The organism is Clostridium mediterraneense, from assembly GCF_900091705.1.
Classification (GTDB): Bacteria; Bacillota; Clostridia; order Clostridiales; family Clostridiaceae; genus Sarcina; species Sarcina mediterraneense.
This window is the reverse complement of the sequence record NZ_LT594785.1, coordinates 485,060-542,730: the sequence shown is the minus strand read 5'-3', so window position 1 is coordinate 542,730 and position 57,671 is coordinate 485,060. Positions and strand designations below refer to the sequence as shown.

Below are 57,671 nucleotides of genomic sequence, written 5' to 3'. Positions count from 1 at the left end.
CAGGTGTTGTTTTAATAATACCTGTCTTTATTTCACCATTAACTTCTCTTGATACTTTAACATTAATCTTAGCATGTAACTCTACTTGTTTTAATTGATATGCCATTATAACTTCATCAAAGTTTGTGAAGTATCTTCCTTCGCCCTTAGAACCATCTTTATCCATTGTTAAGTAATATGATCCTAATACCATATCTTGAGTAGGTACACATACTGGTTTACCATCTGATGGCTTCATTATATTACCTGCTGCTAGCATTAAGAATCTAGCTTCAGCTTGTGCCTCAACTGATAAAGGTACGTGAACAGCCATTTGGTCTCCATCGAAGTCAGCATTATAAGCTGTACATACAAGTGGGTGTAACTTAATAGCTCTTCCTTCTACTAAAACTGGTTGGAATGCTTGAATTCCAAGTCTGTGTAGTGTAGGCGCACGGTTAAGTAATACTGGATGGTCTGCAATAACTTCTTCTAAGACATCCCATACTTGTGGCATTACTCTTTCAACTAATCTCTTAGCGTTTTTAATATTGTGTGATATACCATCTTCAACTAACTTCTTCATAACAAATGGTTTGAATAATTCTAAAGCCATTTCTTTTGGAAGTCCACATTGATACATCTTTAATTCAGGTCCAACAACGATAACAGATCTTCCTGAATAGTCAACTCTCTTACCAAGAAGGTTTTGTCTAAATCTACCTTGCTTACCTTTTAACATATCTGATAATGATTTAAGTGGTCTATTTCCTGGTCCTGTTACAGGTCTTCCTCTTCTGCCATTATCTATTAAAGCATCTACTGCTTCTTGAAGCATTCTCTTTTCATTTCTAACGATTATATCAGGAGCACCTAAATCTAATAACTTCTTTAATCTGTTATTTCTATTTATAACTCTTCTATATAAATCATTTAAATCTGATGTAGCGAATCTTCCTCCATCTAATTGAACCATAGGTCTTAAATCAGGTGGAATAACTGGAATTACATCTACTACCATCCATTCTGGTTTATTACCAGATTTTCTGAATGATTCTACAACTTCAAGTCTTCTAATTATTCTAACTTTCTTTTGTCCTGTACTTTGCTTTAATTCTTCTTTAAGTTCTACTGAACTTCTTTCTAAATCTATTTCAGCTAAAAGTTCTTTAATAGCTTCTGCTCCCATTGCAGCTACAAAGTTTTCTTCACCATATTTATCACAAGCTTCTCTATATTCTTTTTCGTTAAGAAGTTGTTTCTTTAATAATGCAGTTTCCTTTGGATCTATTACTACATATGAAGCAAAATAAAGAATTTTTTCTAAAGATCTTGGTGACATATCCAGGATTAATCCCATTCTTGATGGAATTCCTTTAAAGTACCAAATATGAGAAACTGGTGCTGCAAGTTCAATATGCCCCATTCTTTCTCTTCTAACTTTAGATTTAGTTACTTCAACACCACATCTGTCACAAACTACACCTTTATATCTTACTCTCTTATATTTTCCACAGTGACACTCCCAGTCTTTGATTGGTCCAAAAATTCTTTCACAGAAAAGACCATCTCTTTCTGGCTTTAAAGTTCTATAATTTATTGTTTCAGGCTTCTTAACCTCACCTCTAGACCAACTTCTAATTTGACCTGGAGATGCTAACCCTATTTGTAAAGCATCAAAATTATTTAATTCAAACAAGGGTGTATCCTCCCTTCATATTAATGTGTTAGTAGTTTAATATTCCCCCACTAAATATTTAGTAGGGGAATATTCTTTTTTAGAATATCTTCTACTTATTAAGGTCAGCAGAATTAACCTTTATATTAATTAGTAAATTTTATTCATCAAAGTTATCAATTTCTAGATCAGCACTAAAATCTTCTATATCAAGATTTTCATAATCAACTTCATCTTCAACATCTGATTCTTCAATATAACTATCGTCAACTTCTGGTTCAGCTGTTGGTAAAGTTGCATCTTCTGTTCCTTCCATATTTACTTCTAATACTCCGATTTCTTCTTCTGTTGCTTCTTTAATAGCAACTTCTTCATTTGAGTCATTTAAAACTTTAACATCTAAACATAAAGCTTGAAGTTCTTTTATAAGAACCTTGAATGATTCTGGAACTCCTGGTTCTGGAATATTTTCTCCCTTTACGATAGCTTCATAAGTTTTAACTCTACCTACAACGTCATCTGACTTAACTGTAAGTATTTCTTGTAAAGTATGAGCTGCTCCATAAGCTTCTAAAGCCCAAACTTCCATTTCCCCAAATCTTTGACCACCAAACTGAGCTTTTCCTCCAAGTGGTTGTTGAGTAACTAATGAATATGGTCCAGTTGATCTTGCGTGAATCTTATCATCAACTAAGTGAGCAAGTTTAAGGATATACATTATTCCAACAGTTACACGACTGTCAAACTCTTCACCTGTTCTACCATCTCTAAGTCTTGTCTTACCATCTGCATTATATCCAGCTTGTTCTAAGTGATCTTCAATATCTTTTTCTGTAGCTCCATCAAATACAGGAGTAGCAATATGCCATCCTAATGCACTAGCAGCCCATCCTAAGTGAACTTCAAGTACCTGACCGATGTTCATACGTGATGGAACCCCTAATGGGTTAAGACAGATTTGAAGTGGTCTACCATCTGGTAAGAATGGCATATCTTCTTCAGGTAATACTCTTGAGATAACCCCTTTATTACCATGACGTCCAGCCATCTTATCTCCAACTGATATCTTTCTCTTTTGAGCGATATAACATCTTACAAGTTCATTTACTCCTGGTGATAATTCATCTCCATTTTCTCTTGTAAATACCTTAACATCAACTATTATACCAGCTTCTCCATGAGGTACTCTTAAAGAAGTATCTCTTACTTCTCTAGCTTTTTCACCGAATATAGCTCTTAATAATCTTTCTTCTGCTGTTAATTCAGTTTCCCCCTTTGGAGTAACCTTACCAACAAGAATATCTCCTGATCTTACTTCAGCACCTATTCTGATGATTCCTCTTTCATCTATATCTTTAAGAGCATCTTCACTTACGTTAGGAATATCTCTTGTTATTTCTTCTGGTCCTAACTTAGTATCTCTAGCTTCACATTCATATTCTTCAATATGGATTGATGTAAATACGTCTTCTCTTACTAATTCTTCTGAAATTAGCATAGCATCTTCGTAGTTATATCCTTCCCATGTAATGAATCCCATTCTAATGTTCTTACCTAAAGCAATTTCTCCTAAGTCTGTTGAAGGTCCATCTGATAATACTTGACCTTTAGCAACTTTTTCACCTTTATCAACTATAGGTCTTTGATTTATACATGTACCTTGGTTACTTCTCTTGAACTTAAGAAGTCTGTATACATCAATTCCTCCATCAGAATCTCTCTTGATTCTAATTTCATTTGCGCTTACATAGTCAATTACACCAGCATTTTTAGCTTTTGGTAAAACTCCTGAGTCTACCGCTGCTCTAAATTCTATACCAGTACCAACTATTGGAGCTTGAGGCTTTAATAATGGAACTGCTTGACGTTGCATGTTAGATCCCATAAGTGCTCTAGATGCGTCGTCATTCTCTAAGAATGGAATCATAGCTGTAGCTACTGATACTATCTGTCTTGGAGAAACGTCCATTAAGTCGATATCTTCTTTAGGAACAACAACAACTTCTTCTCTTATTCTTGCTGTAACCTTATTATCTAAGAATCTACCATCTTCACTAATTGGCTCATTAGCTTGAGCTACTAAGTACTTATCTTCTTCATCAGCTGTAAAGTACTTTATTTCATTAGTTACTATACCTGTTGCTTTATCCACAATTCTATATGGTGTTTCAATAAATCCATATTCATTAACTCTAGCATATGTTGCTAATGAGTTGATTAATCCTATGTTTGGTCCTTCTGGAGTTTCAATAGGACACATTCTACCATAGTGAGAATGGTGAACGTCTCTAACTTCGAATCCAGCTCTTTCTCTTGAAAGACCTCCTGGTCCTAAAGCAGATAATCTTCTCTTATGTGTTAATTCTGATAATGGATTTGTTTGGTCCATGAATTGTGATAATTGTGAACTTCCGAAGAATTCTTTAATTGCTGCTGCAACTGGTCTTATATTAATTAATTGTTGAGGTGTTATTGCTTCTTGGTCTTGAATAGTCATTCTTTCCTTAACTACTCTTTCCATTCTTGATAAACCAATTCTAAATTGGTTTTGTAATAACTCACCAACACTTCTTAATCTTCTATTTCCTAAGTGGTCAATATCATCAACTTCACCTATTCCATAAGCAAGACCTATTTCATAACTTATAGTTGCAAAAATATCATCTTTAATGATGTGTTTTGGTATAAGTCTGTTCATATTCTTCTTAAGTTCTTCTTTGATTTCTACTTCATCATCTGAACAGTTATCTAATATTTCCTTAAGAGTTGGATAATGTACTAACTCCCTGATCTTTAAATCTGATATATCAAAGTTTACATACTTATGTATATCTACGAAGTGGTTACCTATTACTCTTATAACTCTATCTTCAACTAATACATTTACTGTGTTTATTCCAGCGTTTTGTATTTCTTCAGCCTTTTCTCTTGTTATCTTTTCTCCTTTAACAACAAGTATTTCTCCTGTTGAAGGATCAATAATATCTTCAGCTGAAATCTTATTAGCAATTCTTAAACCTATTGCTAATTTTTTATTGAATTTATATCTACCAACTTTTGATAGGTCATATCTCTTTGCATCAAAGAATAGAGAATCTATAAGTGAAACAGCACTATCTACTGTAGGTGGTTCACCTGGTCTTAATCTCTTATAAATTTCTAATAAAGCTTCTTCTCTTGTCTTTGTATTATCCTTTTCTATACTTGCCTTAAATCTTTCTTCTTCGCCAAAGTAATCTAGAAGCTCTTGATCACTTCCGAATCCCATAGCTCTTGCAAGTATTGTTATAGGAAGTTTTCTTGTTTTATCTATTCTTACATAGATAATATCATTTGAATCTGTTTCATACTCTAACCATGCACCCCTGTTAGGAATTACTGTGGCTGAGAATAGTTTCTTACCATTCTTATCTACAGTATTACTGTAGTATACACCTGGTGATCTAACTAATTGTGAAACAATTACTCTTTCTGCTCCATTAATTATGAAAGTACCTTGTTCTGTCATTAATGGGAAATCTCCCATAAATACTTCTTGTTCTTTAATTTCGCCTGTTTCTTCATTTTGAAGTCTTACAGTAACTTTTAAAGGAGCTGCATATGTTGCATCTCTCTCTTTACATTCTTCGACTGTATACTTGATATTATCCATATCAAGATTATATCCTACGAATTCTAACACTAAGTTTCCAGTAAAGTTTGCAATTGGATTTATATCTTCAAATACCTCTTGTAAACCTGATTCTAAAAACCAGTGATATGAATCTAGCTGAACCTCAATTAAATTTGGCATTTCAGCAACATCTTTAACTTTAGAAAAGCTCATTCTCGTTCTTTTTCCAACTTGGATAGGATGTACCATCAACATTCACCCCTCGTATAAACTAAAATAACCAAAAGCGGACTTTCCCTAAGGACTTTTGCTTTCGGACTCATACAATATCATCTTTTTAGTATATCCTAAATTATTTTTTTTATTCTAAATAATTAAAAATATACCTCTTTACAATAATAATACATTTAATTATAGTATCATAGCCATCGTTTCCTGTCAACTAACTATAAATTAAAATACTTTGAAAAAAAAAGAGGCACCGTTAAGTACCTCTATATTAAAATCAAATCAGATAAGAATTACTTTAATTCTACTTCTGCTCCAACTTCAGCTAACTTAGCTTTCATATCTTCAGCTTCTTCTTTAGCTACAGCTTCCTTGATTGTCTTAGGAGCTCCGTCAACTATTTCCTTAGCTTCCTTTAATCCTAATCCTGTTAATTCTCTAACAACTTTGATAACTTTGATCTTGCTTGATCCAGCGTTTGTTAATACTACGTCGAATTCTGATTTTTCTTCAGCAGCAGCACCACCTGCAACTGCTCCACCTGCAACTGCTACTGGAGCAGCAGCGCTTACTCCGAATTCTTCTTCACAAGCTGTTACTAATTCGTTTAATTCTAAAACTGTCATATTTTTGATTGCTTCTATTATTTGATCCTTTGTCATGATTCGCACCTCCGAAATTTCTTTCATTTAATTTATTTTTTAATTTATTTACTTAATTATTATTCTGCAGATTCTGAAGCCTCTTTTTGTTCTTTAATTGCATTTAATAAGTATGCAACGTTTGATAATGGAGACTTGATGCTTCCAAGAAGTTTTGCAATAAGAACTTCTTTTGATGGAATTTCTGCAAGCATCTTGATTTTAGCTTCGTCATAGATAGCTCCTTCTATGATACCTGCTTTTAATTCAAGCTTCTTGTTTGATTTAGCAAAGTTATTTAAAACTCTAGCTGGAGCAGTAGCATCTTCATATCCGAATGCCATTGATACTGGTCCTTCTAAGTATTCTTCAAGACCTTCGATCCCTAATTCCTTTGCTGCTAATGTTACTAAAGTATTTTTGTAAACCTTATATTCAACACCAGCTTCTCTTAAGCTCTTTCTTAATTCTGTATCTTGTTCTACTGATAAACCTTGGTAGTTAGCAAGAACAACTGCTTGAGCTTTTTCTAATTTTTCCTTAATTTCAGCAACTTTTGCTTCTTTTAATTGTCTATTATTGTTCACTGTGTCCACCTCCTCACAGTTTAAAACTGCTTAATATATTAAGAAAAGTCTCCCCGTAGACATAGGAAGACTTAATATACAAATCATCCCTCGGTAGGTTGGTCTACGTTACACTTTAACAAGTACCTACTGTCTACGGAAACTTTCATTCACTTTTTCAACAAGTTTTATTATAGTTACTTATCAACAATAAGTCAATAGTAAATTTATACTAGTCTAAAACTTTTGATGGATTTATTTTTGCTCCAGGTCCCATTGTTGCAGAAACTGAAACTGACTTAATGTATTGTCCTTTAGCAGCAGCTGGTTTAGCCTTTACTAAAGCATCCATTAATACCTTGAAGTTTTCAGCTAATTTAGCTTCTCCAAATGATTTCTTTCCTATTGGGCAGTGAACGATAGCAGTTTTATCAACTCTATATTCAACCTTACCTGCTTTAATATCTTCGATAGCTTTTGCTACATCAAATGTAACTGTTCCTGATTTAGGGTTTGGCATTAATCCCTTAGGTCCTAATACTCTACCTAATCTTCCAACTACACCCATCATGTCTGGTGTTGCAACTACAACGTCAAAGTCGAACCAGTTTTCACCTTGGATCTTTTGAACTAATTCATCAGCTCCTACGAAATCTGCTCCTGCTGCTTGAGCTTCGTTTGCTTTATCTCCTTTAGCAAATACTAAAACTCTAACTGTTTTACCTGTTCCGTGTGGAAGTACTACTGCACCTCTAACTTGTTGGTCAGCATGTCTTGGGTCTACACCTAATCTTACGTGTAATTCGATTGTTTCATCGAATTTAGCTTTTGCAGTTTTAACAGCAAGCTCTAAAGCTTCTGCTGGAGTATATAATGCATTCTTATCAACTAATTTTGCACTTTCTACATAATTCTTTCCCATTGTTAATCCTCCTCTGTGGTATTAGCGGTTTTTACCTCCCACTTTTTATGTGGTTCTTATTCTTCTACTGTAACACCCATACTCTTAGCAGTTCCAACAACCATCTTCATAGCTGCTTCTAATGATGCTGCGTTTAAGTCAGGCATTTTAATTTCAGCAATCTTCTTAACTTGATCTTGTGTTAAGTTTCCAACCTTAGTTCTGTTAGGAACTCCTGATCCACTTTCTATTCCTAATTCTTTCTTTATAAGAACAGCTGCTGGTGGAGTCTTTAGTATGAAACTAAATGATCTATCTTGATATACTGTAATTACAACTGGTATTATTAATCCAGCTTTATCTGAAGTTTTTGCGTTGAATTCTTTACAGAACCCCATAATATTAACACCGTGTTGTCCTAAAGCTGGTCCTACTGGTGGTGCTGGTGTCGCTTTCCCTGCAGGTAGTTGTAATTTTATCATCCCTGTTACTTTCTTAGCCATGAGTTATTCCTCCTATACTGTGGTAATTTCGGACTCTTCGCCCTCCCACTTAATTAAGACTTTCGTCTAAACTTTTAATCTAATTTTTCTACTTGGTTAAAATCTAATTCAGCTAATGTTTCTCTTCCGAACATATCAACTAATGCTTTAACCTTATGTTTATCAGGGTATATTTCTTGAATTGTAGCCATGAAGCCACTTATAGCTCCAGAAATAACCTTAACTGATTCTCCTACCTCCAAGTTGATATCAATGAAGCCATCTTGAACTCCCATTGAATCTATCTCTTCATCGGTAAGAGGTACTGGTTTTGATCCAGGTCCTACGAACCCTGTAACTCCTCTAGTATTTCTAACTACATACCAAGAGTCATCTGTCATAACCATTTTAACTAATAAATATCCTGGGAATTTTTTCTTTAAAGTAGTTTTGATCTTACCATCTTTTTCTTCTGTTGTTTCTTCCATAGGAATTTGCATATCCAGAATTAAATGATGAAGATTTCTGTTTTCTATTGTTTTTTCAATAGTAACCTTTACCTTATTTTCATAACCAGAATAAGTGTGTACTACGTACCATTTTGCTGTTTCACTCATATTAAACTTAAGGCGCTTTTAAAGCCTTTAAACCTCCCTTTTTAATTAAAATCTTAATATAAATTCAAAGAGGTTTTTAAATACAAAATCTACGCTACCAACTAAAATTATAGCCGCAATCACTACTACTAAAACAGCAATTATTGACTTTTTAGCTTCTTCTTTGGACGGCCAAGTAATCTTTTTTACTTCTGCCTTAACCTCTCTAAGAAAACGGATTGGACCAGCTGTTTTGGAAGCCATGTCCCTTGTCTTTTCATTTGCAGCCATTTGTTTCACATCCTTAACACCCTATGAGTAATAATATAATTTATATTATATTACTTTGTTTCTCTATGAAGAGTATGTTTCTTACAGAATTTACAATATTTATTCATTTCAATTCTGTTTGGATTATTTTTCTTATTCTTCATTGAGCTGTAATTTCTTTGCTTGCATTCTGTGCATGCTAAAGTTACTTTTACTCTCACGTTCAGCACCTCCAGTTTTTCCTATATCTAAAGCAATTGCTTTGCTCTCTTTGACTTTATTGCATTAATAACACTATCATAAAACTGTATCTATGTCAACAAATCTCGACTATGTAAAGGACTAGGTTATTTAACCCAGTCCTATCCAATTTGAGATTTCAATAGTCTCATTTATTTACTCTTTTAATAGATTACTCTACTATTGAAGTAACAACTCCTGAACCTACTGTTCTTCCACCTTCTCTAATAGCGAATCTTAATCCTTCATCCATAGCTACTGGTGTGATTAATTCAACGTTCATATCGATGTGGTCTCCAGGCATAACCATTTCCATTCCTTCTGGTAATTTGATTGATCCTGTAACGTCTGTTGTTCTGAAGTAGAATTGTGGTCTGTATCCATCGAAGAATGGAGTATGTCTTCCACCTTCTTCTTTCTTAAGTACGTATACTTGACCTACGAACTTCTTGTGAGGGTTGATTGATCCTACTTTTGCAAGTACTTGACCTCTTTCGATTTCTGATCTTTGAACACCTCTTAATAATGCTCCAACGTTATCTCCAGCTTGTGCTTCGTCTAATAACTTTCTGAACATTTCGATTCCTGTTACAACTACTTTTCTGCTTTCTTCTGCTAATCCAACGATTTCTACTTCGTCTCCTACGTGAAGAACTCCTCTTTCAACTCTTCCTGTTGCAACTGTTCCTCTACCTGTGATTGTAAATACGTCTTCAACTGGCATTAAGAAATCTTTGTCTGTTGCTCTTTCTGGTGTTGGGATGTAGCTATCTACTGCTTCCATTAATTCTACGATTGGAGCTATTGAAGCTTCATCTGTTGGGTTTTCTAAAGCCTTTAATGCTGAACCCTTGATTACTGGTATATCGTCTCCTGGGAAGTTGTATTCGCTTAATAATTCTCTTACTTCCATTTCAACTAATTCTAATAATTCTTCATCGTCTACCATATCAGCCTTGTTTAAGAATACTACTATGTAGTCAACTCCAACTCTTGATGCTAATAAGATGTGTTCTCTTGTTTGAGGCATTGGACCATCTGCTGCTGAACATACTAAGATAGCTCCATCCATTTGTGCAGCCCCTGTAATCATGTTCTTAACATAGTCTGCGTGTCCTGGACAGTCAACGTGAGCATAGTGTCTGTTTTCTGTTTCATATTCAACGTGTGAACTGTTGATTGTGATTCCTCTTTCTTTTTCTTCTGGTGCCTTATCTATTTCATCATATCTGAAAGCTTCAGCTCCACCTTTGTGTGCTAAAACTGTTGTTATAGCAGCTGTTAATGTTGTTTTACCGTGGTCAACGTGACCGATTGTTCCAATATTTACGTGTGGTTTACTTCTTTCGAATTTTGCCTTTGACATCGTAATTCCTCCTTTAATTTAAATAAACTTTGCCTAGCGTTTCTATTTTACAATTTTTTGGAGCTCACGACCGGACTTGAACCGGCGACCTCCGCCTTACCAAGGCGACGCTCTACCGACTGAGCCACGTGAGCAACTTAGTGCTTTTTAATTTATTTCTATACTTTAAAAAGTTTACTACTAATCATTATCTTTGTCAATAATATTTCCTAAAACTATTTCTTATTTTTTTCGCTAAAAGATTTCTCTAATTTACGCTTAACTCTTTGTAATGCATTGTCTATGGATTTTGCCTCTCTATCTAGATCAGCAGCTATTTCTTGATAACTTTTACCATCTAAATATGAGTTCAATACTTCCATTTCTAAACTAGATAAAACTTTCTTAATTTGCTTCTCAATATCTGCTACTTCTTCTTGTCCTATAATAACAGCTTCTGGATCATTAATTTTAAGACCAACTATTACATCTAATAAAGTTCTTTCAGATTCATCTTCATAAATAGGTTTATTTAGAGAAACATATGTATTAAGAGGTATATGCTTTTGTCTTGTAGCTGTCTTTATAGCAGTTATTATCTGTCTGGTTATACAAAGTTCTGCAAATGCTTTAAATGAACTTTCTCTATCAATCTTAAAATCTCTTATAGCTTTATAAAGACCTATCATACCCTCTTGATATATGTCTTCTCTATCAGCCCCTATTAAAAAATAAGATTTAGCCTTCGCCCTAACAAATTGCTCATACTTATTTATTATTATTTCTTGAGCAATATTATTTCCAAGTTTAGCTTCTACAACTATCTCTTCTTCTGTTTTATCTAGAAGTTCTTTTTCTAGGACTCCAACATTACCTTTTATCTCCATATAATCCCCCCATTAAAACAAATAAGCTACAGATTAAATCTTAATAAAACATTTATTATAAATCACGTTTTCTAAAATCATCTAATCTTTTTGCTACATCTTCCTCAAGACTATCCATTAAAAGATTTCTATTAATAGCATAATTCCTTTTTGTTTTTTCTCTTATAGCTTCCTCTACCTTAATTACTTCATTATAAAACTCTAAAGAGGGCATTCTATTAGCTCCTCTTTGAAATATTGTTTGTTGTTCTAAATTATCTGAAGTTACAACTAAAACATCATATTTCTTACCTAGTTCATCTACTCTTCTTTCAATATATGAATCTGCTGTTTCTCCACCTTTAGTATAAACAATGCTAACACTTTTGTTTTTACCAACAAACTCTTCTTTTTCCTCACTATTTTTAACTCTATGAGCATCAAATACAATGAAGGACTTACAGTTTTTAAAAGATGAATAATTCTCTATTGTTTCTATTAATTTCTTTCTACTTGTTTCAAGTTCGCTATCATTTATAAGATTTTTTAAGTTTGGCCAACTATTTATTACATTATATGCATCTATAAAAACAATTTTCACAATTAATCACTCTATTTCTACTTTATTATTCTAGATTTTAGAACCTCATACATCATTATACCACCTGCAACTGAAGCATTTAAAGAATTTATTTTTCCAACCATAGGTATTTTAACTAACTTATCACATTTTTTAGCAGTAAGTTTAGACATACCTCTTCCTTCATTCCCTATAATTATCGCACATGCTCCAGAAAAGTTTACATCATAACTATATTCTTGACCTCTGATGTCAGCCCCATAAACCCATACTCCAGCTTCTTTTAACTTATCTATTTCAGCATTTAAATTTGTAACCTTAGCTATCTTCATATGTTCAATAGCTCCTGCTGCTGCTTTGTAAACTGTACCTGTTACTCCAACATTTCTTCTCTTTGGCATTATAATTCCATGAACTCCACAAAGTTCTGCTGTTCTAACTATTGACCCAAGATTATGTGGATCTTCTAATTCATCTAATATAATTATGAAAGGTTTTTCTCCTTTACTTTCAGCAAATTCTAAAATATCTTCTACTGAACTATAGTTGAAAGGTGTAATTTGAGCTATAACACCTTGGTGAGCTCCTGTTTCACTCATTGAATCTAATTTCTTTCTATCAACTTCTTTAACAACAATTCTCTTATCTTTTGCAAGTCCTAATATCTTATTTATTGATCCTTCTGATTTTCCATTTGAAACAAAAATTTGTTCTATTGTTGTTCTATCTGACTTAAGAAGTTCTATAACAGCATTTCTACCTTCAACTAAATCTTCTCTTCCCATTTCTGCTTCCATTCTAGCATTCTTTGCTTGGAATCTTTCTCTTCTTTCCATTTTCTCCATTTCTTTTTGATATCTTCTCATTTGTCTTGCTTTATTTTCTGACTTTGTCATCTTAATCCTCTTTTCTCTATTTATTTTTAATTAATTTATCCTCTAAATACTAACAGTTTATTATTATGACCCCTTAAAACTATTCTAAAATAAAAGTATTAAATTTAATTAGTATCACATTATATATATATCCTAAATCCTGATACTTTTTCAGAATAAAACTAAAAATTTATATTTTAGATAGCAACAGGTATCTTCTTTATCTGTTCACCACTTTGATAATTTTCTAATTGGAAATCATCAACAGTAAAATCGTAAAAATTCTTAACAGCTGGATTTATTATAAGTTTAGGTGCTGGATATGACTCCCTACTAATAAGCTCCTTAACTAAAGGTATATGTCTATCATATATATGTGCATCTGCAATAACATGTACAAGTTCACCAACCTCTAAACCACTTACTTGTGCTAACATATGTACAAGAATAGCATATTGAGCTACATTCCAGTTATTCGCTACTAAAATATCTTGTGATCTTTGATTTAATATAGCATTTAATTTATTGCCAGTAACATTAAAAGTCATACTATATGCACAAGGATATAAATTCATAGCATGTAAATCATCATGATTATACATATTAACTATAATTCTTCTACTATATGGATTGTGCTTTAAATCATATATAACTCTATCAATTTGATCAAATTCACCTTCACTGTATTTATGCTTACGTCCTATTTGATATCCATATGCTTTTCCTATTGAACCATCTTCATCAGCCCAACTATCCCAAATCTTACTGTTAAGGTCATTAACATTATTAGATTTCTTTTGCCATATCCAAAGCATTTCATCAATAGCTGCTTTTAAATTTGTTGGTCTAAGTGTTAATATAGGAAACTCCTCTGAAAGGTCATATCTATTTACTACACAGAATTTCTTGATAGTATGAGCTTCTGCACCATCAGTCCATCTAGCTCTTACAACCTCCCCTTCTGAAGATACTCCATTTTCAAGAATATCTTTACACATATCAATAAAAATCTTATCTGCTTTACTCAAACTAAAAAACCCCTCTCTTTAATCTCTTCTTTCATTAATCTTACTAAATAAAACTAATACTCTTTTACTGCTTTTTCTAATAATTCAATTACTCTCTCTTGTTGATTTGTTAGATATAAATAACCAATTAAAGCTTCCATTCCTGTTGCTGCTCTATAATCTCTAACATTTGCATTTTTAGGAACAGTCGCAGATTTTGTATTTCTTCCCCTTTTAAATATATACAACTCGTCTTCACTTAAAATAGGTTCTAAAATTTGCATTATATCACTTTGTCCTTTAGCTTTAACATACTTTATAGCTTTTGTATGTATTTTGTGTGCTGATAAACCTTGGTTTTCATTAAAAATATAATTTCTAATATAAACCTCATAAACTGCATCACCAATTAAAGCTAATTGAAGAGGATTAAACATTCTAGCCTCTTGCTTTGTGTATTCTTTAAATAACATATTTTCTATCATTATTACTCTCCTTAATAAAAATAGATTTTTCTCTTACTATTTCTATCTAAATTAAATTATATAAGTTAAACATAAATAACTCAACCAATATAAATTTTAAAGTTAAAAGTTATCCACAGCTTTCTCTTTAAAAAGTTATCCACAGAAAAAAACTACCTAAAATAGAAACTTACATCTATTCTAGGTAGTACTAATATATAATTTATAAAAATTCTAAAGTTTTTTCCATCTAACACCTTGTGATGTATCTTCTAAAACTATTCCTCTTGCTTTAAGCTCATCTCTTATTTCATCAGCTCTTGCAAAGTTTCTATCTTTTCTAGCTTGTTGTCTTTCTTCAATTAAAGCTTCTATCTCATCTTCAAGGCTAACCTTTGTTGATTTTTGAAGAATTCCAAGTGGTAATCCAAGCTCTCTTATTAAATCTAAAGCTTTACTTGCAAGTTCTTTTGAACTTTCACTTGTTACATTAGTATTTGTATCTTTTACTAAATCAAAAATAGCTGTTATAGCATCAGCTGTATTAAAGTCATCATCCATTTTTTGAATGTACTTTTGTCTATACTTATCTAAACTTTCTAAATATGTCTTTTCATTTTCATCCATAGATTCTTTTGTTGTTTCATCCATTATATTTTCAAGGTTTGAAACTGCATTATATAATCTTTCTATTGATGATTTAGCTGATTCTAATAAATCTACACTAAAGTTAAGTTGTTGTCTATAGTGTGCTGATAACATTAAGAATCTTATTACATCTGCATCATATTGCTCTAATGTTTCTCTTGCTGTTTTAAAGTTATTAAGTGACTTAGACATCTTTTGATTATTTACATTAACAAAAGCTGAATGTAACCAATAGTTAGCAAAAGGTTTACCTGTTAATGATTCACTTTGTGCAATTTCATTTTCATGGTGAGGGAATGCAAGATCTGATCCTCCAGCATGAATATCAATTGTATCACCTAAAAGTTTTTTTGCCATGCATGAGCATTCAATATGCCAACCTGGTCTACCTTCTCCCCATGGACTTTCCCATGCTGGTTCACCTGGTTTTTTACTCTTCCAAACAGCAAAATCTAATGGATCTTTCTTTCTTTCATCAACATTTATTCTAGCACCTGATTGAAGTTCATCTATATTTTGACCTGATAATTTACCATAGCCTTCAAATGATTTAGTTGAGAAATATACATCTCCATCAACTTCATATGCATATCCTTTTTCTATTAAACCTTCAACGAATTCAATAATTTCATTCATAAATTCTGTTGCTCTTGGATTAACTGTAGCTCTTTCTATGTTTAAACCATCTGCATCTTTATAATACTCTTCTATATATTTATCTCCAAGTTCCTTTACTGTGCAGCCTTCATCATTAGCTTTATTAATCATCTTATCATCTATATCTGTAAAGTTTTGAATAAAGTTAACTTTATATCCTTTATACTCAAGATATCTTCTTATTGTATCAAAAACTATAAAAGTTCTTCCATTCCCTATATGAAAGAAGTTATAGACAGTAGGTCCACAAACATACATTTTAACCTCACCAGGAACTATAGTCTTAAATTCTTCTTTTCTATTATTAAGAGTGTTATATACCTTCATAATTTACCTCCTTATTAATTTTATCTATAGTAAGAAAGAAGCCTAAGGCTCTTTCTTACTATAATATACTATAATAATGAATATTATTTGTTGAATTCATCATTTATTTTTATATAAATTTCATCTAATTTAACTACTTCTGCTTCAGCTGCAGTTCTTAGCTTAAATTCAACTTCACCTTCTGTTATTCCTCTACCAACTGTAATTCTCATTGGAATTCCTAAAAGTTCAGCATCTTTAAATTTAACTCCTGCTCTTTCATTTCTATCATCTAAAAGAACATCAAATCTCATTTTCTTAAGCTTTTCATACATTTCTGTTGCAGCAGTCATTTGTTCTTCATTCTTAGCATTAACAGGAACTACTACTATTTGATATGGTGCAACTTCCATTGGCCATACTATTCCATTTTCATCATTATGTTGTTCAATTATTGAAGCAAGTGTTCTTGTAACACCTATTCCATAACATCCCATTAAAAATGGTTTTGCTTTTCCATTTTCATCTATAAAGTTTGCTCCCATAGCTTCTGAATACTTTGTTCCAAGCTTAAATATATGACCTACTTCTGTACCTCTAGCTATTGTAAGAACTCCATTAGCACAAACTGGACATTTTTCTCCTTCAACTACATTTCTAAAGTCACCTACTGTTCCTTCAAAATCTCTTCCGTAGTTAACATTCTTTAAGTGATATCCTGTTTCATTAGCTCCTACAACAAAGTTGTACATATTAGCAACTTCTTCATCAACTAAAAGTTTATCAACTTTAATTCCAACTGGACCTGCAAATCCTGGTTCTGCACTTGTAGCAGTTCTTACTAAACTATCACTAGCCATTTGTATTTCTAAAGCTCCACCAATAGCATTAGCTACCTTAGTTTCATTTACTTCTCTATCTCCTCTTACTAAAACAGCTACTGTATTTTCGTCAGCTTTTAAAATAATTGTCTTAACAACATCCTTTGTTGAAACATTTAAAGAAGCTGAAACTTCTTCTATTGTTTTTTCAGTAGGAGTAGCTATCTTTTCAATTTCTAACATATCAACTTTTTCAGCTTTTTCTGGTGTTGTTTTAGCTTTTTCCATGTTAGCAGCATAATCACAAGCTGTACAGAATGCTATATCATCTTCTCCAACTTCTGATTTAACCATGAACTCTGCTGAATTTGAACCACCAATTGCACCCGAATCAGCTTCAACACATTTAGCATCAAGTCCACATCTATTAAATATATTTACATATGCATTATGCATCTTATTAAATGCTATATCTAATCCTTCTTGATCTACATCAAAGCTATAAGCATCTTTCATTATAAATTCTCTTGATCTCATAACTCCGAATCTTGGTCTTCTTTCATCTCTATACTTTGTTTGTATTTGATATAAATTTAATGGTAATTGCTTATATGACTTAACTGTATTTCTAACTATATCAGTAAATACTTCTTCATGTGTTGGTCCAAGACAGAATTCTCTACTATTTCTATCTGTTAATCTAAACATTTCTGCTCCATAAGCATCCCATCTACCTGATTCTTTCCAAAGTTCTGAAGGAATTATTGCTGAACATAACAGTTCTTCTGCTCCTGCATTATTCATTTCTTCTCTAATAATCTCTTCAACTTTCTTTAAAGCTTTTAAACCAAATGGCATATAATTATATATACCAGCAGCACTTTTTCTCATAAGTCCTGCTCTTAGCATTAATTTGTGACTTTCAATTTCAGCTTCTGCTGGAACTTCTCTTAAAGTAGAGATTAACATGTTTGACATTTTCATTTTTAAAAACCCTCCTAAAACTTTTAATTAATAAAAAAACTCACCCTAATATATAATTAGGGCGAGTTGTATTCTCGCGGTACCACCTAAATTTGTACTCTAATCATGATAACGGTATAAAAACCGATAGTTTTGCTACACTCCGAAGTAGGTTCAAAACTAAGTTGAAAATCTTACAGCCAAGGATTCTCTCTCTGAATTTTATGTTTCTACTAGTCTTCATCAACGTTTTGCAATATTAAATTCTAACTTTTAAATATTATATATGTTTAATCTATTCATGTCAATAAGCCGCTATGACAGCTTCTGTTCTTTTACAAACGCTTTTGCTAATATTAAATCTTCTTTTGTTGTAATCTTTATATTCTTATAGTCACCTTCATAAAGATATACATTATGACCATATTGCTCAACAACCATAGTATCATCTGTTACTATTTTTTTCTCTCTCTTAACATTCTCATGACATTCTTTGATTAAAGAATATTTAAAACATTGAGGTGTTTGAACAGCAACTAATCTCTCCCTTATAGGTGTATCCTTAGAAAATGAATCTTTATCTTTCACCTTTATTGTATCCTTAGGCATAACTCCTGGAGCAGCAGCTCCATATTCTTTAGCATATCTTATACCATTTTTAATAATCTCATTTGTTACAAAAGCTCTAGCTCCATCATGTATTAAAACTATATCAGCATCTTCAACTGATCTTAATGCATTATACACTGAATCCTGTCTTTCTGCTCCACCCTCAATTATTCTGCTTATATTAAAATTGAATCTATTTTGGATATTAAATTTAAAATAATCTATTTCATCTTTTGGAAGAACTAAAATTATTTCATCAATCTCCTCTACCTCTTCAAATTTCTTAATAGTATAATATATTACTGGTTTATCATCTATTTCTATAAACTGCTTACTAACAGGTGCTCCCATTCTTTTTCCTTTACCACCTGCTAATATAATGGCTATAGTTTTCATATTTTAACTAATCCTTCTTCTTTGCAAAAATCATTCTTCCAGCTGCTGTTTGTAGAACTGAAGTGACATCTACAGTAATTTCTTCACCCATAAACTTTCTTCCGCCTTCAACAACTATCATTGTACCATCATCTAAATACGCAACACCTTGTCCTGATTCCTTACCATCTTTAACAATTGTTATTCTCATTTCTTCACCTGGAAGAACTACTGGTTTAATTGCATTTGCAAGTTCATTGATATTAAGAACAGGAACTCCTTGAACTTCTGCAACTTTATTAAGGTTATAATCATTTGTTAAAACTTTACCATCAAGTTTTTGTGAAAGTTTTAATAGCTTACTATCAACTTCTTGAATATCTGGGAAATCCCCCTCCCAAATTTCAACTTCCATATCTAATTCTTTTTGAATCTTATTAAGTATATCAAGCCCTCTTCTACCTCTTACTCTCTTTAGAGAATCTGAACAATCTGATACATGTCTTAATTCATCTAAAACAAAACTAGGTATTACAAGAGTACCTTCAATAAATCCTGTTTTACATAAGTCAAATATTCTACCATCTATAATAACAGATGTATCTAAAACCTTTGGTGATTTATTTTTTGAAGTTTTAGTTTTCTTATCTTTAGATGAGCTCTTCTTAATTGTTTGGAAGAAACTCACTATTTCATTTCTTCTCTTAACAGATAAATTAACACCTATCACAACAGCTATTATATCCGCAAATATATAAATTATGTTTCCTATAAGAGCACCAACTGTATTACTTACATCATCAAGTAAACTCTTTATAGGTAAACATACTAAAGATGCGATTATTAGTCCACTTATTGCACCAATGGCCCCAAATATAATTTCACTTCCACTAAGTTTTACAACACTTTTTTCAATTGTATCTACTAACTTAGAAATTGCTTTATAAAAGTACGGGGAAATAAAAAAGAATATGATTCCAAAAAATAAAGAAATTATAGTGTAACAAAGTACTTTTACTGTTAAATGTGCAAAGTATGCATTTTCTGTTATATATGAGGTTTTTAATGCTAAATCTGATATAACTGTTCCTAAAAGAACACCTAGCACTGTAAATAAACCTCTAAAAACTTTTTTTATCATAGCTACCACCTCCTATTTTAATTATTAACATGAACAACATATATAATTCATCAATCTGATAGTATTTTCAGTTTGCATGAAATAATTATAACACATGTATCATAATTAGTGTTACCCTAAAAATTAAGACAATCTTACTTTTACTTAAAGTCTAATTCATTAAAATTAGTTAATACCCCCTATGAATTAATAAATATTTGTTTTATATTATACTCAAGTTACAAGTTAGTTTAATAAACAAAACAACCTTAAAATAGGCACTACATTATTCTTAAATAAGGAGTTGAATTTTAATGAAAGATATAATTTTTGATGATTTCCAAAACGCTGTAGCAGGCTCATTACTTCGTCATAAAAGTATTTTAGATATATTAAGTAAATATCAAGATTCTCAATCTAGAGCAACTAGAGCAATTTGTAAAGCTGTAACTTCTTGTGGTTGTATTGAAATTAATGCGTCTAAGCAGTGCTTAAATAATGGTGATGATATATTAGAATTAAAAAAATGCTTAGATTCTCATGTCACAGGAAAGCTTTGTGATAACTGTCGTGAAGTTGTTGAACGTGAACTTGGCAATAATATATTTTATTTAGTTTCTCTTTGTGAAACTCTAGATATAAATTTCTTTGATATTCTTATTAAAGAAAATGAGAAAATTAAAACTTTAGGTGAATTTACTTTTAGATAATATAAAAGGTGTTATGTAGTCTGTTTAGTTTTTCCCTACATAACACCTTTTATTCTTATAAATTAGTTTTATTTAAAGATACTTGTTCTTGTATTCTTCTAAGTCCATTTCTTAAAATTCTAGCTCTTGCTTCACCAATACCATCTACTTGATCTAATTCTTCAGCTGATGCTTCTAATATTTTCTTTAAGCTCTTAAAATGAGTAACTAAATTTTCAATTACTGCTGAAGGTATTCTTGGTACTTTATTAGTAATTCTATACCCTCTAGGAGATACTAAGCTTTCTGTAAGTCCTTTACCTGTATGTCCTAAAACCTTAGCTATTTGTTCTAAATCTATAAGTTCCTCTGAACTTAACTTTTGTAAATCCTTATAGATATTTTCATAATTCAACTTTTCATTAGCATAATCTCTTATAAGAAGAATCCCATCTTGTTCTACATAATTAACAAGTTCATTAAGTTGCATAGATATAAGTCTACCTTCATTTCCAAGTTCTATTATATAGCCCTCAACCTCTTGAACTATTCTCATAACCATTTCCGTTCTTTGAATAGCTGTTGTTACATCAAATAATGTTGCAAGATCTTGAAACTCTAAAATATTTAAATTATTTATAACCCTATCTAAAACTGTTATATACCTTTCTAATGTTTGGACAGCCTGATTAGCCTTAGATAATATAACACTACTTTCTCTTAAAACATATTTAATATCACCTTTATAAACAGAAATCATATTTCTTCTTTGCGATATAGCTATTGATATGCATCCTGTTTGCTTAGCTACTCTTTGTGCTGTTCTATGTCTTGTTCCTGTTTCATAAGTTGCTATTGTTGAATTAGGCATTAACTGTGCATTAGCAAATAAAATTCTCTTTAAATCTGAACTAACAATAAGTGCACCATCCATTTTTGCTAATTCATATATATATGCTGGTGAGTATTGTGAATTAATTGTAAACCCACCATCAACTAACTCTAAAACATCATCACTATCACTAAGAACTATTAGTCCTCCTGTTTTAGCTCTTAAAATATTTTCAAGCCCTTCCCTAAGTGGAGTACCAGGACTTATCATTTTTAATATCTTTTTAAGTTCACTATTCTTTTCTATTCTCATACACTTCACCTATTTTATTTGTAAATCTTTGATATAGCTTCTCTTAATGTGCTTACACCAATAATATTCATCTTAGTTTTCCCTTTTACCTTTTCAAGATTTCTATAAGGTATAACAACATTAACAAACCCCATTTTTTCTGCTTCATTTAAAATTCTATCACAATTAGATATAGGTCTTATTTCTCCTGTAAGTCCAACTTCTCCTAAAACAAGAAGTTTTTCATAAGATGTAGTAACTCCTCTATTAGAAGAAAATAATGATAATGCAATTCCTAAATCCCCAGTTGTACCTTCTATTGAAAGTCCTCCAACTATATTTAGATAAACATCACAATTATAAAAAGGAACTTTTAATTTTTTTTCTAAAACAGCAAGCATAAGGCTAAGTCTTGTATTTTCAAATCCTATAGCTGTTCTTCTTGGCATAACAGCCTTAGTTTCACTTACAAGAGATTGAACCTCAACAAGAATAGGTCTTGTTCCTTCCATAACTCCTATAACAACAGAACCTTCCTGTCCAAAACTTGTATCCTCAAGAAACATTCTTGATGGATCATATATTTGCATTAGTCCTTCTTCTCTCATTTCAAAAACACCAATTTCAGAAGTAGTTCCAAATCTATTTTTCATAGTTCTAAGAATTCTAAAGTCTTCTGTTCTTTCACCTTCAAAAGATAAAACAGTATCAACCATATGTTCTAAAACTCTAGGCCCTGCTAAATCACCTTGCTTAGTAACATGAGCTACAATAAATAAAGGAATATTTTTTCCTTTAGCAATTCTCATCATAACATTTGAACATTCCTTAACTTGAGAAACACTTCCTGGTGCAGAGCTTATGCCTTCTTTATAAACTGTTTGTATAGAGTCTATTATTACAAATACAGGATTAAGCTCATTTATATAAGCCTCTATAACATCTAAATTAGTTTCTGATACTATATATAAGTCATTTGCTGTAACTCCTAATCTATCTCCCCTAATTTTAATCTGCTCTTCAGATTCTTCCCCTGATATATATAAGACCTTTCCATATTTCTTACACATATTATTAGCTGTTTGTAAAAGTAGTGTTGATTTTCCTATTCCAGGTGCTCCTGAAATAAGAGTTAATGAACCTCTAACAAGTCCACCACCTAAAACCCTATTTAATTCTAATATTTCTGTATCATATCTTTCTTTTTCACCGGATTTAATTTCATTTAACTTTCTTAAAGAAGAAAGTTTTTCGCTTATATTAACTAAGGATTTTTTACTTTTTTCTGGTGATTCTTTTATTTCTTCAACCATTGTATTCCATTTTCCACAACTAGAACATCTGCCCATCCATTTTAGTGATTCAAAGCCACATTCTTGACAATGGAAAGTGGTTTTTATCTTAGCCATATTATATCAACTCCATATTTGATATTTTCATTAATTAAACTAATATTATAATAACATATAACTATAATACAATAACAATTTATTTGTAAATATCAATAAATTTAGTTAAAAATAATTAACTTTTTAATTTAAGGTAATATTTAAACAAAATAAAAGGATGTCATATATAGACATCCTTTTTTTTAAACTACTTAGCTAATTTAGCAGCTGCTGCTTCATCAACTATTATAGTAACATCTCTATGCATTTGTAACATTGATGCTGGACAATCTGTTGTGATTTTTCCATTCATCATAGCTTCTACAGCATCAGCCTTTCCTTCTCCACTTGCTATAAGTAATATTCTCTTAGCTTGCATGATTCCACCAAGTCCCATTGTTACAGCTGTCTTTGGAACTTCATCTGCTGATTCAAAGAATCTTGAGTTAGCATCTATTGTATCTTGTGTTAAACCTGTTAAATGAGTTCCTACTACTAAGTGATTATCTGGTTCATTAAAAGCAATGTGTCCATTTCCACCAAGTCCTAATAATTGAAGGTCTATTCCACCAAGTTCTTTAATTCTTTCATCATATTTCTTACATTCTTCTTCAATATTTTCAGCTAGACCACTTGGAACGAATGTCTTATCCTTATTAACATTTATGTGATTGAAAAGATTTGTATTCATAAAGTATCTATAACTTTGTTCATGATCCCCAGCAAGTCCAACATATTCATCTAAGTTTACTGTTGTAACTTTTGAGAAATCAACCTTTCCAGCTTTGTTCATTTCTATTAATTCTTTGTACATTCCAACTGGTGTTCCACCTGTTGCAAGTCCTAAAATAGCTTCTGGCTTTTCATTAACTAATTCAGCCATGAATTCAGCTGCCTTCTTACTCATTTCTTCATAATTTTTAACTATTAATACTTTCATTTTTACATCCCTCTCTTCTTAGAAATATTTATTTCTAAAGTGTACTTGTCTGATCTGTAAACTGCAGACTCTATAAATAAAAGTCTACGCGAATAATTATACACTTTATTATCGATTTTTAACAGAGGTAAATCTACATTAATTTCAAAAAGTTTTCTATATTCTTCATTACATAAGATTGAATTAATAGTAGACTCCGAATGACTAACCCCTTGATTAATACTCTCTAAAAACTTATAAATAGAGTTCTTTAGTTCTTCTCTAGTCAAAGTTTTGCCCAAACTATATGGCATATATATAACCTCATTTGCAATAACTTCATTATCAACAACTCTATTTCTATTTATAAAAAATAACTTATCTTCATTAAATATAGACTTTAATTCTTTTGGGGTATTTATAATTTTAAAATCTAGAATTACATTCTCAAGCTTTTTATCAGCTTCTTTAATTATTTCAGAAAAACTCATTATATTCTTCTGAGTAAATTTACTATCAGATACAAATGTTCCTTTTCCTTTTCTTTTAATAAGTATTCCCTCTTGAACTAATTCAGCAAGAGCTTGTCTTATTGTCATCCTACTAATTCCATAAATCTCTGATAGCTCTCTTTCACTTGATATACATTCACCTTGTTTCCAAATACCAGCTTCAATTTGAGATGATAATATCATTTTTAATTGAATATATGCTGGAACTAGACTCCCCTTATCTATCATAAATTACCCTCCTAATAAAAATTATACTTTTTTACTAGCTAACATGTCTAGACCAGTTAACTTTTATTAACAAATTCTTAACTCAATAAAAAGATACTATTTAAAATAAGTGAATATTTTATCTACTTTATATAGATAATAAAAATAAAGCCCAAGGAGTCAGTAACATGGATATACAAATTAATTTTTTTAAAGACACTAAAATTAATAAAAACCCTTTACGTTGTAAAAACAATATATCTATTTCAAGTATTTTTGATTATAATTCTACTGATATAATAAGTAATTTTATACTTAATGAATACTTAGAGAAAAAATCTCCATCAAAATAACAAAATTCAATATTATAATATATTTAAAGATACATTTCATCATATGTATTTTTCAATACTCATATGATGAATAAATATATAAAATAAATGATTAATAAGAAAATTTCAGGATTCGTAAAATTTACATTAACTATAGAAACAATGAAAACAAAAATACTTATTAAATGTTTTATATATTCTTAGAATCTTACTTGTAGATTTTAACAAATCTGCTATAGACAAAGTTTTAAACTTATAATATAAATATAGTTATAAGAATATAATATAAATATAAAATATGAGGTGATTATAATGATAAAAGTATATAGTACACCAATATGCCCATGGTGTGATAAAGCAAAACAATATTTAAAGAAAATGGATGTAGACTTCACAGAATACAATGTTCAAGAAGATTTACAAGCAAGAGAAGAAATGGTTTCTAAGAGTAAGCAAATGGGAGTTCCTGTTTTAGATATCAACGGAACAATAATTGTTGGATTTGATAAAGAAGCTATAAACGAAGCTTTAAATAACTAATAAAAAAGCCATTTATATTTAAATGGCTTTTTTCTATGTAATAAATTAACTAAAATAAAAACTGTGGATAACTTTTTGAAAAGTTATCCACAGTTTTTATTTTAATGATTCTAAGTATTTAGTAGCTGACAAAGCTGCTATTGTTGCATCTGCAACCGAACTTGATATATTTCTAAAGCATTTTTCTACAACATCACCAGCTGCAAAAACTCCCTCAACATTTGTTCTCATTAACTCATCAACTATTATATATTCATCAGCACTTAAATCTAAATATTTTTTTACATCAAAAACTTTAGGTTTCTTTCCCATATAAGCAAATAACCCATCAAGTTTTAATTTTCTCTCTTTATTTTCTAATATATTCTTTATATAAATACCTTCTAATTTTGTTGATCCATATGCGTCTAATAATTCTGTATTATATAATATTTTTATTTTTTTATTTTCGCTTACTTCCTTAAGTAAATTTCTTTTACCCTTAAGAATATCTGCTTTTCTTATAACATAAACCTTTTTAGCTGTTTGTGCTAAATATAAAGCTTCCTCTAAAGCAAAGTCCCCTTCACCAACTGTTGCAACTACCTTATCTCTATATTTTTCAAGTTCAATTAGTGCACTATAATGTATTCCATTTCCACTAAAAGTAGATTCACTTTTTATAGGAATTTTAATAATATCAACTCCTGTAGTTACAATAACAGTTTTTGCAATATAAATTTCATTTTCAGTCTCAATGATTTTATTATCATCAGTTAAAAATATCTTTTCAATATTATTATAATTAGCAAATTCCCCCCCATCCAGACTAATTTGTTTTTTCATAACATCTAAAATTTCTGGACTTGGTAAAGATATAAATGTAGGACAGTTTCCTAACTCTTCTTCTAATTCTTCTTTATCTTCTATATAATTTTTTTCTAAGACAATAGTTTTTACATTTGCCCTCATAGTATATGTAGCTGCTGTTATTCCAGCAACTCCACCACCTAAAATAAGAACATCAGTATTTACCTTGCTCTTCATAACTATAGCCTCCCTAATCTTAAGTTATTCATAATCTCTCTAATATAACATATTATAAAAAATTTGTTAAGAAAAAATGAATTTTTAGAAAAAAACAATTTTTTTTAATTGTTTTTTTATTTCTTTTAAATAAAAAAATATACTTACAGATAAAAAAAGAGGTTATCTTCTAGATAACCTCTTTTAAACATATATTATTCTATTATATTAACAACAGTTGCCTTAGGTCTTGACATAGCTTCGATTGAATATCTAATACCTTGTGTTCCCATACCTGATGACTTAACTCCTAAGAATGGGAAATGGTCTGGACCTCTTTCTGTCTTATTATTCACTTGAACTGTTCCTACTTCTAATCTCTTAGCAATGTAGAATGCTTCATTTATATCTTGAGTAAATACTGATGATTGTAATCCGTATTCTGATTGGTTAGCTATATCGATAGCTTCTTCTCTACTCTTAACTCTTATTATTGGTAAAACAGGTCCGAATGGTTCTTCCCAAGCAAGATCCATATCTGTTGTTACATTATCATAAAGAGTTGGGTAGATTAAGTTTCCTTCTCTTTGTCCACCAATTACAAGCTTAGCTCCTTTTGCTTCTGCATCTTTCATTAATGATTCAACAAAATCTGCTGCTTTTGAATCTATTAATGGAACTACTGCTGCATCTTCAACTTCTAATGGGTTTCCAACTTTTAATGCCTTAATCTTTTCTGTAACTTTTGCTACAAGTTCATCTGCTACGCTTTCCATGACAAGAACTCTCTTAACAGCTGTACATCTTTGTCCTGAATATGAGAATGCTCCTGCAACTATATTCTTTGCTGTTAATTCTAAATCTGCATCTTCTAATACGATAGCAGCATCTTTTCCACCAAGCTCCATTAGAAGTGGTGTCATTTCTGTTATCTTAGAAATTCTTCTACCAACTTGTGTACTTCCTGTGAAATTAACAAAGTCAACTGCTTCATGAGTTACACAGTAGTCTCCGATTACGCTACCTCTACCTGTTATAGTATTTATAACTCCAGCTGGTACTCCTGCATCTTTAAATACTTCAGCAAGGAATAATCCACTTAAAGCACCTTGGCTAGCTGGCTTGAATACTACTGAGTTTCCTGCCATTAAAGCTGGACCTATTTTTGATGCTGCTAAGTTAACTGGATAGTTAAATGGTGAAATTGCAAGTACAACTCCTAAAGGTTCTCTACTTACGAAAGAAATCTTTCTCTTATTAAATCCTGGGAAACTATCTGAAGGAATACTTTGTCCTTCAATTGATTTTGCAGCATCTGCTGTAAATCTTAAGAAATCAGCTGTTCTTGTAACTTCTGATAATGAACTTTTCTTGTCTTTAGCAATTTCCATTACTAAAATCTTTGCAAGTTCTTCTTTTCTTTCCATTAATATATCTGCTGCTTTATATAATATTTCTGCTCTTTCAGCTATTGTTGTTTCCGCCCAGTACTTTTGTGATTTTTTAGCTGAATCCATTATTAAATCAACATCTTCTTGACTTAATGCTTGAACTGACCCAACTACTGAACCATCTACTGGTGATTTTACTTCTAAAATATCATTAGTTTTTGCTTCGTAGAATTCTCCGTCTACGATATTTTTCATTAATCTACTCATGGTAAACCTCCTTTAGTTTAATTGTAAAGTTTTTAATGCTTCATCTATTTCCGCTTTCTCAAACCCTACAATTACTTTATCATCTATTGTTAAAACTGGAACAGATCTTTGACCTGAGACTCTTAAAACTTCATCTCTAGCTTCTTTTTCATCTGCTACTGTTACTACCTCATATTCTACACCTAATTTTGTTAAATATTTTTTTAACTTATTGCATGGTGCACACCATTCTACTGAATAAACCTTTACCATTCTATATAACACCCCATAATACTAATTTAATTCTGTTTTTTTACTTTCAATATACTCTGCTGCATCAAGTGCTGCTATTGTCCCATCTGAAACAGCTGTTGTAATTTGTCTAAACTCAGTATTTGTAACATCTCCTATTGCATAAACGCCTTCAATATTTGTTCTCTTACGTTTATCAACTTCAATGTATCCATACTCATTTACCTTTACTTGCTCTTTAACAAACTCTGTTCTAGGAGTTCTTCCTATTGAAGAGAATATTGCTTGAAGTTCAAGCTCTTTTTCTTCCCCTGTTTTTACATTTTTTATTAATGCTCTATTTACTAAATTTTCTCCTTCTACATCCACAAGATCCCAGTTATAAAGAACTTCTATCTTATCATTTGATAACATTCTTTCTATAACTGATTTCTCACCATGGAAGAAGTCTTTTCTTCTTATAACGTATACTTTTTTTGCAAGTGTTGATAAGTATAAGGCTTCTTTCTGTGCAGAATTACCTCCACCTACTATTCCAACAACTTCATCTTTATACATAGCTCCATCACATACTGCACAATAATGAACTCCTTTTCCTGAGAACTTTTGTTCATTACTTATTGGTAATAATGTTGGACCTGCACCAGTTGCAATTACTACAACTTTAGGCTTGTATATAAAATCTTCAGTTTCAACTATCTTTTCATCATCTTTAAGATCCATGCTTATAATAGAATCAAATTCTTCTATTTCTGCTCCTGCATCTTCTGCTTGCTCTTGCATTCTAGTAGCAAGTTCTTCTCCAGTTATTGTTTTAAATCCTGGATAATTTTCAATTGCATAAGTTGTCTTTACTTGACCACCTATATATTTATCTTCTAATACTAATACACTTATATTTGCTCTTGCTGCATAAATTGCTGCTGCAAGACCTGCTGGTCCTGAACCAACCACTATCATATCTATATCTTTTACTTGCTTAGACATGCTAAACCTCCTTTGCAAATAAATTAAACTCTAACTCTAACTCTATAATTTAATTTAATTCCAATCCTAATCCAATATACCCCCCAAGGGTATGTCTTGATATTATTATATCACTTTTCTAGCAAAATGCAACAACTTTTTAATAAAATATTTACATAAATAAAAAACCCTCGTTTATAGACTTTCTTAAAACAAGGGCTATAATACATCCAATTATTATTTTCTATTAGATTTTATGCTAATCTATAATAGTATTGTCAGTATTTCCAAAGTTTAAATTCTTTTTTTAAAGTTAAGTTTACCATCTTCAACAATAACATCTATAGAATCTCCACTTTTTATATTTTTAAGTAAAATTTCTTCACTAAGTTTATCTTCTAAATATTTAGTTATAACTCTTTTTAAAGGTCTTGCTCCATACTTTAGATCAGTTCCTTTGCTTACTAGGAACTTTTTACTTTCATCACTAAAATGTAAATGAATTTCTCTATTTCTAAGTTTCTTCTTAGTTTCTTTAAGCATTAAATCTACTATATCTAAAAGATCTTTCTCTAATAACGAACGGAATACAATTATATCATCTATTCTATTTAAAAATTCTGGCTTAAAACTTTTCTTAAGTTCTCCCATTATTTTATTTTTCATCTCTTGATATTCATCATCATTTTTATCATCTTCTATAGAGAATCCAACTCTTGATTGCTTATTAATAGTATGAGCTCCTAAATTTGAAGTCATAATTATAATAGTATTAGCAAAACTAACTACTCTTCCTTTAGAATCTGTAAGTCTACCATCCTCTAACATTTGAAGGAGTATATTAAATACATCTGGATGCGCTTTTTCTAATTCATCTAGAAGAATTACTGAATATGGATTTCTTCTAACTTTCTCTGTTAATTGCCCACCATCTTCATATCCAACATACCCTGGGGGGGATCCTATAAGCTTTGAAACATCTTGTTTTTCCATATATTCAGACATATCTACTCTAATCATATGACTTTCATCCCCAAAAAGGTTACTCGCTAAAGCCTTGCTAAGTTCTGTTTTCCCAACTCCAGTAGGACCTAAGAATATAAATGAACCTGCTGGTCTTTTTTCATCTTTTAATCCAACCCTAGATCTTCTAACAGCCTTTGATATAGCTTCTATGGCTTCTTTTTGTCCTATTACTTTCTTTGATAAGCTATCCTCAAGATTTAAAAGCTTATCTGCTTCTTTTTGAGTAAGCTTTTCAACCGGTATTTTAGTCCACCTAGCTACTATACTAGCAATATCATTTACATCAACTATTTCTTTAACACTATTTTTCTTTAACTTCCACTCTTCTGTTAGACTACCTAATTTTATTCTTAAATTTTTTTCTTCATCCCTAAAGCTTGCTGCCTTCTCAAATTCCTGATTTAAAATTGCTCTATCTTTTTTATTAGTTAAACTAGCAAGTTCTTCTTCAACTTCTTTTAAATATGCTGGTGTTTTAAGACTTTCTATTTTTACTCTTGAAGAGCCTTCATCTATAAGGTCAATAGCTTTATCTGGTAAATACCTATCATTTATATATTTTACTGATAACTCAACCGCTGCTTCTAATGCCTCTTCAGTAATATGAACTTCATGATGGTTTTCATAATTTTCTTTTAAACCTTTTAATATTAAAAGGCTATCCTCTTTACTTGGTTCTCCAACAATAACAGGTTGAAACCTTCTTTCTAAAGCTGTATCTTTTTCTATATGTCTTCTATATTCATCAATAGTAGTAGCTCCTATACATTGAATCTCGCCTCTTGCTAAGGCAGGCTTTAAAATATTTGATGCATCTATTGCTCCTTCTGCCCCACCAGCCCCTACTATAGTATGAATTTCATCAATAAATAAAATTACATCTGGATTCTTTTTTACTTCTTTTATAACATTTTTAAGTCTATCCTCAAACTCTCCTCTATATTTAGCTCCAGCAACCATAGAAGTTAAATCTAAAGAAATTATTGTTTTATTCTTTAAAATTTCTGGAATACTACCATCTATTATTCTTTGTGCTAGCCCTTCTGCTATAGCAGTTTTTCCAACTCCAGGCTCACCAATAAGACAAGGATTATTCTTAGTTCTTCTACAAAGAATTTCTAAAACTCTCTGTGTTTCATCTTCTCTTCCAATAACAGGATCTAATTTATTATCCATAGCCATACCTGTTAAATCAACACCATGCTTTAAAAGAACAGGAATTTCTTTTTTATCTTTTTCTCTTCTCTTTCTCTCATCTATCTTATTCTTATTATCTACTATTGTATACTCAGTACCCATATAATCTTTCAAGTCTTTTTTAAGCTTTATTAAATTAGCATCTAGGTTATTAAGTATTGTATACGCTACGCCTTCTTTATCTTTTATAAGAGTTAATAATATATGCTCAGCTGAAGAATACTGATAGCCAACTTTCTTTGCTTCAAGGATGCTTTCTTCAAGTATTCTTTTAGTTCTAGGTGTTAAAGGACTATCTAACATATTATAGTCAATATCTCCAACTCCTATATAATTTTTAATAAGATTATATACATCTTCAGTAGTTATTCCTATATTAAATAAAAGCTGCCCAGCTTTACATTCAGTATTAAGAATACCAAGCAAAATATGCTCTGTTCCTACATAGCCATGTTTTAATTCCTTAGAAACATTTTTTGCTTCTTCTATTACACACCTCGCCTCTTCTGTAAACCTATCAAAAAACATAAAATTTAAATTCTCCCTTCTATATTTCACTTTTACCCAAAGTCTTTCTTAGAATCCAAGCTCTTTTAATCTTTTCCTCATTCTCTGTAAGTTTCTGACCTACAATTTTATAAATATTATTCTGCTGGATTAAAATACACAGACTGTTTAAATCACTTATAGATAAATTATTTATCATATCCATCTCTACACCTAGTCTTATCATAGATAATAAATCTAGGCTTTCCCTAAATGTTATCTTTCTTGCATTACTTAAAATAGCTTCTGCTCTAAAAATTTTATCTTCAAGTTCTTCTCTATCTGTTTCAAGAAATTTTTTTCTAACATTTTTTTCTTTCATCACTAATTGATAAGTTATAGCTTCAATATCATTTAAAATTTCTTCTTCCCTAACCCCTATTGTCACTTTATTATAAACCCTATAAAGATTTGAAATACCTATATTCTCATTAACATAAATATCCTCTAAACAAAGTCCTACCTGGTTTAACTCATCATTTAGTTGGTTTATGCTCCTTTTTCTATTTAAAATAGGTAAATGTATAACCGAGCTTACTCTAAACGCAGTTCCTAAATTATTTATTGAAGAATTTAAATACCCAAACTTTTCATGAAAGGCTATATCAAAATTTTGTTCAATAAAATCCATAATATATTTTGCCTCTTCATATAGCTCTTTAAATTTTGCTTCATCTGCTCTCAATCTAACAGTTATATGATTTTCACCATTTATCATAATTATTAAATGCTTATCTTCACTTATAACAAAGCTTGAAATATTTTTATTTTTAAATAAGCTAGAACTTACAACTCCTTGCTCAATATACAAACCTATATCCTCTTTAGACTCTTGCCATAAATTAACTTTTTTAAACTTATATTTTTCATTTTTCATAAAAGTTTTTGATATATTTTCTGAAAGCTCTCTCCCTTGATTTATTCCTAATTTAAAAGGAAATACTATAGAATCTAGATTTCTGCTAATTATAATTTCTGAACCAACAATTATATTATTTTGTGTTTTAATAGAATCACTCATCCTCTTCATCCTTATTCTTCAATTTCTTAAATTTTTTAATCTTATCTCTTATAACAGCAGCAACCTCATAATTTTCAAACTCTATAGCATCTTTCAAATCTTCTTCAAGGCACTTTATTTCATAACTATTTTCATCAATTTCACCTCTCATTTTTAAAGCAATTCTACCTATATGCTCAGCACTTCCTTGTGCTTTAATAATCATATCTGTTATAGTTTTTTCAAAACTTTTATAACATTCACTGCATCCTACTCGTCCACTACTTTTAACATCTCTAAAATTAGTTTTACATCTATCACAATTAATAACAGAAGGTAGGATATCATCTTGCTCCTTTTCACTCATATAATCAACTAATCCATTTAGTATCTTATTTATATCGAAATCATCCCCCTCCTTAACTTCACTTTCTATAATCAAATCTCCCATTTCAATAGCACATTTTTCACAAAGCATAAGGTGTTCTTTCTTTCCATTTGCTATTCTTACAAGATGTACACTTGCTTCATTCTTATTACATTTTTCACAAATCATCTAATATACCCCTTTGCTAAATTGCTCTCTTAATATAGTTATTGCCAAAATCAATATTTTAAAACAAAATAAATGTTTAATTTATATAATAAATGTCAATAACTATTAATATGTGCTAGGAGGATATTAATATGATTATTAACTTTATTGGTCATTCATCATTTTTACTAAAAACATCAACAGGAAAAAGAATATTAACAGACCCCTATAATCTTGATATAGGTTATAAAACTTTTGACTCTGAAGTTGACTTAATAACTATAAGTCACCTTCACTTTGATCATTCATGTACTGATAATTTTTCTAAAGAAGTGAAGATAATTAGAGAATGTATAGAATTTGAGAATACTTTTTGTAAAGTAACAGGATTTCAAAGTTATCATGATAATTACAAAGGTCAAAAAAGAGGGGATAATATTATTTTTAAAATAGAGGCAGATAATTTATCAATTTGCCATCTTGGAGACCTTGGGCATATTCTAAATGAAGAAATGATAAAAAGACTAGGTAATATAGATGTATTATTTGTTCCTGTAGGAGAAATATATACTATTGCACTCAAAGACCTAAAAAAAATTATAGAAATGATTTCTCCTAAATACATAATTCCAATGCATTATAAAACAGCTGAATTAAGCTTTACACTAAAACCAATTGATGAGTTTCTTCTTATAATGAAGGAGTATCCTAAAGAAAGACTAGAAACCCTATCCCTATCTAAAGAAGAATTAACTGATGAAATGAGCAAAATAATAATACTTGAGATATTTAAAGATAAATAAAAAAGAAGAGTAATAAGCTAATTACTCTTCTTTTAATATATATTATTCAGCGTTAGGTGCACCTACTGGACAAACACTAGCACAGCTTCCACAATCTATGCATATTTCTGGATCGATCTCGTATTGAGTATCTCCTTCTGATATAGCACCTACTGGGCATTCTGCAGCACAAGCTCCACAGTTTACACATGTATCGTCAATCTTATATGCCATTTTAAATTCCTCCTCCAAATTATTTGTTTAAATTCCCCCTATATTCTAACATATATTTTTTTACTTTAAAAGATATTACAGGAAATAACTATTCTGTGTATTATTTAATTAATAAATTTATGTTATTATAATTTCAAATTTAATATTAAATAGTAATATAACCTAAATTTTCTATAATATCTATTACTTCACACTCATCTATATATAACTTATCATAAATAACAGTAACACTACTTAAAGATTTTTTTATTTCACAAGCAAGTACACCCTCTGCATTAGCCAAGGCTTCTTGTATTTTTAGTTCATCACCTTGTGAATTCATATTACTAATCTTAACAACAACTTTCATCAAAAATTCCCCCTAATCTTTTTTGAAAATCTCCTTTAACATTCTTTTATCTGTTTCATCTGTTAACTCAAGTCTTATATCATTTTCTTCTACATCAGCTTCGTATTTACCTGATATAAGTTTAACTTCATCAATTTTATAATATTCAATAAAATCTTCATCTCTTTTAGCTCTTCTAACTTTAACTTTAACCTGTTCTTTAACTGCACTATTATATAAAACTTCACCTTTTCCATCAACAGTTTCAACAATAGAACCAACCTTAGGAAGTTTCTTTCTTACTTCCTCATAGTTTTCTTGTTCATAATTAAGGCAGCACATAAGTCTACCACATACTCCTGAAATTTTTGTTGGATTAAGAGATAAATTTTGTTCTTTAGCCATCTTTATAGAAACAGATGTAAATTCACCAAGAAAACTTGAGCAACATAAAGGTCTACCACATGGTCCAAGTCCTCCAACAACCTTTGCTTCATCCCTAACTCCTATTTGTCTTAATTCTATTCTAGTCTTAAAAATAGTAGCTAATTCTTTTACAAGATCTCTAAAATCAACTCTACCATCTGCTGTAAAATAGAATATAACTTTATTATTATCAAAAGTATATTCAACATCTATAAGCTTCATATCTAAATTATGCTTTTGTATTTTCTCCTCACAAATAGAAAAAGCATCTTTTTCTTTAGATTTATTAACTAAATGACTATCCTTATCCTCTTCTGTAGCAACTCTTATAACCTTCTTTAATGGTGATATAATTTCACTTTCACTAATTTCTTTGTTATATATTACACATTCACCAAATTCTATTCCTCTTGCTGTTTCAACAACAACATAATCTCCCTTTTTTATATTTAAATCACTAGGATCGAAATAATATATCTTTCCAGCCTTCTTAAATCTAATCCCTACAACTTTTATCATCTTACACCTCCAGCATTCTCCTCATCATACTATTAAAAGTTAAAGTTCTATTAGTATTACTAATTAAATTTAATCTTGTATCGTCTATAATAGCTATAAACTCTTTTAACTTTTTATATGACATAAGCATAGCTAACTCTTTAATTCTATCTATCTGATCACCATTTATAATTAACGCATCATTCGCAACTTCTTTATACACAATAATATCTCTTATAAAGGAAACAAAAGACTCTAAAATCTCATCATTCTTACCAATTAAAATTTTAGTAAGTTCTCCTTTACCTTTTCCATCAAAATAATTTGTATATTCTAATATTTCCTTTTCATTTCCTTTAGAAACTGAAAGTAAAACATCTAAAACAAAAGTCCTAATCTTTGAAAAGCTTTTGTCATTCACAAATTTTTCTATTCTCCCTGGAATCCCTTCACTAAAAGCTATTAATGATTTTTTAGTATCTTCATCTATAAATTTAAAATCTCTATCTATAAATTCTTCTAGCTCTATACTATTTAAAGGAGCTAATTTATGTATTTGACATCTTGATTTTATAGTATCTAAAATCAACTCTAGACTTCTAGTTAAAATGATTATGTAAACTCCATTTGGAGGTTCTTCTATTGTTTTAAGCAAAGCATTTTGCGCTTCGGTAGTAAACTTTTCTCCATTATAAAGAATAACAACCTTTTTATCTCCTTCATAAGGTTTTTTATTTACCTCAGCAACTACATCTCTAACATGTCCTACCTTAAAGGAATTATCAGTTGTCTTATAATTTATAATATCAATATGACTCTCTCTTTCCTCTACTCCAATAATAAGCTCAGCAAATGCTTTTGCTAATAAACTCTTGCCTATTCCATCCTCACCAACAATTAGATGAGCATGAGAAAGTGCATTTTTTTCTTTACTACTAATAAATCTATCTAGTATATATTTATGACCAATTACTTTTCTCAATGCACTTCCTCCTAAAAATTAAAATTTGAAAAATTTATCAACATCTACAACAAAAACTGTTGCCCCTCCTACTTCAACTTCAACAGGATATGGAACATATACTCCATTTGGTTCTGGAATCGCTTCAGGAGTAGGTACAACACCTTTTCTCGCCTCACAATTATCTTTTATAATCTTAATAGCATCGTCTACTTTTTCTTCATCTACTCCAATAAGTAAGGTTGTATTACCAGCCTTCAAAAAGCCTCCTGTTGTTGCGAGCTTAGTAATTGTATAACCTTTTTTACTAAGTTCTTCAATTAAGTCTAAAGAATCTTCATCTTGAACAACAGCAATTATTAATTTCATAATAATTACCTCCTTATTAATTTGTATTATTTGAAACTAAGTAAAAATAATATATTAAAAATTAAAAACATATTTTTTTAGATAGCTACTATTACTATAAAAACACAATATACATTATCTACAATATGAATTATACCATTAATTGAGCAATATTAAACTGTAATACTATAACAAATTAAATAAATATAAAAAAATGGTATCTATCTAATTAAACATAGATACCATCATCATTATCTTTCTATTTCTTCTCTAATAAATCCTTTAATTTCATAAATAACTTTTTCAAGATTATAATTCTCAAAAACTCTTGTTATTTTAGCTTCTTTTAAATTTTCTTCACTAAAATCTTTACTATCAGCTAAGAATCTTCTACAAAGCTCCTCATATTTTGGTATTTGCTGTTCTCTTTCCCTATCTAAAGCTCTTTGCAGTCTAACTCCATCATCAATTCCTATATAAATAGGAATTACATTTTCTTCACCATAATATTTCTTAAAATTCATAAAAGCTTCTAAAGTTATAATAATTAAATAATTATCCTTTTCAAGTTCAATCTGTCCATCATCTATAGTACTATAATACCAATCTCCATAAACTGTATTATAACATCTTGATTCTATAACCTTACCTTGTTTCTCCCAATTATCAAGCTCTTCCTTACTTATAAAATGGTACTCAACACCCTCTGTTTCATTTGATCTTTTTGGTCTTGTTGTGTAAATAACAACTTCTTTTAAATTTTCAGTATTCTCCATACTAAGTCTTTTAAAAATAGTATCCTTTCCACAGCCGCTTTTTCCCATTATACAAAATATTTTTCCCATCTTATCCTCCAGCACTACTAACTATGATTTTATTGCTTAACAACTAAAACTTTTCTATTCTCTACTCCCATAAGAGTAATCTTATCTTCTAAATATTTATTTATAAAACTTATATGTCTTTGCTCAATTTTTTCTCCCATCACTAAAAGAGGTACCCCCGGTGGGTATGGTATTATATTTTCTCCTACCACTCTATCAGTAGCTTTCTCTAAATCTACCCATTCTCTATCCATCTCTAAAACATCAGCTGGGATAATACTCATCTTAGGAATTTCTATATCATAAAATCCTTTTTCCTCTTGTTTTAAAATATTTTTATCACAATTAATTAAAGCATTTTCTAATTTTACAAAATCCTCTTCACAGTTAAAAGGTGATGGAATTAAAATAACATTTCTTTCATCACTCATTTCACACTGAACTTTTTGTTCTCTTAAATAATCTAAAAGCTTATGTCCACTTAAGCCTTCAGATAAATGAAGAACTATTCTACTAGAATCTAGCTCTACATCCTCAAACTCTCTAAAGAATTTTTTATCAATAAGCTTAATATAATCTATGCTTCTTATATTATTCTTGAATCTCTCTATTCTTTCAAGAAGTAAATCATAGTAATTTTCAGCTTTTACTTCTAAAAAATATTTTCCATACTCTAGTGACATCATAAACATATAAGATGGGCTAGTACTAAGAAATACTCCCTTATAAAAATCAACTTTATCTAAAAACTTTTCATTATTAACATGAATATAAGCTGTTTGAGTTAAACTTGGCAAAGTTTTATGTGCACTCATAACAACTATATCAGCCTCAAAATCTTGTGCTGACTTTGGAAGCTTTTTATTAAATCCAAAATGTGCACCATGAGCTGAATCAATTAATACACTAAGCCCATTTTCTTTACACATCTTAATAGTATCTTCTACACCAATACCTATTCCATAATAATAAGGATAAGTTAATACTACTCCCTTTGCCTCTTTATTATTTTTAATTATTCTTTCTAAATCATCTATGTCTATTCCAATAGGAGTCTTAAAATCTTTATGTATTATATTTTTTACAAAAATAGGCTTTAACTTTCTAACAATTATAGCATTCATAATACTCCTATGGCAATTTCTCTCAATAATAACTGTATCTCCTTCATTAAAAGCAGCAAACATCATTATAAGATTACCACTAGTACTTCCATTCACAAGAAAATAAGATTTCTTACTTCTATATAATTTAGTAAGCATATCTTGAGACTCTTTTATAACTCCCTCTGGTTTATGAAGGTTATCAACTCCATCAAATTCTGTTATATCAGCCCTAAGCATTAATTCTCCAAGTCCATCATTAAAAAAGGCTCTACCATATTTATGACCCGGCATAGAAAATGGTGCTATATCTTCATTCATATATTCCTTTAAAACCTTAATTAAAGGTAATTCATCAAAACTATCCATCATAGTCCTCCTAATAAAAACTAATCTATATAAATAACATTAAAATAATCTCTTTAATATCATACTAGATATATTATATCAGAAGTAAATTTCTAAAAATAAGAATAATATTGAAATAAAAAAAGACTAATAGAAAATTAATTCTATTAGCCTTCTTTTCTGAGCTTTCCTACTAAATTACTTTTAATCTTTTCCTTATAAAACTCATAAAATTCTGAATCAATATCTGAATCTATAGCCTTCTGCTCACAACAAGTACAAATTTTTTTATCTAATATTAAAATTCCAGGTGAGCCTGTCTTTCCACAAATTATACATATCTTATCTAATACTTCTTTATTCATAATAAATACCTCCTAAAAAACCCTATATCTGATTATTAACAAATATTTATTTTTCTATACAATAAATATTTTATTTATAATTGCAAAAGATAAGAGAAAGAATAATGGAAGGTGGTGAATTCTTAATAACCTTTAAGATTATTAAGATGCTTTATGAAACAAGAGGCAATTTCCTACTTATCAACAGAAAAAGAAAATCTAATTGAGCTTTCAAAATATATATACAATAATCCAGAAGAAAGCTATAAAGAATTTAAAACTAGTATGTATATAACAGAATTCCTAGAAAAAAGAGGATTTACAATAGAAAAAAACTTTCAAAATATATCAACAGCATTTAAAGCTACTATAGGATCTGGTGAACCAAATCTTTGCTTTATCTGCGAATATGATGCTATAAAAGATAAAGGGCACCTTACAGCACATAATACTTTATGTTCAATACAAGTTGGAGCAGCAATAGCATTATCTAAAGTACTAGAAAAATTAAATAATCCAGCTACAATAACTGTACTTGGCTGTCCTGGTGAATATTTAGGTGGAGTTAAAGAAACTTTTATGCGCCAAGGTGTTTTTGAAGAAATTGATACTATATTTGAAATAAATCCAAATATTATAACATCAGATAACAGAACATCCTGTGCTGTTATCCCCTTAGAAATATCATTCGAAAGTAAAAACTGTAATAAATGTAGCTATTCTTCAGTAGATGCACTACTATTACTATCTAATATATTAAAAATATTAGAAAAATCATTTAACTACAATAATGTTCAAATAGATTACAGTATACCTGAAGCAAATATGCATCCATTTATAAAATCAGATAAAAGTATATTAAGACTGATGTTAAAATCTAAGCAAATAGAAAATATAGAGGGAGTTCAAGATAAAATAAAATCTATAGCTAACTTTATATCTGAACTATTAAATGTAGATAACACCACTTGCTTATATCAACCACCTAGTAAGCCTTTAAAATCAAATAACACATTAAATAGACTGTTTAGTAATAACTTAAAAGAAAGTGGTATTATAAACACTCAAGGAACTATAAACTCACAATGTTCCTTAAATATAGGAAGCATAAGTGAAACTATTCCTACGATATCACCTTTAATATCAATAGTAGATTCAGGAGAATCTATATGTTATGGATCAACTGAATTTTCAAAAGCTAGTATAAAAGATACAGCAAATGAAATTGCATTCAAAACATCTATAGCACTTTTCTGTACAGCTATAGATCTTATAGAAAAACCTGAGTTACTCTCAGAAGCTAAACAAGAACTAAATACAAAATAAAAAAAAGCATCTCCTAATCGAGATGCTTTAATTATTAAACTACTTGTTTATTTACTTGCTTATCAATATTTATCTTTAAATTATTAACCTTATTAACAAACCTATCACTAGCTTGGAAATAAAATTTATAAGTTTTATTATCTTTTTTATATATACAGCATTTTTTAGCTTCGAAGTTTCTACATATATAACTTCTACAGCCTTTAGTAGAAAACTCTTTTATTCTATCTTTATCTTCTCCTAAATATACGATATCCTCTACTTTAATATCTTCAAGTACTTTTTGCTTTTCGCTAATTACTTTATGAATTATTAATTGATCAGCAATAACTGAATATTTATAACTCACTCTACATTTTCTAAATAAAATAGCAAATATCGCTAGAGTCATAAAAATCAATAAAGGATCAGTCACAACTTCAATCTTTGTATTATATAATCTAATATTTCCGATTGCTCTACCTAAGAATATCATAGCGCTACCAAAAATAACACTAGCTATAATAGCATTTGATCTCCTATGACTAATAGTTTCCTTCTGCATAATGCCCATAAGTTTAAAATCCCCCGTAAACTTTTAATTCTTTTTAAAATGTAACACTAAGATTATACTAAGTTTTAATAATTAAATCTAAGCCTTTAAATAGCCAATTAATTTAAAAATCATTTAAATTAAGCTTTCTCTCATACTTAACACACTTAATTACTAATTAGCTTCAAATACCTCAATAAGTCTCTATAAAGCTTATATATCTATAATAATCATTATTTAATAAAAAAATTTCTTTTTAAATTTACAATCTTCAAAATTTATTAGCACTAATTCATCTTACATACAATAATATATTAATTCTAAAAAATATCACTTAAATTTAAAGCCTAAACAATTAATATTATATAAATAATATAACAGTCTCCCTAGACAAATTAGTAAATAAATCTTATACTATCTATCTATAATTTACTATAACTATTATTATATAGTATAATAAACTCATTATTTAATTAAAGTAAATTTCAAATGAAATAATAAACTACGTTATTTATAAATTTTATTAATTCTATTAAGGAGGAAATCTATGATACAAATTTATAAATCAAAATCAGACTCAAAAAAACTAGTATCATTAAGTAATCTAGAGCCTGGTTGTTGGATTAACTTAATAGCGCCAACAGAAGAAGAACTCCTACTTATATCAAAAAAAACAAATGTTCCAATGGATTTCTTAAAATCAGCTTTAGATGATGAAGAAACATCTCGTATAGATATAGAAAATGACATTAGTTTATTTATAATAGATATACCATACACTGATATGGAAGAAAACGCTCTAACTTATGATACATACCCACTTGGTATAATACATACATCAAATGAAATAATTACTGTTTGCCTAAAAAATAGTAAAATAATAAGAGACTTTACATCAAATGAAATAAAAGCATTTGATACTTCTAAAAAAAGTACTCTTACACTTAAAATATTACATAGAATATATACATATTATCTTATATATCTTAGACAAATAGATAAGAAAAGTACTTTAATAGAAGAAGAGTTATATGAATCTATGAGAAATAGAGAACTCTCCTTACTTCATTCTCTAAAGAAATCATTAGTATATTTCTCAACTTCACTTAAATCTAGTAAAGTAACCTTACTTAAAATAGGGAAGTTAGAATTTATGAAAAAATATGAAGACGATGAAGATTTATTAGAAGATGTAATAATAGAACATCAGCAGGCTACTGAGATGACCAACATCTATAACAACATACTTTCTAGTACAATATCATTTTCTGCTTCAATAATATCAAATAACTTTAATAATGTTGCAAAATTCTTAACTTCAATGACAACAGTATTATCATTATTTACTATATCAACAGGAATATATGGAATGAATATACCACTACCAATGGAGCATTATCCACACGCATTTGCAGTACTTATGACTATAACTTCTACTGTAGCTGCAATATCACTATATCTCCTTAATAAAAATGGTATGTTAAAATAAACTATATATCCCAGACTAAAAGGAGGTATACTATATGATTCAAATATTAAAATCTAATCAAAATAGACAATTAGATAAAATAGATTCAATAGAAAATGGCTGTTGGATAAACCTTATAAATCCAACAAAAGAAGAACTAATATTTATTTCAAAAAAGACAAATGTTGAACTTGACTTCTTACAAGCTGCTCTTGATAATGAAGAAACGTCACGTATAGATATAGAAGAAAATTATACATTAATAATACTTGATATACCTTTTATAGAAGATGATGATTCTAATATTGTATATAGTACCTACCCTCTAGGAATCATATACACTAAAGAAGCAATAATCACTATATCATTAAGAGAAAGTCCTATATTAAATGATTTTATTTCTAATAAAATTAGTTCATTTTATACATTTAAAAAATTTAGATTCATTCTACAAATACTATATAGGGTTTCATCTTACTACCTTATATATCTTAGACAAATTGAGAAAAAAAGCTTATTACTTGAAAAAAGACTTAATAAATCAATGAAAAATGAAGAGCTTATAAAACTACATTCATTAGAAAAATCCCTAGTTTATTTTTCAACTTCATTAAAATCTAATCAACTAACATTTGATAAGCTTTTAAAACTAGAAAGAATTCAACAATATGAAGAAGATAAAGATTTACTAGAAGATGTAATTATAGAAAATAATCAGGCCATTGAAATGACAGAAGTATATACAGATATTTTATCAAGTACAATGTCTTATTTTTCATCAATTATCTCTAATAACTTTAACAGAGTTGCTAAGATACTTACATCAGTAACTATAATTTTGACTCTATTCTCAGTTGTTGCAAGTACATATGGAATGAATATAGGACTTCCTCTACAAAATAATCCATATGCATTCGAAATAGTTATGGTGGGAACTTCAATAGTAGCTGTATTAACAATCTTTATACTTTATAAGAAAAATATGCTGTTCTAATAATAAAAAATCTATGCATATAATAATAAAGAAGGGAAGCTAAACTAAGCTTTCCTTCTTTTTATTAAAGGAGGTTTTTTTATATGAATAAATATACTTCTATTGGAGTTATTGGTATTGTTTGTCCTGCTAGTGGTGATACTAATGAAACTATCGACTTGTATATAAATAAGTTCAAAAATCTTGGATTTAATATAAAAGAAGGAAAATATATAAGAAAAAAAAATAATTACCTTAGTGGGAATGATAAAGAAAGAGCTGAAGATATAAATGAAATGTTTAGAGATAATAATGTAAAAGCAATTGTTTGCTTTAGAGGTGGGTATGGATCTATTAGAATGGCTAAATACTTAGATTTAAAAGCTATAAAAAATAATCCTAAACCGTTTTTTGGTTATAGTGATATTACTTTACTATTAAACTATTTAAATAAATCAGCAGGCTTAATAACATATCATGCTCCAATGATAAAATCTAATTTTGAAAATGAGGAAACTCTGCAGTCATTATTAAAATTTCTAACAAATCAAAATAATAGAAATACTATTGAAATAAATTTAAATAAATTTACAAATATAAAATCTTATAGTACTAAAAAAATTTCAGGTAAAATTTCTGGAGGAAACCTATCTATTATCTGTAGTTCATTAAAAACACCTTATGAAATAGATACTGATAATAAAATACTTCTTATTGAAGAAGTCAATGAAGAGCCATATTCAATAGATAGATTATTATCTCAATTAATTTATTCTGGTAAGTTAAAGAAAGTCAAAGGTATATTGATAGGCCATATTACTCCTAAATCTACATTATTAGATAACATTATAAAAGACATTTTGCTTCCACTTAATATCCCACTTATGACAGGAATACCAATTGGACACGACTATCCAAATATAACTTTACCTATTGGTCAAAAATGCTATATAGATTTTAAAGATAAAAAAATATTGATATAAAAATAAAGAACTTCAGTTAATACTGAAGTTCTTATTTGGAGGCGCCACCCGGATTTGAACCGGGGATAAAGGTTTTGCAGACCTCTGCCTTACCACTTGGCTATAGCGCCTTATTAAAATGGTGGCTCGAGCAGGAATCGAACCAGCGACACGAGGATTTTCAGTCCTCTGCTCTACCGACTGAGCTATCGAGCCATATGACCTGGCAACCACCTACTCTCCCACACAGCTTCCCGTGCAGTACCATCGGCCTCTAAAAGCTTAACCTTCGTGTTCGGAATGGGAACGGGTGTTACCTTAAAGAGCATCATCACCAGATAATTAACAAATTAATTGTCACCATCATTTTAATAACAATATTTTAAAGAGTTATTATTCTCTGAAAATTGCATACAAATTTGATATTATACTATATATTTTGGTCAAGCCCTCGTTCTATTAGTATCAGTCAGCTAAACATGTTACCATGCGTACACCTCTGACCTATCAACCTCCTGTTCTCGAAGGGAACTTACTAGCTTACGCTATGGGAAATCTCATCTTGAGGGGGGCTTCATACTTAGATGCTTTCAGTATTTATCCCTTCCCGACTTAGCTACCCAGCTATGCTCTTGGCAGAACAACTGGTGCACCAGAGGTCAGTCCATCCCGGTCCTCTCGTACTAAGGACAGCTCCTCTCAAATTTCCTACGCCCGCGACGGATAGGGACCGAACTGTCTCACGACGTTCTGAACCCAGCTCGCGTGCCGCTTTAATGGGCGAACAGCCCAACCCTTGGGACCTACTTCAGCCCCAGGATGCGACGAGCCGACATCGAGGTGCCAAACCTCCCCGTCGATGTGAACTCTTGGGGGAGATCAGCCTGTTATCCCCGAGGTAGCTTTTATCCGTTGAGCGATGGCCCTCCCACGAGGTACCACCGGATCACTAAGCCCGACTTTCGTCCCTGCTCGACCTGTATGTCTCGCAGTCAGGCTCCCTTATGCCTTTGCACTCTACGAACGATTTCCGACCGTTCTGAGGGAACCTTTGGGCGCCTCCGTTACTTTTTAGGAGGCGACCGCCCCAGTCAAACTGCCCACCTAACAATGTCCTGTGACCAGATTCATGGCCGCCAGTTAGAACTTCAGTAATGTCAGGGTGGTATCCCAAGGATGACTCCACTAAGTCTGACGACCTAGTTTCTCAGTCTCCCACCTATCCTGTACAGACAATACCAAAATTCAATGCTAAGCTACAGTAAAGCTCTACGGGGTCTTTCCGTCCAATCGCGGGTAACGAGCATCTTCACTCGTACTACAACTTCGCCGGATTCACAGTTGAGACAGTGCCCAATTCATTACGCCATTCGTGCGGGTCAGAACTTACCTGACAAGGAATTTCGCTACCTTAGGACCGTTATAGTTACGGCCGCCGTTTACTGGGGCTTAAGTTCATACCTTCGCTTGCGCTAAGCATTCCCCTTAACCTTCCAGCACCGGGCAGGCGTCAGCCCCTATACATCAGCTTACGCTTTAGCAGAGACCTGTGTTTTTGCTAAACAGTTGATTGGGCCTATTCTCTGCGGCCTACTCTCGTAGGCACCCCTTCTCCCGAAGTTACGGGGTCAATTTGCCGAGTTCCTTAACTGTGATTCATCCGCCGGCCTTAGGATTCTCTCCTCACCTACCTGTGTCGGTTTGCGGTACGGGCACTACTTCTCTCTCTAGATGCTTTTCTCGGCAGCGTAGAATCAGATACTTCGGTTCCGTAGAACCTTCCCCATCACGCCTCAGAATTGCCATGGCGGATTTGCCTACCATGACTCCCTAAACGCTTAGACTAGCATATCCAACAGCTAGCACATCCTATCTTCCTGCGTCACACCATCGATAATAACGATTGTAGTGGTACTGGAATATCAACCAGTTGTCCATCGCTTACGCCTTTCGGCCTCAGCTTAGGTCCCGACTAACCCTCAGCGGACGAGCCTTCCTGAGGAAACCTTGGGTTTTCGGCCTGTGGGATTCTCACCCACATCTCGCTACTAATGCCAACATTCTCACTCGTAATCAGTCCACCGCTCCTTACGGTACGACTTCAGCCCGATTACGACGCTCCCCTACCAATTGAATAAATTCAATTCCGTAGCTTCGGTGGTAAGTTTTAGCCCCGAACATTTTCGGCGCAGGATCTCTTGACTAGTGAGCTATTACGCACTCTTTAAATGAGTGGCTGCTTCTGAGCCAACATCCTAGTTGTCTTAGAAATCCCACATCCTTTTCCACTTAACTTACACTTTGGGACCTTAGCTGACGATCTGGGCTGTTTCCCTTTCGACCATGGATCTTATCATTCACAGTCTGACTGCCGGAGTAAAAGTATATGGCATTCGGAGTTTGATAAGGTTCGGTAAGCGCTATGCCCCCTAGCCCATTCAGTGCTCTACCTCCATTACTCAATGTTCCGACGCTAGCCCTAAAGCTATTTCGGGGAGAACCAGCTATATCCGAGTTCGATTGGAATTTCTCCGCTATCCACAAGTCATCCCATACTTTTTCAACAGTAACGTGGTTCGGTCCTCCACGAAGTTTTACCTTCGCTTCAACCTGCTCATGGATAGGTCACCCGGTTTCGGGTCTACGGCATGCAACTAGTCGCCCTATTCAGACTTGGTTTCCCTTCGGCTCCGTACCTTAAGTACTTAACCTCGCTACATACCGTAACTCGTTGGCTCGTTCTACAAAAAGCACATCATCGCGCTCATAAGGCGCTTTGATCGGTTGTGGACATACGGTTTCAGGTTCTATTTCACTCCCCTCCCGGGGTTCTTTTCACCTTTCCCTCACGGTACTGCTTCACTATCGGTCATCAAGTAGTATTTAGTCTTGGGAGGTGGTCCTCCCTGCTTCCCACAAGGTTCCTCGTGTCTCGTGGTACTCTGGATTAGAACTTATTAACTTCCACTTTAATATACAGGACTATTACCTTCTACGGTAGAGCTTTCCAACTCTCTTCTATTAGTTCCTGTTAATACTTATGTTCTATCCANCAAACTGCCCACCTAACAATGTCCTGTGACCAGATTCATGGCCGCCAGTTAGAACTTCAGTAATGTCAGGGTGGTATCCCAAGGATGACTCCACTAAGTCTGACGACCTAGTTTCTCAGTCTCCCACCTATCCTGTACAGACAATACCAAAATTCAATGCTAAGCTACAGTAAAGCTCTACGGGGTCTTTCCGTCCAATCGCGGGTAACGAGCATCTTCACTCGTACTACAACTTCGCCGGATTCACAGTTGAGACAGTGCCCAATTCATTACGCCATTCGTGCGGGTCAGAACTTACCTGACAAGGAATTTCGCTACCTTAGGACCGTTATAGTTACGGCCGCCGTTTACTGGGGCTTAAGTTCATACCTTCGCTTGCGCTAAGCATTCCCCTTAACCTTCCAGCACCGGGCAGGCGTCAGCCCCTATACATCAGCTTACGCTTTAGCAGAGACCTGTGTTTTTGCTAAACAGTTGATTGGGCCTATTCTCTGCGGCCTACTCTCGTAGGCACCCCTTCTCCCGAAGTTACGGGGTCAATTTGCCGAGTTCCTTAACTGTGATTCATCCGCCGGCCTTAGGATTCTCTCCTCACCTACCTGTGTCGGTTTGCGGTACGGGCACTACTTCTCTCTCTAGATGCTTTTCTCGGCAGCGTAGAATCAGATACTTCGGTTCCGTAGAACCTTCCCCATCACGCCTCAGAATTGCCATGGCGGATTTGCCTACCATGACTCCCTAAACGCTTAGACTAGCATATCCAACAGCTAGCACATCCTATCTTCCTGCGTCACACCATCGATAATAACGATTGTAGTGGTACTGGAATATCAACCAGTTGTCCATCGCTTACGCCTTTCGGCCTCAGCTTAGGTCCCGACTAACCCTCAGCGGACGAGCCTTCCTGAGGAAACCTTGGGTTTTCGGCCTGTGGGATTCTCACCCACATCTCGCTACTAATGCCAACATTCTCACTCGTAATCAGTCCACCGCTCCTTACGGTACGACTTCAGCCCGATTACGACGCTCCCCTACCAATTGAATAAATTCAATTCCGTAGCTTCGGTGGTAAGTTTTAGCCCCGAACATTTTCGGCGCAGGATCTCTTGACTAGTGAGCTATTACGCACTCTTTAAATGAGTGGCTGCTTCTGAGCCAACATCCTAGTTGTCTTAGAAATCCCACATCCTTTTCCACTTAACTTACACTTTGGGACCTTAGCTGACGATCTGGGCTGTTTCCCTTTCGACCATGGATCTTATCATTCACAGTCTGACTGCCGGAGTAAAAGTATATGGCATTCGGAGTTTGATAAGGTTCGGTAAGCGCTATGCCCCCTAGCCCATTCAGTGCTCTACCTCCATTACTCAATGTTCCGACGCTAGCCCTAAAGCTATTTCGGGGAGAACCAGCTATATCCGAGTTCGATTGGAATTTCTCCGCTATCCACAAGTCATCCCATACTTTTTCAACAGTAACGTGGTTCGGTCCTCCACGAAGTTTTACCTTCGCTTCAACCTGCTCATGGATAGGTCACCCGGTTTCGGGTCTACGGCATGCAACTAGTCGCCCTATTCAGACTTGGTTTCCCTTCGGCTCCGTACCTTAAGTACTTAACCTCGCTACATACCGTAACTCGTTGGCTCGTTCTACAAAAAGCACATCATCGCGCTCATAAGGCGCTTTGATCGGTTGTGGACATACGGTTTCAGGTTCTATTTCACTCCCCTCCCGGGGTTCTTTTCACCTTTCCCTCACGGTACTGCTTCACTATCGGTCATCAAGTAGTATTTAGTCTTGGGAGGTGGTCCTCCCTGCTTCCCACAAGGTTCCTCGTGTCTCGTGGTACTCTGGATTATAACTCGTTATTTGTTCGTTTAACCTACAGGACTATTACCTCCTACGGTAGAGCTTTCCAACTCTCTTCGGTTACAAACTCTTAACTTTGATGTTATATCCTCAACCCCAGAAACAAGTTTCTGGTTTGGACTCTTTCCTTTTCGCTCGCCGCTACTAAGAAAATCGATTTTTCTTTCTCTTCCTCTAGGTACTTAGATGTTTCAGTTCCCTAGGTGTTCCCTCCTTAAGCTATGTATTCACTTAAGGATACATGGGGTTACCCATGTGAGTTTCCTCATTCGGAGATCTCCGGATCTCAGGCTATTTGCGCCTACCCGAAGCTTATCGCAGCTTATCACGTCCTTCATCGGCTCTTGATGCCAAGGCATTCACCGTACGCCCTTTGTAGCTTGACCTATTAGTCAATTACGGATTATTTTTATATCTCGTAAATTTACAAAGAATTATATTTAAATTAGTTTTTCAACTAATTCGGCTTCATTATATATGTGTAATTTTCAAAGAACAATTTTGAGTAACCAAAAGGTTTCTCAAAATTAAACAGAGAATTAAGTAGCATTCTTTTTGCTTTTATTTTTTGTCTTTCTAGTTATCCTAGAAAGTTAATTCCTTAGAAAGGAGGTGATCCAGCCGCAGGTTCTCCTACGGCTACCTTGTTACGACTTCACCCCAATCGCTGACCCTACCTTAGGCCGCTGCCTCCTTGCGGTTAGCTCACGGACGTTGGGTATTGCCAACTCTCATGGTGTGACGGGCGGTGTGTACAAGACCCGGGAACGTATTCACCGCGACATTCTGATTCGCGATTACTAGCAACTCCGGCTTCATGAAGGCGAGTTTCAGCCTTCAATCCGAACTGGGACAGGTTTTGTGGGATTTGCTCCACCTCACGGTCTTGCGTCTCTCTGTACCTGCCATTGTAGCACGTGTGTAGCCCTACACATAAGGGGCATGATGATTTGACGTCGTCCCCACCTTCCTCCTGGTTAACCCAGGCAGTCTCGCTAGAGTGCTCAACTTAATGGTAGCAACTAACAATAGGGGTTGCGCTCGTTGCGGGACTTAACCCAACATCTCACGACACGAGCTGACGACAACCATGCACCACCTGTCACCTTGTCTCCGAAGAGATTTCCCCGATTAAGGGTAATGCAAGGGATGTCAAGTGTAGGTAAGGTTCTTCGCGTTGCTTCGAATTAAACCACATGCTCCGCTGCTTGTGCGGGTCCCCGTCAATTCCTTTGAGTTTTAATCTTGCGACCGTACTCCCCAGGCGGAATACTTAATGCGTTAGCGGCGGCACAGAGGTATCGAAACCCCTACACCTAGTATTCATCGTTTACGGCGTGGACTACCAGGGTATCTAATCCTGTTCGCTCCCCACGCTTTCGAGCCTCAGCGTCAGTTACAGTCCAGAGAGTCGCCTTCGCCACTGGTGTTCTTCCTAATCTCTACGCATTTCACCGCTACACTAGGAATTCCACTCTCCTCTCCTGCACTCTAGATACTCAGTTTGGAATGCAGTACTCGGGTTGAGCCCAAGTATTTCACATCCCACTTAAGTATCCGCCTACGCTCCCTTTACGCCCAATAAATCCGGATAACGCTCGCCACCTACGTATTACCGCGGCTGCTGGCACGTAGTTAGCCGTGGCTTCCTCCTTAGGTACTGTCATTATCATCCCTAAAGACAGAGCTTTACGATCCGAAGACCTTCATCGCTCACGCGGCGTTGCTGCATCAGAGTTTCCTCCATTGTGCAATATTCCCCACTGCTGCCTCCCGTAGGAGTCTGGGCCGTGTCTCAGTCCCAATGTGGCCGATCACCCTCTCAGGTCGGCTACGCATCGTCGTCTTGGTAGGCCGTTACCCCACCAACTAACTAATGCGACGCGGGTCCATCTCATAGCGGATTGCTCCTTTGATTATCAAGTGATGCCACTCGATAATATTATGCGGTATTAATCTTCCTTTCGGAAGGCTATTCCCCTCTATGAGGCAGGTTACCCACGTGTTACTCACCCGTCCGCCGCTAATCCGTTCCCCGAAGGAAACTTCATCGCTCGACTTGCATGTGTTAGGCACGCCGCCAGCGTTCATCCTGAGCCAGGATCAAACTCTCAATTTAAAAGTTTAATCTTAAGCTTAAAACATAAAAAGAATTGCTGGTTTACTTAATTTCTTCTGTTTAATTTTCAAAGACCTTTTAACAAGTTGCCTTTAAACAACTTATTCAGTTTAACAGCTTTTTAATGTTATGTCAATAACTTTTTTATCTTCTAAAAAATTTATTTTCTAAATTCTTTGTCGTTTTATGTCGTGTCATTAACGTATCTTATTCTAACATAATAAAATAGTTGATAAAATTATATTATTCATTTTATTAGAACTTATATTTATAATTCTTTATTTTTCTACACTTTTCTATGTAATTATTTTATCGATACACTAGGTGAAGTTTATTTGTTTTAAAACATTTTTAATGAAATTAACTAGCAAATTAATTAGTTATTATACATTGTAAATTAAAAATATAATTATCTACTTTAAACTTAAGTCTACCTTCTATTGGTATATTAAATTTCTATATAGCAAAAAAGTACTTGTATTACTACAAGTACTTTTTACCTTATTAAGACCTGGCAACCACCTACTCTCCCACACAGCTGCCCGTGCAGTACCATCGGCCTCTAAAAGCTTAACCTTCGTGTTCGGAATGGGAACGGGTGTTACCTTAAAGAGCATCATCACCAGATTTTTGAGAAATTATTCTCTAAAAATTACACATATATATTTACCTTTTTCTTTTTGGTCAAGCCCTCGTTCTATTAGTATCAGTCAGCTAAACATGTTACCATGCGTACACCTCTGACCTATCAACCTCCTGTTCTCGAAGGGAACTTACTAGCTTACGCTATGGGAAATCTCATCTTGAGGGGGGCTTCATACTTAGATGCTTTCAGTATTTATCCCTTCCCGACTTAGCTACCCAGCTATGCTCTTGGCAGAACAACTGGTGCACCAGAGGTCAGTCCATCCCGGTCCTCTCGTACTAAGGACAGCTCCTCTCAAATTTCCTACGCCCGCGACGGATAGGGACCGAACTGTCTCACGACGTTCTGAACCCAGCTCGCGTGCCGCTTTAATGGGCGAACAGCCCAACCCTTGGGACCTACTTCAGCCCCAGGATGCGACGAGCCGACATCGAGGTGCCAAACCTCCCCGTCGATGTGAACTCTTGGGGGAGATCAGCCTGTTATCCCCGAGGTAGCTTTTATCCGTTGAGCGATGGCCCTCCCACGAGGTACCACCGGATCACTAAGCCCGACTTTCGTCCCTGCTCGACCTGTATGTCTCGCAGTCAGGCTCCCTTATGCCTTTGCACTCTACGAACGATTTCCGACCGTTCTGAGGGAACCTTTGGGCGCCTCCGTTACTTTTTAGGAGGCGACCGCCCCAGTCAAACTGCCCACCTAACAATGTCCTGTGACCAGATTCATGGCCGCCAGTTAGAACTTCAGTAATGTCAGGGTGGTATCCCAAGGATGACTCCACTAAGTCTGACGACCTAGTTTCTCAGTCTCCCACCTATCCTGTACAGACAATACCAAAATTCAATGCTAAGCTACAGTAAAGCTCTACGGGGTCTTTCCGTCCAATCGCGGGTAACGAGCATCTTCACTCGTACTACAACTTCGCCGGATTCACAGTTGAGACAGTGCCCAATTCATTACGCCATTCGTGCGGGTCAGAACTTACCTGACAAGGAATTTCGCTACCTTAGGACCGTTATAGTTACGGCCGCCGTTTACTGGGGCTTAAGTTCATACCTTCGCTTGCGCTAAGCATTCCCCTTAACCTTCCAGCACCGGGCAGGCGTCAGCCCCTATACATCAGCTTACGCTTTAGCAGAGACCTGTGTTTTTGCTAAACAGTTGATTGGGCCTATTCTCTGCGGCCTACTCTCGTAGGCACCCCTTCTCCCGAAGTTACGGGGTCAATTTGCCGAGTTCCTTAACTGTGATTCATCCGCCGGCCTTAGGATTCTCTCCTCACCTACCTGTGTCGGTTTGCGGTACGGGCACTACTTCTCTCTCTAGATGCTTTTCTCGGCAGCGTAGAATCAGATACTTCGGTTCCGTAGAACCTTCCCCATCACGCCTCAGAATTGCCATGGCGGATTTGCCTACCATGACTCCCTAAACGCTTAGACTAGCATATCCAACAGCTAGCACATCCTATCTTCCTGCGTCACACCATCGATAATAACGATTGTAGTGGTACTGGAATATCAACCAGTTGTCCATCGCTTACGCCTTTCGGCCTCAGCTTAGGTCCCGACTAACCCTCAGCGGACGAGCCTTCCTGAGGAAACCTTGGGTTTTCGGCCTGTGGGATTCTCACCCACATCTCGCTACTAATGCCAACATTCTCACTCGTAATCAGTCCACCGCTCCTTACGGTACGACTTCAGCCCGATTACGACGCTCCCCTACCAATTGAATAAATTCAATTCCGTAGCTTCGGTGGTAAGTTTTAGCCCCGAACATTTTCGGCGCAGGATCTCTTGACTAGTGAGCTATTACGCACTCTTTAAATGAGTGGCTGCTTCTGAGCCAACATCCTAGTTGTCTTAGAAATCCCACATCCTTTTCCACTTAACTTACACTTTGGGACCTTAGCTGACGATCTGGGCTGTTTCCCTTTCGACCATGGATCTTATCATTCACAGTCTGACTGCCGGAGTAAAAGTATATGGCATTCGGAGTTTGATAAGGTTCGGTAAGCGCTATGCCCCCTAGCCCATTCAGTGCTCTACCTCCATTACTCAATGTTCCGACGCTAGCCCTAAAGCTATTTCGGGGAGAACCAGCTATATCCGAGTTCGATTGGAATTTCTCCGCTATCCACAAGTCATCCCATACTTTTTCAACAGTAACGTGGTTCGGTCCTCCACGAAGTTTTACCTTCGCTTCAACCTGCTCATGGATAGGTCACCCGGTTTCGGGTCTACGGCATGCAACTAGTCGCCCTATTCAGACTTGGTTTCCCTTCGGCTCCGTACCTTAAGTACTTAACCTCGCTACATACCGTAACTCGTTGGCTCGTTCTACAAAAAGCACATCATCGCGCTCATAAGGCGCTTTGATCGGTTGTGGACATACGGTTTCAGGTTCTATTTCACTCCCCTCCCGGGGTTCTTTTCACCTTTCCCTCACGGTACTGCTTCACTATCGGTCATCAAGTAGTATTTAGTCTTGGGAGGTGGTCCTCCCTGCTTCCCACAAGGTTCCTCGTGTCTCGTGGTACTCTGGATTATAACTCGTTATTTGTTCGTTTAACCTACAGGACTATTACCTCCTACGGTAGAGCTTTCCAACTCTCTTCGGTTACAAACTCTTAACTTTGATGTTATATCCTCAACCCCAGAAACAAGTTTCTGGTTTGGACTCTTTCCTTTTCGCTCGCCGCTACTAAGAAAATCGATTTTTCTTTCTCTTCCTCTAGGTACTTAGATGTTTCAGTTCCCTAGGTGTTCCCTCCTTAAGCTATGTATTCACTTAAGGATACATGGGGTTACCCATGTGAGTTTCCTCATTCGGAGATCTCCGGATCTCAGGCTATTTGCGCCTACCCGAAGCTTATCGCAGCTTATCACGTCCTTCATCGGCTCTTGATGCCAAGGCATTCACCGTACGCCCTTTGTAGCTTGACCTATTAGTCAATTACGGATTATTTTTTATATCTCGTAAATTTACAAAGAATATAGTAAATATAAATTAGTTTAAACTAATTTGGCTTTATCATAATTTATATGCAATTTTAAAAGAACAATATGGTGGGTCTAAGTGGACTCGAACCACCGACCTCACGCTTATCAGGCGTGCGCTCTAACCACCTGAGCTATAGACCCATATTATTAAAAATGGTGGAGGTAAGGAGATTCGAACTCCTGACCCCTTGCGTGCAAGGCAAGTGCTCTCCCAACTGAGCTATACCCCCAAGGACATTATATATTATATATTGAGTGTCGAACTTTGTCAAGTCTTTTTTTAAACTTTTTAACTTGATTAAAATTCTTTAAGACTCTCAAAATTAAACAGAGAATTAAGCAGCATTCTTTTTGCTTTTATTTTTTGTCTTTCTAGTTATCCTAGAAAGTTAATTCCTTAGAAAGGAGGTGATCCAGCCGCAGGTTCTCCTACGGCTACCTTGTTACGACTTCACCCCAATCGCTGACCCTACCTTAGGCCGCTGCCTCCTTGCGGTTAGCTCACGGACGTTGGGTATTGCCAACTCTCATGGTGTGACGGGCGGTGTGTACAAGACCCGGGAACGTATTCACCGCGACATTCTGATTCGCGATTACTAGCAACTCCGGCTTCATGAAGGCGAGTTTCAGCCTTCAATCCGAACTGGGACAGGTTTTGTGGGATTTGCTCCACCTCACGGTCTTGCGTCTCTCTGTACCTGCCATTGTAGCACGTGTGTAGCCCTACACATAAGGGGCATGATGATTTGACGTCGTCCCCACCTTCCTCCTGGTTAACCCAGGCAGTCTCGCTAGAGTGCTCAACTTAATGGTAGCAACTAACAATAGGGGTTGCGCTCGTTGCGGGACTTAACCCAACATCTCACGACACGAGCTGACGACAACCATGCACCACCTGTCACCTTGTCTCCGAAGAGATTTCCCCGATTAAGGGTAATGCAAGGGATGTCAAGTGTAGGTAAGGTTCTTCGCGTTGCTTCGAATTAAACCACATGCTCCGCTGCTTGTGCGGGTCCCCGTCAATTCCTTTGAGTTTTAATCTTGCGACCGTACTCCCCAGGCGGAATACTTAATGCGTTAGCGGCGGCACAGAGGTATCGAAACCCCTACACCTAGTATTCATCGTTTACGGCGTGGACTACCAGGGTATCTAATCCTGTTCGCTCCCCACGCTTTCGAGCCTCAGCGTCAGTTACAGTCCAGAGAGTCGCCTTCGCCACTGGTGTTCTTCCTAATCTCTACGCATTTCACCGCTACACTAGGAATTCCACTCTCCTCTCCTGCACTCTAGATACTCAGTTTGGAATGCAGTACTCGGGTTGAGCCCAAGTATTTCACATCCCACTTAAGTATCCGCCTACGCTCCCTTTACGCCCAATAAATCCGGATAACGCTCGCCACCTACGTATTACCGCGGCTGCTGGCACGTAGTTAGCCGTGGCTTCCTCCTTAGGTACTGTCATTATCATCCCTAAAGACAGAGCTTTACGATCCGAAGACCTTCATCGCTCACGCGGCGTTGCTGCATCAGAGTTTCCTCCATTGTGCAATATTCCCCACTGCTGCCTCCCGTAGGAGTCTGGGCCGTGTCTCAGTCCCAATGTGGCCGATCACCCTCTCAGGTCGGCTACGCATCGTCGTCTTGGTAGGCCGTTACCCCACCAACTAACTAATGCGACGCGGGTCCATCTCATAGCGGATTGCTCCTTTGATTATCAAGTGATGCCACTCGATAATATTATGCGGTATTAATCTTCCTTTCGGAAGGCTATTCCCCTCTATGAGGCAGGTTACCCACGTGTTACTCACCCGTCCGCCGCTAAT

At 33.6% G+C, this 57,671-nt stretch carries 47 protein-coding genes, 5 tRNA genes, 5 rRNA genes and 6 other annotated features (1 of these 63 cut by a window edge); of the genes, 8 read left to right on the top strand and 49 right to left on the bottom strand.

Annotated features, from left to right (window positions below):
- The 20 genes from rpoC to BN8917_RS04430 form a co-directional block, all read right to left on the bottom strand.
- Window positions 1-1,678: the 5' end (the start) of a DNA-directed RNA polymerase subunit beta' gene (gene rpoC / locus BN8917_RS04525; RefSeq protein WP_066871224.1), read on the bottom strand. Its footprint begins 1,859 nt before the window's first position; the window shows 1,678 of its 3,537 coding nt (coding positions 1-1,678); its start codon is at window positions 1,676-1,678; its stop codon lies beyond the left edge, outside the window.
- Between the two features lie 139 nt (window positions 1,679-1,817).
- Entirely contained in the window at window positions 1,818-5,519 is a 3,702-nt protein-coding gene (gene rpoB / locus BN8917_RS04520) for a DNA-directed RNA polymerase subunit beta (protein ID WP_066871221.1), read from the bottom strand.
- Between the two features lie 272 nt (window positions 5,520-5,791).
- Window positions 5,792-6,160, bottom strand: coding sequence for a 50S ribosomal protein L7/L12 (rplL, locus tag BN8917_RS04515; RefSeq protein WP_066871218.1), 369 nt, complete (start codon window positions 6,158-6,160; stop codon window positions 5,792-5,794).
- Between the two features lie 59 nt (window positions 6,161-6,219).
- Window positions 6,220-6,726 carry a 50S ribosomal protein L10 gene (rplJ, locus tag BN8917_RS04510; protein ID WP_066871215.1) on the bottom strand — a complete coding sequence of 169 codons (507 nt, stop codon included), beginning with the start codon at window positions 6,724-6,726 and terminating at the stop codon, window positions 6,220-6,222.
- A gap of 31 nt (window positions 6,727-6,757) precedes the next feature.
- Window positions 6,758-6,883 (bottom strand) — a sequence feature (ribosomal protein L10 leader region).
- Between the two features lie 54 nt (window positions 6,884-6,937).
- A complete protein-coding gene (gene rplA, locus BN8917_RS04505; protein WP_066871212.1) occupies window positions 6,938-7,627 on the bottom strand; it encodes a 50S ribosomal protein L1 in 690 nt (229 codons plus the stop codon).
- Between the two features lie 56 nt (window positions 7,628-7,683).
- Window positions 7,684-8,109: a 50S ribosomal protein L11 gene (rplK, locus tag BN8917_RS04500; protein WP_066871209.1), complete on the bottom strand. Its 426-nt coding sequence runs from the start codon at window positions 8,107-8,109 to the stop codon at window positions 7,684-7,686.
- A gap of 74 nt (window positions 8,110-8,183) precedes the next feature.
- Complete coding sequence (nusG, locus tag BN8917_RS04495) at window positions 8,184-8,705, bottom strand: transcription termination/antitermination protein NusG (RefSeq protein WP_066871206.1); 522 nt, start codon at window positions 8,703-8,705, stop codon at window positions 8,184-8,186.
- 45 nt (window positions 8,706-8,750) lie between these two features.
- Complete coding sequence (secE, locus tag BN8917_RS04490; protein ID WP_066871203.1) at window positions 8,751-8,975, bottom strand: preprotein translocase subunit SecE; 225 nt, start codon at window positions 8,973-8,975, stop codon at window positions 8,751-8,753.
- A gap of 50 nt (window positions 8,976-9,025) precedes the next feature.
- A complete protein-coding gene (gene rpmG, locus BN8917_RS04485) occupies window positions 9,026-9,175 on the bottom strand; it encodes a 50S ribosomal protein L33 (RefSeq protein WP_066871200.1) in 150 nt (49 codons plus the stop codon).
- A 191-nt stretch (window positions 9,176-9,366) separates the two neighbouring features.
- The gene (gene tuf, locus BN8917_RS04480; RefSeq protein ID WP_066871197.1) at window positions 9,367-10,560 is read right to left on the bottom strand and encodes an elongation factor Tu; all 1,194 of its coding nucleotides are present in this window, start codon (window positions 10,558-10,560) and stop codon (window positions 9,367-9,369) included.
- A 58-nt stretch (window positions 10,561-10,618) separates the two neighbouring features.
- Window positions 10,619-10,694, bottom strand: a tRNA-Thr gene (locus tag BN8917_RS04475).
- Window positions 10,695-10,775: 81 nt separating this feature from the next.
- The gene (sigH, locus tag BN8917_RS04470) at window positions 10,776-11,426 is read right to left on the bottom strand and encodes an RNA polymerase sporulation sigma factor SigH (RefSeq protein WP_066871193.1); all 651 of its coding nucleotides are present in this window, start codon (window positions 11,424-11,426) and stop codon (window positions 10,776-10,778) included.
- 55 nt (window positions 11,427-11,481) lie between these two features.
- Window positions 11,482-12,006, bottom strand: a complete 525-nt coding sequence (locus BN8917_RS04465) for an NYN domain-containing protein (RefSeq protein ID WP_066871190.1) — start codon at window positions 12,004-12,006, stop codon at window positions 11,482-11,484.
- A gap of 17 nt (window positions 12,007-12,023) precedes the next feature.
- Window positions 12,024-12,881: a 23S rRNA (guanosine(2251)-2'-O)-methyltransferase RlmB gene (gene rlmB, locus BN8917_RS04460; protein WP_066871187.1), complete on the bottom strand. Its 858-nt coding sequence runs from the start codon at window positions 12,879-12,881 to the stop codon at window positions 12,024-12,026.
- A 176-nt stretch (window positions 12,882-13,057) separates the two neighbouring features.
- Window positions 13,058-13,888, bottom strand: a complete 831-nt coding sequence (gene thyA, locus BN8917_RS04455) for a thymidylate synthase (RefSeq protein ID WP_066871184.1) — start codon at window positions 13,886-13,888, stop codon at window positions 13,058-13,060.
- A 53-nt stretch (window positions 13,889-13,941) separates the two neighbouring features.
- Window positions 13,942-14,352, bottom strand: a complete 411-nt coding sequence (locus BN8917_RS04450; protein WP_066871181.1) for a Mini-ribonuclease 3 — start codon at window positions 14,350-14,352, stop codon at window positions 13,942-13,944.
- A 213-nt stretch (window positions 14,353-14,565) separates the two neighbouring features.
- Window positions 14,566-15,963, bottom strand: a complete 1,398-nt coding sequence (cysS, locus tag BN8917_RS04445; RefSeq protein WP_066871178.1) for a cysteine--tRNA ligase — start codon at window positions 15,961-15,963, stop codon at window positions 14,566-14,568.
- Between the two features lie 83 nt (window positions 15,964-16,046).
- A complete protein-coding gene (locus BN8917_RS04440; protein WP_066871175.1) occupies window positions 16,047-17,747 on the bottom strand; it encodes a proline--tRNA ligase in 1,701 nt (566 codons plus the stop codon).
- A gap of 54 nt (window positions 17,748-17,801) precedes the next feature.
- Window positions 17,802-17,982 (bottom strand) — a binding site (T-box leader).
- 59 nt (window positions 17,983-18,041) lie between these two features.
- Window positions 18,042-18,731, bottom strand: coding sequence for a 2-C-methyl-D-erythritol 4-phosphate cytidylyltransferase (gene ispD / locus BN8917_RS04435; RefSeq protein ID WP_066871172.1), 690 nt, complete (start codon window positions 18,729-18,731; stop codon window positions 18,042-18,044).
- 7 nt (window positions 18,732-18,738) lie between these two features.
- The gene (locus tag BN8917_RS04430) at window positions 18,739-19,851 is read right to left on the bottom strand and encodes a PIN/TRAM domain-containing protein (RefSeq protein ID WP_066871168.1); all 1,113 of its coding nucleotides are present in this window, start codon (window positions 19,849-19,851) and stop codon (window positions 18,739-18,741) included.
- Window positions 19,852-20,144: 293 nt separating this feature from the next.
- Between BN8917_RS04430 and BN8917_RS04425 the strand changes: the two genes are divergently transcribed.
- Window positions 20,145-20,540, top strand: coding sequence for a DUF1573 domain-containing protein (locus BN8917_RS04425; RefSeq protein ID WP_066871165.1), 396 nt, complete (start codon window positions 20,145-20,147; stop codon window positions 20,538-20,540).
- Window positions 20,541-20,595: 55 nt separating this feature from the next.
- Here BN8917_RS04425 and disA read toward each other — a convergent pair whose 3' ends face one another.
- The 4 genes from disA to BN8917_RS04405 all read right to left on the bottom strand — a co-directional run bounded on the left by disA (window position 20,596) and on the right by BN8917_RS04405 (window position 24,689).
- Entirely contained in the window at window positions 20,596-21,663 is a 1,068-nt protein-coding gene (gene disA, locus BN8917_RS04420) for a DNA integrity scanning diadenylate cyclase DisA (protein WP_066871161.1), read from the bottom strand.
- A 14-nt stretch (window positions 21,664-21,677) separates the two neighbouring features.
- Complete coding sequence (gene radA, locus BN8917_RS04415) at window positions 21,678-23,051, bottom strand: DNA repair protein RadA (RefSeq protein ID WP_066871157.1); 1,374 nt, start codon at window positions 23,049-23,051, stop codon at window positions 21,678-21,680.
- A 187-nt stretch (window positions 23,052-23,238) separates the two neighbouring features.
- Complete coding sequence (gene nagB / locus BN8917_RS04410) at window positions 23,239-23,970, bottom strand: glucosamine-6-phosphate deaminase (RefSeq protein ID WP_066871154.1); 732 nt, start codon at window positions 23,968-23,970, stop codon at window positions 23,239-23,241.
- A 2-nt stretch (window positions 23,971-23,972) separates the two neighbouring features.
- Window positions 23,973-24,689 (bottom strand): GntR family transcriptional regulator, encoded by a 717-nt coding sequence (locus BN8917_RS04405; RefSeq protein ID WP_066871150.1) that lies wholly within the window; start codon window positions 24,687-24,689, stop codon window positions 23,973-23,975.
- A 167-nt stretch (window positions 24,690-24,856) separates the two neighbouring features.
- Between BN8917_RS04405 and BN8917_RS14340 the strand changes: the two genes are divergently transcribed.
- Together BN8917_RS14340 and BN8917_RS04400 are read left to right on the top strand one after the other, a co-directional pair.
- A complete protein-coding gene (locus tag BN8917_RS14340) occupies window positions 24,857-25,021 on the top strand; it encodes a hypothetical protein (RefSeq protein WP_159426727.1) in 165 nt (54 codons plus the stop codon).
- 291 nt (window positions 25,022-25,312) lie between these two features.
- Complete coding sequence (locus tag BN8917_RS04400) at window positions 25,313-25,540, top strand: glutaredoxin family protein (protein ID WP_066871147.1); 228 nt, start codon at window positions 25,313-25,315, stop codon at window positions 25,538-25,540.
- 96 nt (window positions 25,541-25,636) lie between these two features.
- Here BN8917_RS04400 and BN8917_RS04395 read toward each other — a convergent pair whose 3' ends face one another.
- The 7 genes from BN8917_RS04395 to BN8917_RS04365 form a co-directional block, all read right to left on the bottom strand.
- Entirely contained in the window at window positions 25,637-26,566 is a 930-nt protein-coding gene (locus BN8917_RS04395; protein ID WP_066871145.1) for an NAD(P)/FAD-dependent oxidoreductase, read from the bottom strand.
- Between the two features lie 194 nt (window positions 26,567-26,760).
- Window positions 26,761-28,203, bottom strand: a complete 1,443-nt coding sequence (locus BN8917_RS04390; protein WP_066871142.1) for an NADP-dependent glyceraldehyde-3-phosphate dehydrogenase — start codon at window positions 28,201-28,203, stop codon at window positions 26,761-26,763.
- A 12-nt stretch (window positions 28,204-28,215) separates the two neighbouring features.
- The gene (locus BN8917_RS04385) at window positions 28,216-28,455 is read right to left on the bottom strand and encodes a glutaredoxin domain-containing protein (RefSeq protein WP_066871139.1); all 240 of its coding nucleotides are present in this window, start codon (window positions 28,453-28,455) and stop codon (window positions 28,216-28,218) included.
- Between the two features lie 21 nt (window positions 28,456-28,476).
- On the bottom strand, window positions 28,477-29,421 hold the full coding sequence (locus tag BN8917_RS04380; RefSeq protein WP_066871136.1) for an NAD(P)/FAD-dependent oxidoreductase: 945 nt from the start codon (window positions 29,419-29,421) through the stop codon (window positions 28,477-28,479).
- A 273-nt stretch (window positions 29,422-29,694) separates the two neighbouring features.
- Entirely contained in the window at window positions 29,695-32,151 is a 2,457-nt protein-coding gene (locus BN8917_RS04375; protein WP_066871131.1) for an ATP-dependent Clp protease ATP-binding subunit, read from the bottom strand.
- Between the two features lie 19 nt (window positions 32,152-32,170).
- Complete coding sequence (locus BN8917_RS04370; RefSeq protein WP_066871128.1) at window positions 32,171-33,190, bottom strand: hypothetical protein; 1,020 nt, start codon at window positions 33,188-33,190, stop codon at window positions 32,171-32,173.
- Window positions 33,183-33,725, bottom strand: coding sequence for a UvrB/UvrC motif-containing protein (locus tag BN8917_RS04365; protein WP_066871126.1), 543 nt, complete (start codon window positions 33,723-33,725; stop codon window positions 33,183-33,185). Before BN8917_RS04365 ends, BN8917_RS04370 begins: the two co-directional genes overlap by 8 nt.
- Before the next feature lie 131 nt (window positions 33,726-33,856).
- Here BN8917_RS04365 and BN8917_RS04360 point away from each other — a divergent pair, with 131 nt between their 5' ends.
- Window positions 33,857-34,507, top strand: coding sequence for an MBL fold metallo-hydrolase (locus BN8917_RS04360; RefSeq protein WP_066871123.1), 651 nt, complete (start codon window positions 33,857-33,859; stop codon window positions 34,505-34,507).
- A 42-nt stretch (window positions 34,508-34,549) separates the two neighbouring features.
- Here the strand turns inward: BN8917_RS04360 and BN8917_RS04355 are convergent, their stop codons facing one another.
- From BN8917_RS04355 to BN8917_RS04320, 8 genes are all read right to left on the bottom strand, one after another.
- The gene (locus BN8917_RS04355; RefSeq protein WP_066871119.1) at window positions 34,550-34,720 is read right to left on the bottom strand and encodes a DUF362 domain-containing protein; all 171 of its coding nucleotides are present in this window, start codon (window positions 34,718-34,720) and stop codon (window positions 34,550-34,552) included.
- A gap of 145 nt (window positions 34,721-34,865) precedes the next feature.
- Window positions 34,866-35,069 carry a heavy-metal-associated domain-containing protein gene (locus tag BN8917_RS04350; RefSeq protein WP_066871116.1) on the bottom strand — a complete coding sequence of 68 codons (204 nt, stop codon included), beginning with the start codon at window positions 35,067-35,069 and terminating at the stop codon, window positions 34,866-34,868.
- A 12-nt stretch (window positions 35,070-35,081) separates the two neighbouring features.
- Window positions 35,082-35,993 carry a PSP1 domain-containing protein gene (locus BN8917_RS04345; protein ID WP_066871114.1) on the bottom strand — a complete coding sequence of 304 codons (912 nt, stop codon included), beginning with the start codon at window positions 35,991-35,993 and terminating at the stop codon, window positions 35,082-35,084.
- A 1-nt stretch (window position 35,994) separates the two neighbouring features.
- Window positions 35,995-36,954: a DNA polymerase III subunit delta' gene (locus tag BN8917_RS04340; RefSeq protein ID WP_066871111.1), complete on the bottom strand. Its 960-nt coding sequence runs from the start codon at window positions 36,952-36,954 to the stop codon at window positions 35,995-35,997.
- Between the two features lie 18 nt (window positions 36,955-36,972).
- On the bottom strand, window positions 36,973-37,302 hold the full coding sequence (locus tag BN8917_RS04335) for a cyclic-di-AMP receptor (protein WP_066871108.1): 330 nt from the start codon (window positions 37,300-37,302) through the stop codon (window positions 36,973-36,975).
- Between the two features lie 230 nt (window positions 37,303-37,532).
- Entirely contained in the window at window positions 37,533-38,126 is a 594-nt protein-coding gene (locus BN8917_RS04330) for a nucleoside/nucleotide kinase family protein (protein WP_066871106.1), read from the bottom strand.
- A 29-nt stretch (window positions 38,127-38,155) separates the two neighbouring features.
- Window positions 38,156-39,577: an aminotransferase class I/II-fold pyridoxal phosphate-dependent enzyme gene (locus BN8917_RS04325; RefSeq protein ID WP_066871103.1), complete on the bottom strand. Its 1,422-nt coding sequence runs from the start codon at window positions 39,575-39,577 to the stop codon at window positions 38,156-38,158.
- A gap of 146 nt (window positions 39,578-39,723) precedes the next feature.
- Entirely contained in the window at window positions 39,724-39,921 is a 198-nt protein-coding gene (locus BN8917_RS04320; protein WP_066871100.1) for a sigma factor G inhibitor Gin, read from the bottom strand.
- Window positions 39,922-40,074: 153 nt separating this feature from the next.
- On the opposite strand from BN8917_RS04320, the gene BN8917_RS04315 reads away from it, so the two are divergent.
- A complete protein-coding gene (locus BN8917_RS04315; RefSeq protein WP_066871098.1) occupies window positions 40,075-41,226 on the top strand; it encodes a zinc-binding metallopeptidase family protein in 1,152 nt (383 codons plus the stop codon).
- Between the two features lie 34 nt (window positions 41,227-41,260).
- Here the strand turns inward: BN8917_RS04315 and BN8917_RS04310 are convergent, their stop codons facing one another.
- The gene (locus BN8917_RS04310) at window positions 41,261-41,779 is read right to left on the bottom strand and encodes a hypothetical protein (RefSeq protein WP_066871094.1); all 519 of its coding nucleotides are present in this window, start codon (window positions 41,777-41,779) and stop codon (window positions 41,261-41,263) included.
- A 526-nt stretch (window positions 41,780-42,305) separates the two neighbouring features.
- Between BN8917_RS04310 and BN8917_RS04305 the strand changes: the two genes are divergently transcribed.
- The 3 genes from BN8917_RS04305 (at window position 42,306) to BN8917_RS04295 (ending at window position 45,182) form a co-directional block, all read left to right on the top strand.
- On the top strand, window positions 42,306-43,247 hold the full coding sequence (locus BN8917_RS04305; protein WP_066871091.1) for a magnesium transporter CorA family protein: 942 nt from the start codon (window positions 42,306-42,308) through the stop codon (window positions 43,245-43,247).
- 34 nt (window positions 43,248-43,281) lie between these two features.
- A complete protein-coding gene (locus BN8917_RS04300) occupies window positions 43,282-44,220 on the top strand; it encodes a magnesium transporter CorA family protein (protein ID WP_066871088.1) in 939 nt (312 codons plus the stop codon).
- Between the two features lie 83 nt (window positions 44,221-44,303).
- Entirely contained in the window at window positions 44,304-45,182 is an 879-nt protein-coding gene (locus tag BN8917_RS04295) for a S66 peptidase family protein (protein ID WP_066871085.1), read from the top strand.
- A gap of 36 nt (window positions 45,183-45,218) precedes the next feature.
- Here BN8917_RS04295 and BN8917_RS04290 read toward each other — a convergent pair.
- From BN8917_RS04290 to BN8917_RS04245, 9 genes are all read right to left on the bottom strand, one after another.
- Window positions 45,219-45,292, bottom strand: a tRNA-Cys gene (locus tag BN8917_RS04290).
- A 9-nt stretch (window positions 45,293-45,301) separates the two neighbouring features.
- Window positions 45,302-45,377 (bottom strand) — tRNA-Phe (locus tag BN8917_RS04285).
- 5 nt (window positions 45,378-45,382) lie between these two features.
- Window positions 45,383-45,500 (bottom strand): 5S ribosomal RNA (gene rrf / locus BN8917_RS04280).
- 112 nt (window positions 45,501-45,612) lie between these two features.
- Window positions 45,613-47,949: a sequence feature (most likely nonfunctional fraction of RNA operon), on the bottom strand.
- Between the two features lie 268 nt (window positions 47,950-48,217).
- Window positions 48,218-48,385: a sequence feature (23S ribosomal RNA rRNA prediction is too short), on the bottom strand.
- Between the two features lie 58 nt (window positions 48,386-48,443).
- Window positions 48,444-50,455 (bottom strand): 23S ribosomal RNA (locus BN8917_RS04270).
- A gap of 233 nt (window positions 50,456-50,688) precedes the next feature.
- Window positions 50,689-52,202: ribosomal RNA gene (locus BN8917_RS04265) — 16S ribosomal RNA — on the bottom strand.
- 509 nt (window positions 52,203-52,711) lie between these two features.
- A 5S ribosomal RNA gene (rrf, locus tag BN8917_RS04260) occupies window positions 52,712-52,829 on the bottom strand.
- A 53-nt stretch (window positions 52,830-52,882) separates the two neighbouring features.
- A 23S ribosomal RNA gene (locus tag BN8917_RS04255) occupies window positions 52,883-55,790 on the bottom strand.
- Together the 16S, 23S and 5S rRNA genes with 2 tRNA genes alongside form the textbook arrangement of a ribosomal RNA operon.
- A gap of 121 nt (window positions 55,791-55,911) precedes the next feature.
- A tRNA-Ile gene (locus BN8917_RS04250) sits at window positions 55,912-55,988 on the bottom strand.
- Window positions 55,989-56,001: 13 nt separating this feature from the next.
- A tRNA-Ala gene (locus BN8917_RS04245) sits at window positions 56,002-56,077 on the bottom strand.
- A 184-nt stretch (window positions 56,078-56,261) separates the two neighbouring features.
- Window positions 56,262-57,232, bottom strand: a sequence feature (most likely nonfunctional fraction of RNA operon).
- 10 nt (window positions 57,233-57,242) lie between these two features.
- Window positions 57,243-57,671, bottom strand: a sequence feature (16S ribosomal RNA rRNA prediction is too short).

Bases quoted from the DNA above. Each gene is read 5' to 3' on its own strand.
- rpoB (WP_066871221.1), bottom strand. From the start codon at position 5,519: ATGGTACATCCTATCCAAGTTGGAAAAAGAACGAGAATGAGCTTTTCT.
- rplL (WP_066871218.1), bottom strand. From the start codon at position 6,160: ATGACAAAGGATCAAATAATAGAAGCAATCAAAAATATGACAGTTTTA.
- rplA (WP_066871212.1), bottom strand. From the start codon at position 7,627: ATGGGAAAGAATTATGTAGAAAGTGCAAAATTAGTTGATAAGAATGCA.
- rplK (WP_066871209.1), bottom strand. From the start codon at position 8,109: ATGGCTAAGAAAGTAACAGGGATGATAAAATTACAACTACCTGCAGGG.
- nusG (WP_066871206.1), bottom strand. From the start codon at position 8,705: ATGAGTGAAACAGCAAAATGGTACGTAGTACACACTTATTCTGGTTAT.
- secE (WP_066871203.1), bottom strand. From the start codon at position 8,975: ATGGCTGCAAATGAAAAGACAAGGGACATGGCTTCCAAAACAGCTGGT.
- tuf (WP_066871197.1), bottom strand. From the start codon at position 10,560: ATGTCAAAGGCAAAATTCGAAAGAAGTAAACCACACGTAAATATTGGA.
- sigH (WP_066871193.1), bottom strand. From the start codon at position 11,426: ATGGAGATAAAAGGTAATGTTGGAGTCCTAGAAAAAGAACTTCTAGAT.
- rlmB (WP_066871187.1), bottom strand. From the start codon at position 12,881: ATGACAAAGTCAGAAAATAAAGCAAGACAAATGAGAAGATATCAAAAA.
- BN8917_RS04450 (WP_066871181.1), bottom strand. From the start codon at position 14,352: ATGATAGAAAATATGTTATTTAAAGAATACACAAAGCAAGAGGCTAGA.
- cysS (WP_066871178.1), bottom strand. From the start codon at position 15,963: ATGAAGGTATATAACACTCTTAATAATAGAAAAGAAGAATTTAAGACT.
- BN8917_RS04440 (WP_066871175.1), bottom strand. From the start codon at position 17,747: ATGAAAATGTCAAACATGTTAATCTCTACTTTAAGAGAAGTTCCAGCA.
- ispD (WP_066871172.1), bottom strand. From the start codon at position 18,731: ATGAAAACTATAGCCATTATATTAGCAGGTGGTAAAGGAAAAAGAATG.
- BN8917_RS04430 (WP_066871168.1), bottom strand. From the start codon at position 19,851: ATGATAAAAAAAGTTTTTAGAGGTTTATTTACAGTGCTAGGTGTTCTT.
- BN8917_RS04425 (WP_066871165.1), top strand. From the start codon at position 20,145: ATGAAAGATATAATTTTTGATGATTTCCAAAACGCTGTAGCAGGCTCA.
- disA (WP_066871161.1), bottom strand. From the start codon at position 21,663: ATGAGAATAGAAAAGAATAGTGAACTTAAAAAGATATTAAAAATGATA.
- radA (WP_066871157.1), bottom strand. From the start codon at position 23,051: ATGGCTAAGATAAAAACCACTTTCCATTGTCAAGAATGTGGCTTTGAA.
- nagB (WP_066871154.1), bottom strand. From the start codon at position 23,970: ATGAAAGTATTAATAGTTAAAAATTATGAAGAAATGAGTAAGAAGGCA.
- BN8917_RS04405 (WP_066871150.1), bottom strand. From the start codon at position 24,689: ATGATAGATAAGGGGAGTCTAGTTCCAGCATATATTCAATTAAAAATG.
- BN8917_RS14340 (WP_159426727.1), top strand. From the start codon at position 24,857: ATGGATATACAAATTAATTTTTTTAAAGACACTAAAATTAATAAAAAC.
- BN8917_RS04400 (WP_066871147.1), top strand. From the start codon at position 25,313: ATGATAAAAGTATATAGTACACCAATATGCCCATGGTGTGATAAAGCA.
- BN8917_RS04395 (WP_066871145.1), bottom strand. From the start codon at position 26,566: ATGAAGAGCAAGGTAAATACTGATGTTCTTATTTTAGGTGGTGGAGTT.
- BN8917_RS04390 (WP_066871142.1), bottom strand. From the start codon at position 28,203: ATGAGTAGATTAATGAAAAATATCGTAGACGGAGAATTCTACGAAGCA.
- BN8917_RS04385 (WP_066871139.1), bottom strand. From the start codon at position 28,455: ATGGTAAAGGTTTATTCAGTAGAATGGTGTGCACCATGCAATAAGTTA.
- BN8917_RS04380 (WP_066871136.1), bottom strand. From the start codon at position 29,421: ATGTCTAAGCAAGTAAAAGATATAGATATGATAGTGGTTGGTTCAGGA.
- BN8917_RS04375 (WP_066871131.1), bottom strand. From the start codon at position 32,151: ATGTTTTTTGATAGGTTTACAGAAGAGGCGAGGTGTGTAATAGAAGAA.
- BN8917_RS04370 (WP_066871128.1), bottom strand. From the start codon at position 33,190: ATGAGTGATTCTATTAAAACACAAAATAATATAATTGTTGGTTCAGAA.
- BN8917_RS04365 (WP_066871126.1), bottom strand. From the start codon at position 33,725: ATGATTTGTGAAAAATGTAATAAGAATGAAGCAAGTGTACATCTTGTA.
- BN8917_RS04360 (WP_066871123.1), top strand. From the start codon at position 33,857: ATGATTATTAACTTTATTGGTCATTCATCATTTTTACTAAAAACATCA.
- BN8917_RS04355 (WP_066871119.1), bottom strand. From the start codon at position 34,720: ATGGCATATAAGATTGACGATACATGTGTAAACTGTGGAGCTTGTGCT.
- BN8917_RS04350 (WP_066871116.1), bottom strand. From the start codon at position 35,069: ATGAAAGTTGTTGTTAAGATTAGTAATATGAATTCACAAGGTGATGAA.
- BN8917_RS04345 (WP_066871114.1), bottom strand. From the start codon at position 35,993: ATGATAAAAGTTGTAGGGATTAGATTTAAGAAGGCTGGAAAGATATAT.
- BN8917_RS04335 (WP_066871108.1), bottom strand. From the start codon at position 37,302: ATGAAATTAATAATTGCTGTTGTTCAAGATGAAGATTCTTTAGACTTA.
- BN8917_RS04330 (WP_066871106.1), bottom strand. From the start codon at position 38,126: ATGGGAAAAATATTTTGTATAATGGGAAAAAGCGGCTGTGGAAAGGAT.
- BN8917_RS04325 (WP_066871103.1), bottom strand. From the start codon at position 39,577: ATGGATAGTTTTGATGAATTACCTTTAATTAAGGTTTTAAAGGAATAT.
- BN8917_RS04320 (WP_066871100.1), bottom strand. From the start codon at position 39,921: ATGAATAAAGAAGTATTAGATAAGATATGTATAATTTGTGGAAAGACA.
- BN8917_RS04315 (WP_066871098.1), top strand. From the start codon at position 40,075: ATGAAACAAGAGGCAATTTCCTACTTATCAACAGAAAAAGAAAATCTA.
- BN8917_RS04310 (WP_066871094.1), bottom strand. From the start codon at position 41,779: ATGGGCATTATGCAGAAGGAAACTATTAGTCATAGGAGATCAAATGCT.
- BN8917_RS04305 (WP_066871091.1), top strand. From the start codon at position 42,306: ATGATACAAATTTATAAATCAAAATCAGACTCAAAAAAACTAGTATCA.
- BN8917_RS04300 (WP_066871088.1), top strand. From the start codon at position 43,282: ATGATTCAAATATTAAAATCTAATCAAAATAGACAATTAGATAAAATA.
- BN8917_RS04295 (WP_066871085.1), top strand. From the start codon at position 44,304: ATGAATAAATATACTTCTATTGGAGTTATTGGTATTGTTTGTCCTGCT.